Origin of the sequence: Nocardiopsis sp. NPDC101807 (assembly GCF_044766605.1) — a bacterium.
GTDB classification, from domain to species: Bacteria; Actinomycetota; Actinomycetes; order Streptosporangiales; family Streptosporangiaceae; genus Nocardiopsis; species Nocardiopsis tropica.
Window position 1 is genome coordinate 112,752 of record NZ_JBIWMK010000011.1, and the last position, 56,921, is coordinate 169,672.

47 protein-coding genes and 2 pseudogenes (2 of these 49 cut by a window edge) are annotated in these 56,921 nt (G+C 73.0%); 16 read left to right on the forward strand and 33 right to left on the reverse strand.

All coding sequences use genetic code 11. From position 1 onward, the window contains the following. Positions 1-132: the 5' portion of an ABC transporter permease gene (locus ACIRPH_RS28430; protein ID WP_402919744.1), read on the reverse strand. The gene continues 828 nt to the left of window position 1, outside the view; the window shows 132 of its 960 coding nt (coding positions 1-132); it begins with the start codon at positions 130-132; its stop codon lies beyond the left edge, outside the window. Next, a complete protein-coding gene (locus ACIRPH_RS28435) occupies positions 132-1,730 on the reverse strand; it encodes an ABC transporter substrate-binding protein (protein ID WP_402919746.1) in 1,599 nt (532 codons plus the stop codon). The genes ACIRPH_RS28430 and ACIRPH_RS28435 overlap by 1 nt, the downstream gene beginning before the upstream one ends. A gap of 420 nt (positions 1,731-2,150) precedes the next feature. On the opposite strand from ACIRPH_RS28435, the gene ACIRPH_RS28440 reads away from it, so the two are divergent. Continuing rightward, positions 2,151-3,248 (forward strand): helix-turn-helix domain-containing protein, encoded by a 1,098-nt coding sequence (locus tag ACIRPH_RS28440; protein WP_402919748.1) that lies wholly within the window; start codon positions 2,151-2,153, stop codon positions 3,246-3,248. After that, positions 3,245-3,793 (forward strand): hypothetical protein, encoded by a 549-nt coding sequence (locus ACIRPH_RS28445; protein WP_402919750.1) that lies wholly within the window; start codon positions 3,245-3,247, stop codon positions 3,791-3,793. Before ACIRPH_RS28440 ends, ACIRPH_RS28445 begins: the two co-directional genes overlap by 4 nt. A 152-nt stretch (positions 3,794-3,945) precedes the next feature. Here the strand turns inward: ACIRPH_RS28445 and ACIRPH_RS28450 are convergent, their stop codons facing one another. The 3 genes from ACIRPH_RS28450 to ACIRPH_RS28460 form a co-directional block, all read right to left on the reverse strand. Further along, positions 3,946-5,217: an MFS transporter gene (locus ACIRPH_RS28450; RefSeq protein ID WP_402919752.1), complete on the reverse strand. Its 1,272-nt coding sequence runs from the start codon at positions 5,215-5,217 to the stop codon at positions 3,946-3,948. A gap of 4 nt (positions 5,218-5,221) precedes the next feature. Next, complete coding sequence (locus tag ACIRPH_RS28455; protein ID WP_402919754.1) at positions 5,222-6,337, reverse strand: SagB/ThcOx family dehydrogenase; 1,116 nt, start codon at positions 6,335-6,337, stop codon at positions 5,222-5,224. A gap of 176 nt (positions 6,338-6,513) precedes the next feature. Next, on the reverse strand, positions 6,514-7,218 hold the full coding sequence (locus ACIRPH_RS28460; RefSeq protein ID WP_402919756.1) for a class I SAM-dependent methyltransferase: 705 nt from the start codon (positions 7,216-7,218) through the stop codon (positions 6,514-6,516). Positions 7,219-7,883: 665 nt separating this feature from the next. On the opposite strand from ACIRPH_RS28460, the gene ACIRPH_RS28465 reads away from it, so the two are divergent. Next, entirely contained in the window at positions 7,884-8,903 is a 1,020-nt protein-coding gene (locus ACIRPH_RS28465; protein WP_402919758.1) for a methyltransferase, read from the forward strand. A 46-nt stretch (positions 8,904-8,949) separates the two neighbouring features. Here the strand turns inward: ACIRPH_RS28465 and ACIRPH_RS28470 are convergent, their stop codons facing one another. After that, on the reverse strand, positions 8,950-9,381 hold the full coding sequence (locus ACIRPH_RS28470) for a nuclear transport factor 2 family protein (RefSeq protein WP_402919760.1): 432 nt from the start codon (positions 9,379-9,381) through the stop codon (positions 8,950-8,952). A 33-nt stretch (positions 9,382-9,414) separates the two neighbouring features. After that, the gene (locus ACIRPH_RS28475) at positions 9,415-10,473 is read right to left on the reverse strand and encodes a type III polyketide synthase (RefSeq protein ID WP_402919762.1); all 1,059 of its coding nucleotides are present in this window, start codon (positions 10,471-10,473) and stop codon (positions 9,415-9,417) included. Between the two features lie 299 nt (positions 10,474-10,772). Here ACIRPH_RS28475 and ACIRPH_RS28480 point away from each other — a divergent pair, with 299 nt between their 5' ends. Further along, positions 10,773-11,132, forward strand: a complete 360-nt coding sequence (locus ACIRPH_RS28480) for an MmcQ/YjbR family DNA-binding protein (RefSeq protein ID WP_330156236.1) — start codon at positions 10,773-10,775, stop codon at positions 11,130-11,132. 554 nt (positions 11,133-11,686) lie between these two features. Next, complete coding sequence (locus ACIRPH_RS28485) at positions 11,687-12,373, forward strand: glycoside hydrolase family 11 protein (protein ID WP_402919764.1); 687 nt, start codon at positions 11,687-11,689, stop codon at positions 12,371-12,373. Between the two features lie 187 nt (positions 12,374-12,560). Here ACIRPH_RS28485 and ACIRPH_RS28490 read toward each other — a convergent pair whose 3' ends face one another. Continuing rightward, a complete protein-coding gene (locus ACIRPH_RS28490; protein ID WP_402919765.1) occupies positions 12,561-13,973 on the reverse strand; it encodes an acyl-CoA synthetase in 1,413 nt (470 codons plus the stop codon). 225 nt (positions 13,974-14,198) lie between these two features. Here ACIRPH_RS28490 and ACIRPH_RS28495 point away from each other — a divergent pair, with 225 nt between their 5' ends. Next, complete coding sequence (locus ACIRPH_RS28495) at positions 14,199-14,576, forward strand: ankyrin repeat domain-containing protein (RefSeq protein WP_267949317.1); 378 nt, start codon at positions 14,199-14,201, stop codon at positions 14,574-14,576. A gap of 487 nt (positions 14,577-15,063) precedes the next feature. Continuing rightward, positions 15,064-15,909, forward strand: coding sequence for an SDR family oxidoreductase (locus tag ACIRPH_RS28500; protein ID WP_402919767.1), 846 nt, complete (start codon positions 15,064-15,066; stop codon positions 15,907-15,909). A 180-nt stretch (positions 15,910-16,089) separates the two neighbouring features. Here the strand turns inward: ACIRPH_RS28500 and ACIRPH_RS28505 are convergent, their stop codons facing one another. The 8 genes from ACIRPH_RS28505 to ACIRPH_RS28540 are packed head-to-tail and all read right to left on the reverse strand — an operon-like array spanning position 16,090 to position 29,934. After that, positions 16,090-17,595 (reverse strand): catalase, encoded by a 1,506-nt coding sequence (locus ACIRPH_RS28505; RefSeq protein WP_402919769.1) that lies wholly within the window; start codon positions 17,593-17,595, stop codon positions 16,090-16,092. Positions 17,596-17,653: 58 nt separating this feature from the next. Continuing rightward, entirely contained in the window at positions 17,654-18,073 is a 420-nt protein-coding gene (locus ACIRPH_RS28510) for a Fur family transcriptional regulator (protein ID WP_267949320.1), read from the reverse strand. A gap of 46 nt (positions 18,074-18,119) precedes the next feature. Next, entirely contained in the window at positions 18,120-19,706 is a 1,587-nt protein-coding gene (locus tag ACIRPH_RS28515; protein WP_402919771.1) for a hypothetical protein, read from the reverse strand. Next, positions 19,703-20,743 (reverse strand): hypothetical protein, encoded by a 1,041-nt coding sequence (locus tag ACIRPH_RS28520; protein ID WP_402919773.1) that lies wholly within the window; start codon positions 20,741-20,743, stop codon positions 19,703-19,705. The genes ACIRPH_RS28515 and ACIRPH_RS28520 overlap by 4 nt, the downstream gene beginning before the upstream one ends. Before the next feature lie 18 nt (positions 20,744-20,761). Further along, entirely contained in the window at positions 20,762-21,886 is a 1,125-nt protein-coding gene (locus ACIRPH_RS28525) for a hypothetical protein (RefSeq protein WP_402919775.1), read from the reverse strand. Then, positions 21,883-24,303, reverse strand: coding sequence for a hypothetical protein (locus ACIRPH_RS28530; RefSeq protein WP_402919777.1), 2,421 nt, complete (start codon positions 24,301-24,303; stop codon positions 21,883-21,885). Before ACIRPH_RS28530 ends, ACIRPH_RS28525 begins: the two co-directional genes overlap by 4 nt. After that, positions 24,300-27,575 (reverse strand): tubulin-like doman-containing protein, encoded by a 3,276-nt coding sequence (locus ACIRPH_RS28535; protein ID WP_402919778.1) that lies wholly within the window; start codon positions 27,573-27,575, stop codon positions 24,300-24,302. Before ACIRPH_RS28535 ends, ACIRPH_RS28530 begins: the two co-directional genes overlap by 4 nt. 43 nt (positions 27,576-27,618) lie before the next feature. Beyond that, a complete protein-coding gene (locus ACIRPH_RS28540) occupies positions 27,619-29,934 on the reverse strand; it encodes a vWA domain-containing protein (protein ID WP_402919780.1) in 2,316 nt (771 codons plus the stop codon). Between the two features lie 736 nt (positions 29,935-30,670). On the opposite strand from ACIRPH_RS28540, the gene ACIRPH_RS28545 reads away from it, so the two are divergent. From ACIRPH_RS28545 to ACIRPH_RS28560, 4 genes are all read left to right on the forward strand, one after another. Next, a complete protein-coding gene (locus ACIRPH_RS28545) occupies positions 30,671-31,525 on the forward strand; it encodes an alpha/beta hydrolase (protein WP_402919782.1) in 855 nt (284 codons plus the stop codon). 153 nt (positions 31,526-31,678) lie between these two features. Beyond that, positions 31,679-32,398 carry a DUF981 family protein gene (locus tag ACIRPH_RS28550; RefSeq protein WP_267949328.1) on the forward strand — a complete coding sequence of 240 codons (720 nt, stop codon included), beginning with the start codon at positions 31,679-31,681 and terminating at the stop codon, positions 32,396-32,398. Between the two features lie 129 nt (positions 32,399-32,527). Beyond that, on the forward strand, positions 32,528-32,956 hold the full coding sequence (locus ACIRPH_RS28555; RefSeq protein ID WP_402919784.1) for a YchJ family protein: 429 nt from the start codon (positions 32,528-32,530) through the stop codon (positions 32,954-32,956). 161 nt (positions 32,957-33,117) lie between these two features. Next, positions 33,118-34,752: a hypothetical protein gene (locus ACIRPH_RS28560; RefSeq protein WP_402919786.1), complete on the forward strand. Its 1,635-nt coding sequence runs from the start codon at positions 33,118-33,120 to the stop codon at positions 34,750-34,752. Positions 34,753-34,783: 31 nt separating this feature from the next. Here ACIRPH_RS28560 and ACIRPH_RS28565 read toward each other — a convergent pair whose 3' ends face one another. Then, positions 34,784-36,451: a hypothetical protein gene (locus ACIRPH_RS28565; RefSeq protein ID WP_402919788.1), complete on the reverse strand. Its 1,668-nt coding sequence runs from the start codon at positions 36,449-36,451 to the stop codon at positions 34,784-34,786. Positions 36,452-36,767: 316 nt separating this feature from the next. On the opposite strand from ACIRPH_RS28565, the gene ACIRPH_RS28570 reads away from it, so the two are divergent. Then, the gene (locus tag ACIRPH_RS28570) at positions 36,768-38,156 is read left to right on the forward strand and encodes a DUF2786 domain-containing protein (protein ID WP_402919790.1); all 1,389 of its coding nucleotides are present in this window, start codon (positions 36,768-36,770) and stop codon (positions 38,154-38,156) included. 175 nt (positions 38,157-38,331) lie between these two features. Here ACIRPH_RS28570 and ACIRPH_RS28575 read toward each other — a convergent pair whose 3' ends face one another. The 5 genes from ACIRPH_RS28575 to ACIRPH_RS28595 all read right to left on the reverse strand — a co-directional run bounded on the left by ACIRPH_RS28575 (position 38,332) and on the right by ACIRPH_RS28595 (position 41,076). Beyond that, a complete protein-coding gene (locus ACIRPH_RS28575; RefSeq protein ID WP_402919792.1) occupies positions 38,332-38,577 on the reverse strand; it encodes a hypothetical protein in 246 nt (81 codons plus the stop codon). A gap of 193 nt (positions 38,578-38,770) precedes the next feature. Then, on the reverse strand, positions 38,771-39,106 hold the full coding sequence (locus ACIRPH_RS28580; RefSeq protein ID WP_402919794.1) for a hypothetical protein: 336 nt from the start codon (positions 39,104-39,106) through the stop codon (positions 38,771-38,773). 97 nt (positions 39,107-39,203) lie between these two features. After that, on the reverse strand, positions 39,204-40,076 hold the full coding sequence (locus ACIRPH_RS28585; protein ID WP_402919796.1) for an aminoglycoside phosphotransferase: 873 nt from the start codon (positions 40,074-40,076) through the stop codon (positions 39,204-39,206). Next, a complete protein-coding gene (locus ACIRPH_RS28590; protein WP_402919798.1) occupies positions 40,073-40,804 on the reverse strand; it encodes an aldo/keto reductase in 732 nt (243 codons plus the stop codon). The genes ACIRPH_RS28585 and ACIRPH_RS28590 overlap by 4 nt, the downstream gene beginning before the upstream one ends. Continuing rightward, positions 40,801-41,076 carry a hypothetical protein gene (locus tag ACIRPH_RS28595; RefSeq protein ID WP_402919965.1) on the reverse strand — a complete coding sequence of 92 codons (276 nt, stop codon included), beginning with the start codon at positions 41,074-41,076 and terminating at the stop codon, positions 40,801-40,803. The genes ACIRPH_RS28590 and ACIRPH_RS28595 overlap by 4 nt, the downstream gene beginning before the upstream one ends. Here ACIRPH_RS28595 and ACIRPH_RS28600 point away from each other — a divergent pair. Both ACIRPH_RS28600 and ACIRPH_RS28605 read left to right on the forward strand, forming a co-directional pair. Then, positions 41,071-41,421: pseudogene (locus tag ACIRPH_RS28600) on the forward strand (NUDIX hydrolase); the annotation flags it as partial. The gene ACIRPH_RS28595 and the pseudogene ACIRPH_RS28600 overlap by 6 nt on opposite strands. 12 nt (positions 41,422-41,433) lie before the next feature. After that, positions 41,434-41,811, forward strand: a pseudogene (locus ACIRPH_RS28605) (serine/threonine-protein kinase); the annotation flags it as partial. A gap of 287 nt (positions 41,812-42,098) precedes the next feature. Here the strand turns inward: ACIRPH_RS28605 and ACIRPH_RS28610 are convergent. Then, a complete protein-coding gene (locus ACIRPH_RS28610) occupies positions 42,099-43,919 on the reverse strand; it encodes a BCCT family transporter (RefSeq protein WP_402919800.1) in 1,821 nt (606 codons plus the stop codon). Between the two features lie 648 nt (positions 43,920-44,567). Between ACIRPH_RS28610 and ACIRPH_RS28615 the strand changes: the two genes are divergently transcribed. Beyond that, positions 44,568-47,399 (forward strand): AfsR/SARP family transcriptional regulator, encoded by a 2,832-nt coding sequence (locus ACIRPH_RS28615; RefSeq protein WP_402919802.1) that lies wholly within the window; start codon positions 44,568-44,570, stop codon positions 47,397-47,399. 176 nt (positions 47,400-47,575) lie between these two features. On the opposite strand, the gene ACIRPH_RS28620 is transcribed toward ACIRPH_RS28615, so the two are convergent. The 9 genes from ACIRPH_RS28620 to ACIRPH_RS28660 form a co-directional block, all read right to left on the reverse strand. Continuing rightward, entirely contained in the window at positions 47,576-48,442 is an 867-nt protein-coding gene (locus ACIRPH_RS28620) for a JmjC domain-containing protein (RefSeq protein WP_402919804.1), read from the reverse strand. 214 nt (positions 48,443-48,656) lie between these two features. Further along, entirely contained in the window at positions 48,657-49,643 is a 987-nt protein-coding gene (locus ACIRPH_RS28625; protein WP_402919806.1) for a hypothetical protein, read from the reverse strand. Then, entirely contained in the window at positions 49,640-51,007 is a 1,368-nt protein-coding gene (locus tag ACIRPH_RS28630) for a radical SAM protein (protein WP_402919808.1), read from the reverse strand. Before ACIRPH_RS28630 ends, ACIRPH_RS28625 begins: the two co-directional genes overlap by 4 nt. A gap of 496 nt (positions 51,008-51,503) precedes the next feature. Then, positions 51,504-52,907: a class I adenylate-forming enzyme family protein gene (locus ACIRPH_RS28635; protein WP_402919810.1), complete on the reverse strand. Its 1,404-nt coding sequence runs from the start codon at positions 52,905-52,907 to the stop codon at positions 51,504-51,506. Next, positions 52,904-53,866, reverse strand: a complete 963-nt coding sequence (locus ACIRPH_RS28640; protein WP_402919812.1) for an ACP S-malonyltransferase — start codon at positions 53,864-53,866, stop codon at positions 52,904-52,906. The genes ACIRPH_RS28635 and ACIRPH_RS28640 overlap by 4 nt, the downstream gene beginning before the upstream one ends. Beyond that, positions 53,863-54,810: an ACP S-malonyltransferase gene (locus ACIRPH_RS28645; RefSeq protein WP_402919814.1), complete on the reverse strand. Its 948-nt coding sequence runs from the start codon at positions 54,808-54,810 to the stop codon at positions 53,863-53,865. The genes ACIRPH_RS28640 and ACIRPH_RS28645 overlap by 4 nt, the downstream gene beginning before the upstream one ends. Next, positions 54,807-55,586 (reverse strand): SDR family NAD(P)-dependent oxidoreductase, encoded by a 780-nt coding sequence (locus ACIRPH_RS28650; RefSeq protein ID WP_402919816.1) that lies wholly within the window; start codon positions 55,584-55,586, stop codon positions 54,807-54,809. Before ACIRPH_RS28650 ends, ACIRPH_RS28645 begins: the two co-directional genes overlap by 4 nt. 7 nt (positions 55,587-55,593) lie before the next feature. Continuing rightward, positions 55,594-56,247, reverse strand: coding sequence for a GNAT family N-acetyltransferase (locus ACIRPH_RS28655; protein WP_402919818.1), 654 nt, complete (start codon positions 56,245-56,247; stop codon positions 55,594-55,596). Continuing rightward, positions 56,244-56,513, reverse strand: a complete 270-nt coding sequence (locus ACIRPH_RS28660; protein ID WP_402919820.1) for an acyl carrier protein — start codon at positions 56,511-56,513, stop codon at positions 56,244-56,246. Before ACIRPH_RS28660 ends, ACIRPH_RS28655 begins: the two co-directional genes overlap by 4 nt. A 108-nt stretch (positions 56,514-56,621) precedes the next feature. Between ACIRPH_RS28660 and ACIRPH_RS28665 the strand changes: the two genes are divergently transcribed. Beyond that, a complete protein-coding gene (locus ACIRPH_RS28665; RefSeq protein ID WP_402919822.1) occupies positions 56,622-56,873 on the forward strand; it encodes an acyl carrier protein in 252 nt (83 codons plus the stop codon). On the opposite strand, the gene ACIRPH_RS28670 is transcribed toward ACIRPH_RS28665, so the two are convergent. Then, positions 56,870-56,921, reverse strand: partial view of a 3-oxoacyl-ACP synthase III family protein gene (locus tag ACIRPH_RS28670; RefSeq protein WP_402919824.1) — the 3' end only. Its footprint extends 992 nt past the window's final position; the window shows 52 of its 1,044 coding nt (coding positions 993-1,044); its start codon lies beyond the right edge, outside the window — the gene reads right to left on this strand; its stop codon occupies positions 56,870-56,872. The genes ACIRPH_RS28665 and ACIRPH_RS28670 overlap by 4 nt on opposite strands.

Sequence of the window (56,921 nt, forward strand, 5' to 3'; positions counted from 1 at the left end):
GGTGGCGTCCTGGCCGAGCACCTGCGTGGCCACGTCGCCCGGGAGCAGCTGCACGGCGGCGAACACGATCACCGACGCCAGGAGCACGGTGACGACCGCGGACAGCAGCCGCCTGGAGATGTAGACGATCATCAGGGCCTCAATCCGATGTTGAGGTAGTCGAACTCGAAACCGGACTCGTGGTAGTTGAGGACGTCCCGGGACAGGCCCACCAGCCGGTCGGCGAACATCGGGGTCATCGCGCCGCCCTCGTCCACGACCATGCGCTGGGCGTCCTGGTACAGGGTGCGGCGGCGGTCCTCGTCGGCGGTGGCGCGGGCGGCGTCGAGCAGGTCGTCGAAGGCGCCGTCGGACCAGGCGGTCTCGTTGTAGGAGGAGCCGCTGCGGAAGACCTGGTTGAGCAGCTGGTCGGCCGGACGCCCCGTGTACCAGTACGTCGCCATCAGCGGCTTCTGCATCCAGATCTGGGTGTAGTAGGAGTCCGCCGAGGTGTTGCGGACGGTGATGTCGATCCCGGCCTCGGCCGCGGAGTCGCGGTAGGCGAGCGCCATCGGGGTGAACACCGGGTCGTACGCGGAGGTGTAGAGCTCCAGGCTCAGGCCCTCGTGCCCGGCCTCGGCGAGCAGGGCGCGGGCCCGGTCCGGGTCGCGTTCGAGCGCGTAGTCGGTCCAGTAGGGCGTGCCGGGCGGGACCGGGTTGTCGTTGCCCGGTACGCCGGTGCCCTGCAGGGCCACGTCGATGACGTGCCGCGGGTCGTAGGCCAGCTTCATCGCCCGGCGCACGCGCGCGTCGGTGAACGGCTCGGCCGTGGTGAGCATGGGCAGCACGTACCACTGGGCGTTGACCGAGCGCGCGATGGTCGCGCGCTCGGAGGCTTCGACGACGCGGGCGGTGGCGAAGTCCAGGTTGGTCTGCGAGATCAGGTCGACCTGGCCGGCCAGCAGCGCGTTGGTCCGCGCCTGGATGTCGGTCATCGAGAACATCTCGATGGCGTCCAGGGCGGGCGGCCCCTCCCAGTGGTCGTCGTAGGCGACGACGCGGCCCCGGCCGCCGGGGGAGAAGGAGTCGAGCCGGAAGGGCCCGGTGCCGATGCCGGTCGCGCCGACCGTGTCGCCGTCCCCGTCGGGGACGACGTAGCAGTGGTAGTTGGTGAGCAGCGCCGGGAACTCGAAGTTGGGCGTGGTCAGCTCGACGACCAGCACGCCCGGCTCGGGGGTGTGCACCCGGCCCGGTTCGACCAGCGGGCCCAGGACCGTCCCCTGCGGCGAGGCGAGGTCGGGGTCGACGATCCGGCGGAGCGTGTAGGCGGCGTCCGCGGAGGTGAAGCCGCGGCCGTCGTGGAAGCGGACCCCGTCGCGCAGCCGGAAGGTCCACACCAGGCCGTCGTCGTCCGACTCCCACCCGGTGGCCAGGTCGGGCACGGTCTGCCCCTCCGCGTCCATCCGGACCAGCCGGCTGTACAGGGCGCCCAGGTACTCGTAGGCCGACAGGGAGCTGGCCGGGTCCAGGGTCTCGGCCTGCGACGCCGGCGGCCGGGCCATGCGCAGCACGCCGCCGTCGGCGGTGGCGCCCGTGGCGGCGGCCTCGGGCAGCGCCGGAGCCGCCTGCGGCCCGGACGCGGCGCAGCCGGGGAGCAGGACCGCGGCCCCGAGCGCCCCGGCTCCCCCCAGCAGTGCCGTTCTGCGCGGGATCCGCGGCGGGGCGCCCTCGGCCCCCGGTGAACGCGGCATGTTTTCCCCTCCGTGGTGTGCTGCGAACGGATCAATCGTTCAATGAACGATTGATGCGACTCATGCACGATAGAGGTCGGAAGTCGATGGTTCAACGGGTGGCAAAGCGGGTAAACGCGAGGGGTCACGTCTGTCCGCCCGCGGATCGCCGCAGGTGGGAGGTGTCGGCGGACGGTGGGCGTTCCGAGCACCGACACGGTACCGACGCCGCGCGCACCGGCCGCCTGCACGGCGCCTGCCGCCCGCCGACGGGAAGAGGCGGTGCCGGCCGAAGACGGGTGCGGTGCCGGACGCGGAACGGCGGGCCACGGCGGTTCGATCGCGGACACCGGCTGCGGCGGAGCCGGGGCTGCAAAACAACGGAATTTTTACTGTCGACAACGGCGACACGTCCAAGACCCTTGTGCGAAGATCGCACATATGAGGGAAGAGCTGAGTTGGGCGCAGATCGGCGAGCGTGTACGGGAGAGCAGGGCCGCCGCCGGACTCTCCCAGCACCTCCTCGCCGAAAGAGTCGGCTTGGAGCGCAGCATGGTCTCCAAACTGGAGAACGGTGAGCGCCGTATCGACGCGGTCGAACTCACCCGCCTCGCCCGCGCGCTCGACTATCCTCTGTCTCATTTTCTCCACCCCGCCCCTGAGGTCGTCTCCCGCAGGGCTGCCATTGCCGACGGCGGAGACATCGGGGAGAGCCGGGCTGCGCGCGACGCCTATCGGACCGAGGCGCTGCTCTCCGAGTGGCTGAGAGACGTACGCCGACTCATCGGGTTCGGAGTCCTGGAACCACGACGGATGCTCCTGTACCCCGAGCAGGTGCGGGGCGCGCAAGAGGCGCGCCGGTCGGCCCTGTGGCTGCGCGACCGGTTGGATCTGGGCACGGGTCCCATCGAGTCCGTCTCCGCCGTGTGCGAGCAGGCGGGGCAGTTCACCGCCGTCGTCCCGCTGCCCTCGGACGGCGCCTCCCTGGTGGACGGGGATGTCGCGGTGGCCGTGGTCAACAAGGAGCAGGCACCCGGGCGGAGGCGCAGTACCGCCGCGCACGAGCTCGGGCACATGGTCCTGGGGGACGAGTTCTCCAGCGACCTCGGTGTACACGCCTCACGGGAGGACCGTGAGAAGGTGGTGGAGGCGTTCGCGGCCGAGTTCCTCCTGCCGACCTCGGAGATGGGGTCGGCCGTCGAGCAGGACGGCGAGAAGTCCCGGCGCCGTGAGCTGGTCCGGTTGTCGGCGACCTACCGCGTCTCCTGGGGGCTGGCGGTGACCCAGCTCCGGCGCACCGGGGAGGTCGCACCGGAAGAGGTGCGCAGGCTGCGGACCCGCACGCCGACGGACGTCGAGTTCAAGGACGCCCTGGGGTGGAAACCCCAGCCCGACCTCGCCTCCATCCGGGTTCCCCCGGGTTACGCCTCCGCGGTGGTGATGGCGATGGCGACCGATAAGATCACTCCCCACCGGGCAGTGGAGATGCTGCGCGGCCAGGTCTCGCTCGCAGCCCTCACCGAGGAAGCAACGGATTGACTCCTCCCCCCGCGGTCCCGGTCCCACTGCTGTTCGACGCCTCCCCGCTGCTGCACGCCGCGAAGGCCGACCGTCTCGACGTCCTGGGCGACCTGGTCAGCGGATCCTCGTGCCTGACCACCCAGGCCGTGATCGACGAGGTCGGCCGCAGGCATCCCGGTGCCCGCTCGGAGGTCGTGGCAGCCGCGTGGCTCACGGTCGTTCCCACCGACTCGCTGATGTTCCTCGTGGCCTACGGCGAGTGGAGCGCACGCATGGGTCTGGACGATGACCACAACATCGGGGAGACCACGCTGTGCGCCTACGCCGAACTCCACGGCGGGGTCCTGGTCCTGGACGACAAGAACGCGCGCAAGGTCGCCACGCAGTACGGCCTGAGCGTCCGCGGAACGGTCGGCCTGATCGCCGACGCCTGCGGTCGGGGGGACTGCACCGTCACCGGAGCCTCCGTGCTCGTCGACGACCTCCACGAGTCCGGTATGCGGCTGCCCTTTCCCAAGGGCGGGTTCGAGCAGTGGGCCAGGGAGAAGAAGCTTCTGGGTTAGCCGCGCTGCTCTCCTGTGTTCGGTGAGTCGCGCGAGAAGCTCTCCGTGTGTTCCCGCCGCTTTCTTCGTGGCCTGATGACACGCGCCGCATGGGAAAGTGGAGCCGCGGCCTGGGTACCGAGCGCTCGGAAAGGCCCCTGGTCCAGGGCCGGTCACACCGCGGCGCGCCTCGCCCCCTCCCGGAACACGCGGCCGAACACCAGGGGCGCTGCCAGGAGCAGCACTCCTGCGGCGACGAACGGCACGTGGAGCCCGAACCCTCCCAGCAGGCCGCCGGTGAAGACCCCCAGGAGGACGGAGGCCTGGGCGAGGAGCATGCGGGCCATGGACGCGCGCCCCAGGACCGGCATCGGCGTCACCGCCTGGAGGATGGAGGCGGCGCTCACGGCGATCGTCGTCGCCGCCAGGCCGAACACACCGAGTGCGAGCGCCCCCACGACGACGTGGGGGAAGAGTCCCATGGTCAGCAGGGCCCCGCCACCGAGGACGTGGGCGAAGACGAGCAGGGGCCCGTGGCCGCACCACCGCCCCAACGGGGCACACAGGAACGAGGCCGCGAGCGCGCCCACCGGGGACAGCATCGTGTAGACCCCGAACAGTGCTTCGGGGACGTCGAGGGTCCGGGTCACGTAGAGCACCAGGATGGCCGACACCCCGCCGGTGGCGAACCCGGAGAAGGCGGCGGCCGCGGCGAACCCCCGTTGGACGCGGTCGTCCCTGACGAACCGGAGCCCGTCCAGCGCCTCGCGGGTCAGCGAGGCGCGCTCCGGGTCCGGGGGCCGCTCGCCCTCGTCCCTCTCCTCACCGCCGAGGGAACGGGCCGCGACGGCCGCGGAGAGCAGGAACAGCGCCCCCACCAGGTAGGCCCCCGCGTTGAACAGCAGCGCCGTCCCCGTGGAGAGGGCGAACAGCAGCCCCGCGATCGGACCGCCGAGGAAGTCCGAGGCCACCACACGCGTCCCCTGCAGACGGCTGTTGGCTCTGATCAGGAGGTTCCGAGCGACCAGTGCGGGCAGCAGCGCCCGTGCCGAGCCGTCGTGGAAGACCTCGCAGACCGCCAGGGCGAGGACGAAGAGGCACAACCCCCAGACGGGGACCGGGCCGAACCAGGAGACCACCGCCAGCACCCCGAGCAGCGCGCAGCGCAGGAGGTTGCCGACGACCATGGCGCGGCGCTTGTCGATCCGGTCGATCAGCGCCCCGGCGTGCAGGCCGAACAGCAGCCAGGGGGTGTAGGCCGCCACGGTCAGCATCGAGACCGCGAGGGGGTCGGAGGTCAGGGCCGCGGCCATGAGCGGGAAGAGGGTCAGGAGGACGCCGTCGCCGAGGTTGGCCGACGTGTGTCCGGCCCAGAAGCGGTGGAAGGCTCCCCCCAGCCCCACCGCCGGCGGATCGCCCCTGGCCTGTGAGGAGTCGATGTCCATGGGCTTACTCGAACCTGGCCTTCCGGGAGCCCTCCAGACTCATCGGCGGGTGGGAGAGGATCACGTCCCCGTCGGCGTCCACGGCGGGGACGCCGGCGGAGAGGACGTACAGCGCGGTCTCCCGGACCCCGTCGACGCCCAGCAGCTCCTCGACGGCCGAGTCGTTGAAGGCCGCGGTCTGGAAGGGGCCCAGCCCCAGCGCCGTCGCCGTCAGGACGAAGGTCTGGCCGAGGTGCCCGGAGTTCATCAGCATGACCCGGTAGGCGCGAGGATGCCGGTACTTGAAGCTCAGGCGTGGGACGACCGCGGTCAGGACCACGGAGAAGGGCGCCTCGCCCACCCCCGACTGCGAGTCGCACGCACGGGTCAGGCTGTCCCGGAACTCGCCCTCCCGGAGCAGTTCCAGGGAGTGCTCCCGGACGTTGTAGTGGTAGATCCCCGGGGCGATCCCGGCCACGCCGGTGACGACCGTGTACGCCTCCAGTTCGTGGCGGGCGCCCCCGGCGGGGCTGGTGCGCAGCATGAGGGCGCCGAACTGCTGGGCGTCGATGAAGTCCTTCACGCCGAAGGTCATCGCCATGAGGGTCGAGAAGACCTCCCGTCCGAGAGGCGCGTCGACGAAGTCCCGATGGGTCCTCCTCCGGTAGAGGACCTCCCGGTAGGAGCGGCCGGGATCCTCCTGGTAGCGGGGGAGGAAAATCCTGTCCGCGTCCTTGTATTCCTTGAACAGGGGAGGCGACGGGTCCTTGGTGATCTCCTCCCGGATCTCGTCGGTGCTCGGCGTGAAAGGGGCGTCCCTCGTGGAGAAGTGGAAAGAGAGGCCTTCCCTTCCCCAGGGCGCCCAGGCGTCGAGCCCCTCTGCGGCGCTTTCGTGCCCGCCCTGCTCCTCGGATTCGAGGAAACCGAGGGAGGAAAGGGAGGACGCCGCACTTTTCAGGACGTCCTCGTCCAGCCCCAGATCCTGGGCGACGTCAGAAACGGACCGCAGCTCGGAAAAGCTGTGGAGGACGCTCGCGGTGATCGGGTCGGTGCTGATCTTCGCTTTGGTCAGAGGGTTCTTGACGAAGAAACCGGATGCGTCCCAGAAGCATTCGAGGTGTTTCGCCGACCTGTACTTCACAGTGGTGCTCCCTGTAAAAAGAGGAGGTCGGCCCCGCCAGGGGGCCGACCTCCTCGGGCCGCGTGCTAGCTGGGGCTGAACTGGATGATGATGGTCAGCTCTTCGACGGGCTCGATCTTGATCATGGCCTTCTCCTTAGCTGTTGGAACCGGGTTCCAACCGGGGGATTTCCGCGGTCAAGCCACGGAACCTGTACGTCGGGCGACGTACAGAGCCTTGGGGTGTCTTCCGTCGTCCAGGCCGTCCTCCAGGGCCCCTCCGTGGAAGCCCCGGACGGAGACGAACTCCAGGCCGGCGGAGGCGAGGCTCGCGAGGACGCGCTCGTGCGTCAGGTGGCGCAGCCGGTGCCGTGTGACGGAACGCTCCCAGAGGTCGCCCGCCACCCGCGCGAAGGAGTCCACCTCGAGGTCGATGGCCTCGCCGGGGGAGAAGTCGGTCGGCGCCAGCGGTGAGAAGGAGATGAACCCGTCGTCCGACCTGCGGATGTTGGGGGCCCGGGAGAGCACACGGAAGGACAGTTCGGTGTTCACTTCCACGATCAGAAGGCCGGCGGGAGCCAGCACCCGCGCGGCCTCGGCGAAAGCCGCGTCCAACTCCCCGTCGTCGGAGAGGTAGTGGAACACCTCGCCCGCGGAAACGGCGGCATCGAATTGCGCATCAGGGATGGGGAGGTCGGTCAACCCTCCTACGAGGAAATCGATCCCCCGCATCTCCTCCTTGCCCCTGGCCGCCGCCACCATCGCGGGGGAGAGATCGACTCCGGTGACCCTGTATCCGCTCTTCTGGAGTTCCACGGAGCTGTTGCCGGTGCCGCAGCCGAGGTCGACCAGCCGTTCCCCCGGGACGTTGAATTCTTTCAGGAGATCACTGAAAAGATTCATCCAACGGTGGTAGTCGGAAGTTCTCGAGGTCGCGTCGTATTGGCTGGCGAGCCCTTCATAGGCTTCCAGGGGAGACGCCGAGGGGGGATGAGTGGAAATCGTCGGCCTCCAAATTCAACCCTGAGGTTATTGGGTAAAAATTATGGTAGGGCCCGTCCTCGGTCAAGGGGGTGGCCACATACGGACAGCGGCGGAACGGCGGTGCATCCACACTGGTGATATTCGGCGAAGGGCGGTGCCGCAGTTTTCCCCATGGAATAGGGGGCTGGTGCGGACGGAAATGAGACGCTATGGGTCGGTCCCGCCTCCGGACATTCGCAAAGATTCCGACAGGGCATGACCCATGACAGGATCGTCCCCCGGGCCGACGGCTCCGCGTCGGGCCCCGGGCCGCCGTGCCCGAGGTCCCCCACCACGCGGTCGGGCTCATCGGCCGACCCCTCCATCGGTCGTGGCCGCGTCACTGGCGCCGGTCCTGCCGGCGCCGGACCAGGGGCGCCTCGCGCGCCCGGCGCGTTCTGGGACGGGCACGTGTTCCCGGTGTGCGTGGACCCGACACGCCACGCGCCGGCCCTGCCGGTGCCCCCGCCTGCGGGAACCTACAGTCGGTGGCAGTCCGGCAGGCAGCCGACGGGGGTGCCGAGGTGTCGGGACGGGGGGAACGCGTGGCCTGTGACAGGAGCGACCAGGAACGGGCCTACGCCCTGCTCGACCTGGGGGACGAGATCGTCCACGCCCGGGCGCTGCAGATCGCGGCCGAACTGGGCATCGCCGACCTCCTGGCCCCGGGACCCTGCACGTCCGAGGACCTGGCGGAGCGCACGGACTCCGATCCGGGGGCCCTCCACCGCATGATGCGGCTGCTGGCCTCCCGCGGCCTCTTCCACGAGACCGGGCCCGGTGTCTTCGAGCTGACGGAGACGGGCGGCCCGCTCCGCTCCGACCACCCGGCGTCCGTTCGTTCCGTCCTGGCCCTGGCGGGTACGGTGGCGCCCCTGGTCCTGGGGGGAGTCCGGCACAGCCTGAGCACCGGCGAGGCGACCTTCCCCGTGGTCGCGGGGGAGCACATCTACGACTACATGGCGCACCACCCCGAACACGGGCGCCTGTTCGACGAGGCGATGCGGGAACTGACCCGGGTCGCGGTGCCCGCGGTGCTCGACGCCTACGACTTCGCGGGCGCCTCCCGCATCGTCGACGTCGGGGGAGGATCCGGTGCCCTGCTGAGCGCGGTCCTGCACCGCGCGCCCGGCGCGAGCGGGGTCGTTTTCGACACCCCCGGTGTCGCGGACTCCGCCCGGGAGAGGCTCCGGGACGAGGGCGTGGCGGACCGGTGTTCGGTGGTGGGCGGGGACTTCTTCCGCGAGGTGCCGGCGGGCGGCGACCTCTACGTGCTGAAGTGGGTCCTGCACAACTGGTCCGACGAGCGCGCGACCGCCATCCTGCGCAGCTGCCGAAGGGCCATGGGCGAGGACGCCGAACTCCTCCTCATCGAGTCCGTGCTGCCGTCGGACGGCGCGCCCCACCCGGGGAAGGCCATGGACCTGTCCATGCTCGTCCTCTCCGGCGGCCGGGAGCGTACCGAGGAGCAGTTCGCCGAACTGCTGGCCGGGGCGGGCCTGCGGCTCCGGCGCGTCGTCCCGACCTCTTCTCCGCACAGCCTCGTCGAGGCCGTGCCCTGCTGAACCGCTCCTGCCGCGCACCGCCTCCCGCCGGGGGCAGTGGTCGGGCTCAGGGCCCCTCACCGAGCCAGACCGGGGTGATGTCCACCGTGTGGAACCGCCAGACCGTGCCCACCCGCCGGTAGGTGTTGTCGTACCAGCCGCCGACCGACCACCAGTCCGCGGGGTCGTCCGCGCTGCGCAGGTGGACGGCGTGCATGGAGGAGCGGGACGTGGCGCGGTCGCCGTCGACCTCCACCCGGTGGTTCGCGCTCAGGTGGTGGGTCCGGTGGTAGTGCCCCAGGTCGGCCTCCACGTACTCGGCCAGGCCGGCGCGGCCGCGGTGCTCCCTCCCCGGCATGCGGAGGACCCCGTCCTCGGTGAACAGGGCCGCGTAGCCGGTGAAGTCCCGGTCGTCGAGGCGGCGGACGAACTCGGCCAGCAGGTCGCAGATGTCGGCGCGGTCGAGCAGTGAGCGCAGGCGTGTGGTCTCCTCGTGCACGGTCCCTCCCCGAGTCCGGTGCGGCGGCGCGGTTCACGTGCCCTGGAGCAGGGCGGTGTACAGGGTCAGGCCGGGGCCGAAGGTCATGGCGACCCCGTGCTTGCCGGGGGCCAGGGGGGTGGTGTCCTGGAGCTCGGCCATGACGAGCGGGAGCCCGGCGGAGGAGCAGTTCCCGTACTCCTGGAGGACGTGCCGTGAGGCCCGGGTCGCCGCGGGGCCGAGGGAGAGGCTCTCCTCGGCGGCCTCGATGATGCGCCGGCCGCCGGGGTGGACCGCCCACCAGTCGACGTCGCCGGGGGTCAGCCCGTGCGGGGAGAGCAGGTCGGCGACCAGGCCGGGCAGGCAGGCGGCGATCAGGTCGGGGATGGCCGCGGAGAGGCCCATCCTGAACCCCTGGTCCCCCACCTCCCAGGTCATGTGCTCCTCGTGCCCGTGGTCGGTGTGGGAGGCCAGGTCCAGCACGAGCGGCGCGGGGTGGTCCGCGGGCCGGCCCGCGTCCCCCTCGACGACCAGGGCCACGGCCGCGTCGCCGAACAGGGAGTTGATGACGAACTGCTCCACGTCCCACGGCGGGGGCTGGAGGTGCAGCGAGGACAGTTCGAGGCTGAGGAGCACGGCGGGTTTCGGGTGGCAGCTGGCGAAGTCGACGCACGCGGCCAGACCGGGAAGCGCGGCGAAGCACCCCATGTGGCCGACCACGAGCCGCCGGGTGGAGGGCCGCATCCCCAGGTCGCGGAGCAGCCGGGAGTCGACCCCGGGGGTGCCGTAGCCGGTCGAGGAGACGAGGCACAGCAGGCCGACCTCGTCGGCCGGGACCCCCGCCCGGTCCAGCGCTCCCCCGACCGCTTCCGCGGCCAGGGGCAGACCCTCGTCCTGGAACCGGCGCATCCGGGCGGCCGTCGACCAGTGTGAGCCGTCCTCGACGCGGGGGTCGATCACCAGATGGCGTTTGCGGATCCCCGAACCCGCCAGGATCCTGCGCAGGAGCCGCTCCCCGGGGTGGTCGGCGGGTAGCAGGCCGGGCAGGTCCGTCTGGTCCAGGGCAGCGGGCGGCAGGGCCGTACCGATGCTGCTGATCTGCACCGCTTCCATGTCGAAGCCTCCTCGCCGCACCGGCGGACACGCCGTACCGCCGTGTCCGCCGGGGACCCGCTGCCCGCCCCGGTCGGGTGATATGTCCTGCGTTCCTCCCTTTTGTGTACTTCTCTACCCAGAATCACGGTGTGCCCCCTGGTCGGGATTGGGACACGCTTCCTCCCCGACGGCCTCCGCCGTGCCGCTGGTCGTGCTCGCCGGGAATCCGCTCCGTGTGGACCCGGGGCACGGACGGACGGGCGGCCCGAAGCCGCCACCGGGCTCGCGGTGTCGGTGGGATGTGGTTGTCTCACCCCATGGGTGTTGAGATCGAGCGGTTTCTGCGGTTGGTGCGAGCGCTGCCGGGGTGCGAGCACACGGAGTCGGACCGGTACACGACGTTCCGCGTACGCGGCAAGCCGTTCGGCTACCTGTGGCCGGACACCGCCACCGTGGGGCTGAAGCAGACCCTGCTGGAGCAGACCGCGCTCGTGGCCGAGCGGCCCGAGGTGTTCGAGGTGCAGTTCACCGCGGGCGGGTTCGGCTGGGTGGTCGTCCACCTGGACGGGATCGACCTGGACGAGCTCAGCGAGCTCACCCTGGAGGCCTGGTACCTGACCGCGCCGGAGGAGCTGCTCACCGTTCCGCCGACCCCGGAGGCCCTGGTCGAGGCCTGACCGGAGCGCGGGCGGCCGGGCGCTCCTGGGCACACCTGTGCCCGGGCGGGTCCCCGACAGGGCGGTACCCGGTCCGCCGGCTCGGGCAGGGCGTCGCCGATGGTTCCCCTGGGCGCGCACCCCAGGCCGCCATGGACGCATGTGGAGCGGATCCGGGCGAAGGGCCCCGTGGATCGGTCGACCGCCTGCCGTGGGCGACGCCAGCGCGTCGGTATTCGCCGAAGTCGACCCAAGTGGTTCCGAAATGTTTCGAGAAATCGGGTCCGAGTTCCCGCTCAGCGCGCTGACAACTCGTGGGATGATCCGGATTTCACTTTCTCCAGCCGCCTGAACTGGGCCTTTGGCGAACTGTGGCTTGCATGAGTTTACGAAACATTTCGGAAACCATTGACAACCCCGAGGAGGCGGACGAATACTGCCGGTCACGGCAATCCGCCGTTCCCCCAGCGCCGTACGGCACCGACGTGCGGTGACCGCCCCCGGTCGCCGCCATCCCCACCGGGTCGTGCCGCGCCTCCCGGCTCCGCGCCGGCCTCACGAAGAGGAGAGCGACCATGACCGACAACCCCGTCCGCCCGTTCGACCGCAGGAGATTCATCGGCCTCGGCGGCGCCGGCGTCCTGGCGGTGGCGGCGCCCGGGCTGCTGGCCGGCCCCGCCCTGGCCCGGACGACCATCACCGAGAACCAGACCGGCACCCACAACGGGTTCTACTACTCCTTCTGGACCGACGGCGGCGGTTCGGTCTCCATGACGCTGGGCTCCGGCGGCAGCTACAGCACCTCGTGGAGGAACACGGGCAACTTCGTCTGCGGCAAGGGCTGGGGCAACGGCAGCCGCAGGAACGTGAACTACTCGGGCAGCTTCAACCCGTCCGGCAACGGCTACCTGTGCCTGTACGGGTGGACGTCGAACCCGCTGGTGGAGTACTACGTCGTCGACAACTACGGGAACTACCGGCCCACGGGGGAGTACCGGGGCACGGTCAACACCGACGGCGGCACGTACGACCTCTACCGCACGATGCGGTACAACGCCCCCTCCGTCGAGGGCATCCGGACGTTCCCGCAGTACTGGAGCGTGCGGCAGTCCAGGAGGACGGGCGGGACCATCACCAGCGGCAACCACTTCGACGCGTGGAACCGCGCGGGGATGGGGCTGGGCGCCTTCAACTACTACATGATCCTCGCGACGGAGGGGTACCAGAGCAGCGGGAACTCCAACCTCGCGGTCAGCGGCTGAGCGGCCGGTCCGCAGGGGCGGGACCGCACGGCAGGCGCTCCCGGGGGACGGCCCGCCCCGGATCCCGCTGAACGCCGAGCCCCCGCACCCCCGCCCCTGTGACACCGCCCCCTCGGCGGTGGCGCGGCGGACCGCGGCCGCCGCGCCACCACGGGCACACCCGCCTCTCGGGCGGCGGGGGAGGGGCTCAGCCCGCCGCGCCGCCCAGGAGGTTCTTCTGGATCTTGCCCATCGCGTTGCGGGGCAGCGTCTCCACCACCCGCACCTCGCGCGGGCGCTTGTGCACCGACAGCTGGGCGGCGACGTGGTCGATGACGGCCCCGGGGTCGACGCCGTCCCCCACCAGGTAGGCGACGATCCGCTGGCCGAGGTCGTCGTCGGCCTCGCCCACCACGGCCGCCTCGCGCACCGAGGGGTGGCCGAGCAGCGCGGACTCGACCTCTCCGGCGCCCACCCGGTAGCCGCCGGTCTTGATCATGTCGACCGACATGCGCCCGACCACCCGGTGCCAGCCGTCCCCGTCGATGACCGCGGCGTCGCCGGTGCGGAACCAGCCGTCGTCGGTCCACGCCGCCGCGGTGGCCTCCGGCAGGCCGAGGTAGCGGTCGAACAGGGTGGCGCCCCGGACCTGGAGCTCGCCGACGGCCTCCCCGTCCGGGGCGACCTCCTCGCCGTGCTCGCCGCGCAGCCGCGACTCCACGCCGGGCAGCGCCGTCCCCACCCAGCCGGTGCGGCGGGGCGCGTCGGCGCGCGCGGCCAGGGTGATCAGGGTCTCGGTCATCCCGTACCGCTCCACGGGGCTGTGGCCGCAGGCGGCCCGCAGGCCCTCGGCCACCGGGTCGGGCAGGGCCGCGCTCCCGGACACGAGCAGCCGCGCACCGGCCATGGCGCGGGCGGAGTCCGGGTCGCGGACGATCCGCGACCACACGGTCGGCACCCCGAAGAACAGGGTTCCGCGCCCCGGGCCCGTGTGCTCCCCGCGCGCTGCGGCGGCGTAGGCCGCGGGGGTGGGGCGGACGGTGTGCAGCAGCGGGCTGCCCACGCGCAGGGCCCCCAGCACGCCCAGGACCAGGCCGTGCACGTGGAACAGCGGGAGCCCGTGGACCAGGACGTCCTCGCGGGTCCAGTCCCAGGCGTCGGCGAGCGCGTCCACGTCGGCGGCGACGGCCCGCCGCGACAGGACGGCGCCCTTGGGCCGGCCGGTGGTCCCGGAGGTGTACATGATCAGCGCCGCGGCCCCGGGCGGGGGCTCGGGGGCCGTGAACGGGGCGCGCTCGGCCGGGTCGACCGGCACCGCCGGGAGGTCGATCCCCTCCTGCGGGGCGCCCAGCCACAGGGCGGCCCCGGAGTCGCGCACGATGTGGCGGCGTTCGGCGGTGCCCGCGTCCGCGGGCACGGGGACCACGGGGACCCCGGCGAGCAGGCCGCCGACGACGGCGACGACCGTGGACAGGGAGGCCTCCCCGTGGACGGCGACGGCCCCGGCCCCGGAGATCCGGCGGGCCACGGCGCCCGCCGCGGCCCACAGCTCCTCGCGGTCGAGTCCCGCCCCGCCGACCCGCACCGCGGACCCCTCGCCTGCACTGGGGTTCAGCAGCATGCCCCGCTCCCGTCCGTCGCTTCCGATCCGATCGCGAGCCAGTACACCACAGGCCGCCGGCCGCCACCGCCCCGGAGGGGGACCGCGCGGGCTCCCCGCGAGGGGGGCGCTCACGCGGTCCCGGCCGCCGACCGCGGTGTGCTCCCCGGGGGCGTGGCCGTCGTCACCGCGCCGGGGGCGGGCACGTGTCGGGCGGGGCGGAGGGGCGCTTCTAGCATGGAACCCATGAACGAACTCTCACCCGAGCAGACCGGGCGGATCATCGCCCTGGCCATGGACCTCGCCCGGGAGGGCGGGACGCAGGAGCTCATGGAGTTCCTCGACCACGGCCTGCCCGTGGACACCCAGGACGAGCAGGGCAACAGCCTGGTGATGCTCGCCGCCTACCACGGACACGAGGGGACGGTCAGGTCCCTCGTCAACCGCGGCGCCGACGTGGACCTGCGCAACGGCAAGGACCAGACGCCGGTGGCCGGGGCGCTGTTCAAGGGGGAGGAGGGCGTGGTCGCGGCGCTCGTCGAGGCGGGGGCCGACCTCGACGCGGGCACGCCGAGCGCCCGTGCCGCCGCCGAGATGTTCGGCCGCACCGACCTGCTGCCCTGATCCGGGACGACCACGGTCCCCGACCTCTGCCTGCACAGGCCGACTCCGGGCCCCGGTCCGGGAACTCCCCTCCGGGAGCCCCCGGACCGGGGCCCTTCCGATGGGAGCGGCCGGGGCACCGCAGACGCGGCCCGTCCGTCGGCGGGCACGCGCGGCGGCGGTGCCGGCGGCCCGCCGCGTCCCCCGCCCGCACGCCGATCCGGTCGCTGCGGTCGGCCCCTCCTGCTGCCCGTGGCCTGCGCCCGGGCCCGCCCGGTGCGCGGCGGCGGGCGGACCCCCGTCCGGCGGTCACGGCGGAAGGCTTTTTCCCCCGCCCCGTGCGCCACGAGGGGGCCGTGGCCGCCGGGGACCTAACGTGGCCCTGCGGGGGCCGTCCGGGGACCTGATCCCGTCGGCGCCCGCGGGAACGTCCACGCCCGTGCCGGCGGGCCGGGGGCATGTGTTGTCCGGAGGGGCCGGACACCCAGCAGGGGGAAGGTGCGACGTCATGGCGGGACCGATTCTCATCACCGGTGCTGGCAGCGGCTTCGGCAAGGAGGTCGCGCTGCGGCTCGCCGGGGCCGGGCACGAGGTGATCGCGGGCGTGGAGATCATCGCCCAGGTCGGCGTTCTGCGCGCCGAGGCCCGGGAACGGGGCGTCGGCCTGCGGGTCGAGAAGCTCGACGTGACCGATCCCGGCGACCGGGAGAAGGCCTGGACCTGGAACGTGGAGGTCCTCCTCAACAACGCCGGTGTCTCCGAAGGCGGCGCCACGGCCGACATCCCCGAGGAGAGGCTCCGCCGCCAGTTCGAGGTGAACGTCTTCGGCCCCGTCCTGCTCACCCAGGGCATCGCCCGGCAGATGGCGGCCCGCCGCGGCGGCCGCATCGTGTTCATGTCCTCGGTCGCGGGCCTCACCGTCGACCCGTTCACCGGCGCCTACGCGGGCTCCAAGCACGCGGTGGAGGCGTTCGCCGACGCCTTGGACCAGGAGCTCGCGGAGTTCGGCGTCACGGTGGCGACGATCAACCCGGGCCCCTTCCTCACCGGGTTCAACGACACCATGTTCGAGACGTGGAAGGAGTGGCGCGACGATCCGGCCGAGCGCCTCTACGACTACGCCGAACTCGCCTTCCCGCACGAGCAGTACGACCCCGAGCCGGTCTACCGGAAGACCGTCGAGGTGGTGTTGGGCGAGGACATCCGCTACCGGCACCTGCTCCCCGCGGAGACGGAGCCGCAGGTCCGCGCACAGGTCGACGCCCAGTGGGGCCGGCGGATCAACGACGGACGCCGTCCCGACCTGGTGCGGAAGGCGTACGACATCGGCCCCGGTACGCCGGTCGAAGCCTGATACCACCATCGCGCGCAGGGGGGCGGACCCGGGCGGGCCCCGTCCCTCCCGGGCGCCGGCAGCCTCGCCGTGACCGACCTCCGACCCGGGCCCGTCCCGCGAACGGGCCGAGCCGACGCGGTCGGGACCGCGTCGGCTCGGTGTCCTGGCACCCGGGTGCTCAGGCGTTCAGGCGTGTGGTCAGGCCGGAACGTTGTTCGGGTTGGGCTCGGTCTGCGAGACCTTGCCCGCCTGCAGGGCCTCGATGGCCTTGCGCACGCCCTCGCCGTAGGCGGCGTCGGCCTTGGTGCAGTTGCCGATGTGGCGCTCGATGGTGGCCTGGGAGGCGCCGTCGATCGCACGGGCGGTGTTCTCGAACAGGACCTGCTGCTGCTCCGGCGTCATCTGGCGGAACAGGTTGCCGGGCTGCTCGAAGTAGTTGTCGTCGTCCTCGCGGTAGTCGAACCGGTCGGCGGTCGCGCCCACGGCCAGCGCCGGCTCGGCGTACTGGGGCTGCTCCTGCCAGCGGCCGTAGGAGTTGGGCTCGATGCCGGGGACGCCGCCCTGGTTGCCGTCCACGCGCATGGCGCCGTCGCGGTGGTAGGTGTTGACCAGCTTGGCGCCGCGCGGGTAGTTCACCGGGATCTGGTGGTGGTTGACGCCCAGGCGGTAGCGGGCGGCGTCACCGTAGGAGAACAGGCGGCCCTGGAGCATGCGGTCGGGCGAGATGCCGATGCCCGGGACGATGTTGGCCGGGGTGAAGGCGGCCTGCTCGACGTCCGCGTGGTAGTTCTCGGGGTTGCGGTTGAGCTCGAACTCGCCGACCTCGATCAGCGGGTAGTCCTTCTTGGACCAGACCTTGGTGAGGTCGAAGGGATGGAAGCGGTAGTCCGCGGCCTCGGCCTCGGGCATGATCTGGACGTAGAACGTCCACTTCGGGTTGTCGCCCCGCTCGATGGCCTCGAACAGGTCGCGCTGCGAGGACTCGCGGTCCTCGGCGACGACCTTGGCGGCCTCCTCGTCGGTGAGGTTCTTGATCCCCTGCTGGGTGCGGAAGTGGAACTTGGCCCAGAAGCGCTCGCCGGCCTCGTTGACGAACGAGAAGGTGTGCGAGCCGAAGCCGTGCATGTGGCGGTAGCCGTCGGGGATGCCGCGGTCCGACATGACGATGGTGACCTGGTGCAGGGCCTCGGGGAGGTTGGTCCAGAAGTCCCAGTTGTTCTCGGCCGAGCGCATGTTGGTGCGCGGGTCGCGCTTGACGGCGCGGTTGAGGTCGGGGAACTTCAGCGGGTCGCGGAAGAAGAAGACCGGGGTGTTGTTGCCGACGATGTCCCAGTTGCCCTCTTCGGTGTAGAAGCGCAGGGCGAAGCCGCGGATGTCGCGCTCGGCGTCGGCCGCGCCGCGCTCACCGGCGACGGTGGAGAAGCGGGCGAACATCTCGGTCTGCTTGCCGATCTCGGAGAAGATCGCGGCCTTGCTGTACCGGGTGATGTCGTGGGTGACCGTGAAGGTGCCGAAGGCTCCGGAGCCCTTGGCGTGCATCCGGCGCTCGGGGATGACCTCGCGGTCGAAGTGGGCGAGCTTCTCCAGGAACCACAGGTCCTGGAGCAGCATCGGGCCGCGCGGGCCCGCGGTGAGGCTGTTCTGGTTGTCCGCGACGGGGGCGCCGTTGGCTGTCGTCAGCGGCTTGGTGTTGTCGTGCGACATTCGTTCCTCGGTCCTAAGGTGGGATCTCTTGGTGCTGCGGTGGAGCACCGGTCGTGTGTCAGGCCTCTTGGCAGGCGGGGCATACGCCCCAGTAGGTGACCTCGACCTCGTCTATGGCGAAGCCGTGGTCCTGCGAACCCGTCATGCAGGGGGCGGCTCCGGTGGCGCAGTCCACGTCCGCGATCACGCCGCAACTGCGGCAGACCACGTGGTGGTGGTTGTCCCCCACCCTCCGCTCGTAGCGCGCCGCCGACCCCTCCGGTTCGATCCTTCTGACGAGCCCGGCGTCTGTCAGAGCCCTGAGCACGTCGTACACCGCTTGTGTGGACACCGCACCGAGCTGGCCGCGGACCGCCTGGAGGACGGTGCTGGCATCGGCGTGCGGATGAGCCCCGACAGCCTCCAGGACCGCCACCCGTGGCCGGGTCACGCGTAGCGAGGCCTCCCGGAGGAGTGCCTCCGTCTCCGTCTGGTGCATGGGCCCATTGAAGCACTTTTCTGGAATGATTCCAACAAAGGCCATCCTAACTGCCCGTGAACACCGCCACCGCGATCAGCACGAGGAGGAGCTGCACGATCAGGGCGGCCACGAGCCCCGGGCGGACCTCCCACCCGCCCGCCGCGGCCCCGCGCACCACGAGCCTGCGCCCGAACCCCGGGTACCGGTGCTCGACGATCCGGGTGGCCAGGTCGCTGATCCGGTCCGGGTCCCGGGTCCGGCCCAGCTCGTCGAGGAGCCGGAGCAGCTCCTCGGGGACGTGCTCCGGAGGCGTCGCCGCGGGTCCCGGGAGCGAGGCGGGGCGCCGGAGCGCAGGGGCCCGGTGCCCGGCCCGGTGGGAGGGCGGCGGATCCCGGCGGGGCCCCCGGTCGGGCCCGCCCGGGCCGGGGCGGCCGGGAACCCCCTGGTCCGCGGGCGGACGGTCCCGGGGTTCCACCTCCCCCGTGCGGGAAGTGTCCGGTCGCGCGTCCCGGGGGCGCTCCCCCGGGAAGCGCCCGGCCGGGTCGGCGCGCTCCTGCGGTGCGGCGGGGTCCGCGGAGGCGTCCGGGGCCGCGGGCCCCGTCGGCCACAGGGCGTCCGCCGCACCGCGGGGCGCGAACCGGGGCGGGCCGTCCTCGGAGGCGGTGTCCCCTCGGGAGGGGCGCGCCGGCGACTCCCGCATGCGCGCGGCCAGGAGCTCCAGAACCCGGCGGTGATCGGACGCGCGGTCCTCCTGCAGCCCTTCGGTGGCCTCGAGCACGGTGCCCGCCTCCAGGTGTCCGACGAGCCAGCGGGCGAGGCCGTGGTGGAAGGACCCGTCGCCGCCGGAGAGGACGTCGAGCGCGGCGCCGGACCCCGCACCGGCCGCGGGCCCCGGCGGCCGGAACGCGATCTTCGGCCGTGTCGGGGCGGCGCCGCGTTCCGGCCAGGGCTCGTAGGTGGAGAACGACCAGTCGGACCGCTCGCCCCGGGGCTTGCGCTCGGTGCCGAGCACGTCCCGCAGGACGACGTAGGCGCCCCACAGCAGGAGCAGCCTCGATCTCTCGTCCAGGGCGGGGGCGCCCGCCGGGACGGCGACGTCCACGGGGGAGCCGGGGGCCTGCAGCAGCCTCGCCACCAGGGGCGCCAGGCCCGCCTGCGCCGCGGCCTCGCGCTCCAGCCGCTCGGGCAGGTCGGAGAAGCTCCCGGGGACGAGGGCCGGAGCCGTGCAGGCCCATCCCCGTTCGAGGTCCCGGGGCTCGGACAGCCACGCGCCCAGGTCGGGCACGGCGTCCAGCGCGACCAGGAGCGCGCGGGGCGCGTTCAGGTCGTCGCCGACCACCGCCCGGGCACGGCTGCCCCGGCGGTCGGACGGGGCGGGTTCGGGCAGCCGGCGCAGGAGGACGCCCTGCCCGTCCTGGAACCTGCGGTACCAGTAGCTCGGCGCCGTGTGCTCGGGAGGCAGCTCCGGGGCCACCACCCCGTCCAGCCGGTCCCGCCACGTGACGAGCCGCATGTAGCCCTCGGCGCTGTCGGACAGGGACGTCCCGACGGGTCCGATGCCCGTCCCCAGCAGCCCCTGCCGGCGGTAGCCGAACGAGATCCGCTCCAGGGGTTCCCTGCCGGTCCCCCCTGCGCCCGGTCCCGCGGTCACAGCCCCACCCCCCGCGCCCCCGGGCTGGTCGCGACCCCGGTCATGGCCATCAGCGTGAGGAAGGGCTGGAGGGTGCGCTGCGGCCGGACCGGGCGCGAGTAGCTGGGGCTGTCCGGAAGCCGGGCGCCCCCCGTCGCGGAGACCGCGTGGATCGCGCTCCGGCCGAACTCGGTCCACGGCCTCAGGTAGCTCCCGCCCTTGTCGTACCGGTCGATGAACGCGTAGAGGTCCTCCGTCTCGGCCGCGATGCGGGGGGCGTCGTCCAGGCACACACCGTCGCGCAGCCACCGGTCCACCGGGTGCTCGTAGCGGTACACGTCCGCCTTGCCCACCACGACGACGGCCGCCTTGTCCTGCTTGTCCTCGACCACGTCCAGGACCGCGGAGAAGGTGGTGTCGGCGCGGTCCTCCTCCAGGTCGTCGGGGGAGACGACGAACACGAACCCGTCCACCTTGTCGAAGAACGCCTGCCGGGAGACCTTGCCGACGGTGTCCATGACCTCTCCCGAGACGTCGAAGAAGGCCACCGCGCGCTGGTCGGAGCCGTCGGAGACCATCAGCCCGACCTCGAACTCCCACACGTCGTCGTTGGTGCGCGCCAGGACCCGGCCCTGGCCCAGGAGGGGGCGGACCCTGGTGTTGGTGAACCGCTCGTACGCGTTGACGTCCAGGGGGGAGGCCGACAGGCCGAACCGGTTCAGGCCCTGTTCCTGGATCGCGCCGACCATCGACGCGAGCAGGTGGGTCTTGCCGGACCGCGGCGCCCCGACGAGGGCGACCACGACCGGGTCGCGGCGCTGGTTGACGTACTGGTAAGGGAGGTGGTGCTCGGGGTACTCGTTGCCCCTGTTGGGGCACAGCACCTGGGCCCGGGTGCGCATGATCCGGAGCCGCATGCGCTCGGTGGCCCCGTCCGGGACGTACAGCGGGCGGTACTCGCCGTCCCGCCACTCCCTCAGCTCCCCGCTGTCCGGTCCGACCCGGCTCAGGCACACGGGGCACAGGACCCGGGGGGCGTCCGCGGAGTCGTCGGTCATGGGTGGTCAGCCTCTCGGTCAGCCGAAGCGGAGGAACAGGGCGACGGACGCGGCCACCATCAGCGCGAGCAGGAGAGCGAGGCCGACGTAGCCGGAGCGGCCCGCCCGGCGGACGGCCTCCACGTCCGGGGCGGGGCCCTGGAGCGGGGGAGCGCCCGGGGAGGGTGCGGCGGAGGCGCGGGGCGGGGGCCCGTCGGGCACCGGTCCGTCCCCGTCCGGCGGGGCCGTCCCGGCCGCGAGCCTCTTGCGCTCCCTGTTCTCCCGGAACCTCGTGCGGCCCTGGCGGAGGTGGTCGCCGACCCCGGTCCGGTGGGGCGGCGCCGCGCCCGCCACCCGGGCCAGGAGCTCCCCGGCCCCCGGGCGCTCCTCGGCCTCCCGGGCGAAGACCCCTTCCAGCTGCGCCGCCAGTCCGGGGTGCCCGGCCAGCGGAAGGAAGCCTCCGCCGGACACGTCGTGGCCGGTCAGGGCTTGGAACAGGACCAGGCCCGCCGACCACACGTCGTCACGGGGGTCGCAGCGGCCCACCGCCGCGCGCTGCTCGTGGGAGGCCCACGGGCCGACGCCCACCGACTCGCGCGCCACACCGGCCACGGTCGCGCTGGTGAAGCCGCACACCTGCACGCCCCCGCCCCCGCCGTCCCAGCGGACGGTCCCGGGCCGGATGTCCCTGTGCACCACCTCGCCGGCCTGCAGCCAGAACAGGGCCCGGAACAGGCCCTCCCGGAAGGCCGCCCGCTCCTCCTCGAACAGCAGCCGCCTGCCCAGGACCGCGTCGAGCGGCTCGCCCCGGTAGGGCTCCAGCAGGGCGAAGGGCTCCGCGGGGTCGTCGCGGTAGCCGACCAGGCGGCTCAGCTCGACGGGGGGCGAGCCGGACGAGGCCCTCGCCAGCCGGACCCCCGCGAGGATCTCGTTGTCCAGGGCGGCGAAGGCCCGCGCCCGGTCCTGGACGCGCTCGCCGCCGAGGGGGCGCACGGACAGCCTGAGCAGGTCGCGCCCGGACACCTCGTCGTGCACCGCCACCAGGTCCAGCAGCGGGTGCGCCGGCGCGTCGACGGCCCGGTCCGGGGCCGGGACCAGGCGGCACCGCGCGCTCTCCCGGCGGGGCGTCAGGTAGGCGGCCTCCACGGCACTGTGCTCGTTCAACGCAGGTAGTCCTCCTCCGGCCGGTCGGTCCCGGCCCCCCGGTCCTCCGCGCCCCCGCGGGGCCCGTCCGCGGGGTCCTCCCCGGACGGCGCCTCCGCCGGTCCCCCGGCCGCGCCCGCGGCGAACGCGTCCTCCAGGCCCGGGGCCGGACGCCCCGACGCGTCCTCGTGCCCGCCGTCCGGGGGCTCCGTCCAGGACCACCGGGTGCGCACCACCCCCCGGCGCAGCGGGACGAGCCGGAGGACCCCGGTGAGCGTCCCCGCACGCGTCCACACGGCCGAACGGTCCGGGAACGCCGAGTCCGGGTCCCCGTACGCCGCGACCCCCGCGCGCAGCGAGTACGGGGCGAAGCGCACCACCCGCACCGGGGGGCCGCTCTCGCCCAGCAGTGACAGGTGGCCCGGGTCGCACAGCTGCAGCATGCGGTCGTCGGGATCCACGCGCAGGGTGTCCAGCGCCCGGTCCAGGTCGGGGCCGCCCTGGACCCGCCGGGGCGTGTCCGGGTCGGCGAAGCGGGGCGGGACGTGGGCCCCCACCCGGGCCAGGTGGTCCCGGTACCCCTCCAACAGGTCGGTCGCCGTACCGCGCACCCTGCGGGAGAGGTCGCCGACGGGCGCCCCCGAGCGCAGCCCGGCCCGCACCGGCTCCAGCGCGGCGCGGGCCAGAGCCGACAGGTCCGAGCGCACCACCGCCTCCAGCTCCTCCGGGTGCGAGGAGGGCGGCGGCAGGGCGGCGGCCGCCCCGGCGAAGGCGTCGGCGACGGCGCGCACCGCCCCCTGGGCGGAGCGGGCCGCGTCGGCCACGCCGCTCCGTGCGGCCCCGGGGTACCAGGACTCCCGCGCACGCCGGTCGACCAGCGCCGCCAGGGCGGTGACGGACGCGTCGGCCCGCTCCGGGGCGATCCGGTCCCGCCACCTGCGGGCGAGCCGGGACCACGTGTACAGGAGCACGCCGCCCCCCGCCACCGCGCAGGCCGGGACCGCCAGGGACAGCCACACGGGCGGCGGCACCACGAGGCCGATCCGCAGGGCGCCGCCCGCGCCCGCCCCAGCCAGGACGCCGGAGAACGCCGCCACCGCGTGTGCGGCGGCGGTCGGCAGCCCGCCGCCGGGGCCGCGGGCCCGCTGTGCGCCCGCGGCGACCGCCAGGACCCAGGCCAGGGCGGCGGCGATCCCCCCGGCGAGCCCCGCGAGTCCGCCGGCGAGCGCGGGCAGAACGGGCAGGAGGAAGGCCGGGAGCAGGAGCGGGGACAGCGGCCCCGGCAGGGGGAAGGGCGGCGGGTCCGCCAGGGACCGCAGCACGTCGTCGGGGGTTTCCGGGCCCGTCGGCGGCGGGGCGGCGTCGTCACGGGGGGCGACGCGCCGGGAGACCTCCTCCAGGTCCCGGGCGAGCCCGTCGAGCGAGGCGCCCCCGCGCACCCCCTCGTCCAGGAGCCGCACGAGCGCGCCCAGCGCCTCGTCGACCTCCTCGCGGGTGGGCGGTGCGCCCCGGACCCCGGCCCGGTCCAGTGCGGCCGCGAGCCGGTTCCCGGTCAGGGGGGCCAGCTCCCGGAAGAGTCCGTCGACGTGGGCGCGGTAGGCGTCCAGCGCCTCCCCGGCGGTCCGCAGCTCCTCCCGGCGCACGCGTTCGGGCGTGGCGCGCGAGAACGCCCCTCCCACCCCGGAGAGCGAGGCCAGGGCCTCCTCCGCCGCGGCGACCGCGTCCCGGGCGTGGCGCTCGCGGGTCCCGAGCCCACCCTCGCCGCGGCGGACGTCGGCGGGGCGGGCCGTGCGGGCGCCCGCCACGAGGTCCGCCAGCAGGTTCCCCCGGGAGGGCGCGGCGGCCGGGGCCGGGCCGGTCCCGCCCGCGGACGCGCCCCCTCCGGAGGCGTACCGCCGCAGGGCCGCGGCCAGCGCGGAATCGGCCGCGCCGCCGCCCCTGGCGGGTTCGGACCAGCACAGGCCGGGCGAGGCGGCGGCCTCGGGGAGCCGACCGCTCAGCTCCACGACACGGTCGAACACCTCCACCTGGCCCAGTGCGGCGAGCAGGCGCTCCAGGCCGGCCCCGGAACCGGCGGGGACGCCGGCCCGGGGCCGGGGCGGCCCCGGCGGCCTGACGCCCCAGTCCACCCCCGTGGTGTCGCCGACCCACAGGGTGGCCACACCGCGCCCGGGGCCCAGCTGGCCGGGGCGGTCCAGGAACCGGCGCCCGGCGTCCGTGGTCGGGGGGCCCACGGCGACGCACACCGCGGAGCGGACGCGACCGCTGGTGAACACCGCCTCGTAGGCGGCCGTGTGTCCGCTCAGCGACCGGGTCCCGTCCAGGAGGACGACCCGGTCGGCCCCGGTGAGGGGGGTGCCCTCCCCGAGCTCGCCGAGGACGGTCCCCAGGGCTTCCGCCGGGCTGCTCCCACGCAGGTCGAACAGGCGCACGCTCATCGCAGCGGGTCACCCTCCCGGCCCCCGGACCGTCCGGGGCTGTTCCCGCCGAAGTCCGTGCCGTCGGGGCCGGGCTCCCCGGGGCCCGCGGTCCGGTACCCGTGTCCCGCCCCGCCGCCCGAGGCCGACGCCTCCGAGCGCAGCTGCCCCAGGTTGGAGAACAGCGGCATGTGTACCCCCGTGAAGTCCAGGTCCATGGCGGCGGGCACGGTGAGCTCCCAGAAGTCCCGTGCCTGGAGCAGTCTGCCGCGCGAGCTGCCGGGCAGGCCCTGCGCCATCCGCTCCAGCCGCCGCGCCTCGCTCCGGTCGTCGGCCAGGCGGCAGAAGGCCTCGAAGACCGGGTGCGGGGGCTCCGGCCTGCTGTCGACGCCGAACGGCACCTCCCGCATGAGCTGGGTGCTGAACTGCCCCGTGATGCCGTCCTCGCCGGTGAAGGCCCAGCGCTCGTAGGCCTGGAGCAGGCTGCCCCAGGAGGAGGTGCGGCCCAGGGGCGCCAGCCGCAGCGGCATGGTGACCCCGCCGCCCAGGGTGAAGCGGACCTCGTCCGGGGCCGACGGGTCGCCGACCACGGACGCCCTCCCGTTCCACAGGGCGCTGAGCAGCCGCTGCAGGATGCGGACCCGGTGCCGCTCCGTCGTGGCCAGGTGGCTGAAGTCGTACCCGAGCCGCTGGCGCCAGGGCAGGTGGTCGCCGGGCTCGTGGCGGATGAGCGCGTCGGACCACAGCCGCATGACCTCCCGGACCTCGGGGACCTCGGTGATGCCCATGGAACTGCGGAAGAGGACCACGCTGATGCTCTCGGCGCCGGTCACCCGGTACTCGAACCTGTGCCCGGCGCCCCGCGGCAGGTTGAGCATCTCCCGCAGGCACTGCTCGACAGCGGCGTTCTTGGTCGGGGAGTCGTAGGAGATCAGGATCTTGAGCGGGCCGTTCCCCTGGGGGTCGTACCCCACCGGGAGCAGGCCGGCCACCTGGGCGCGGAAGCGGGCCAGGTCCTCCTCGGCGATCCTGCCCGCCGTCTGCCCCGCGGCGTGGGAGAGCAGATCCGCCAGCCGGGGCAGGAGGTGGGACCTGGAGGACTCCGGGTCTCGCAAAAAACTCTTGACCCAGGTCTTGAGCCGTTCGCGAAGGAAGGCCACGGCCTCGGCCGGACCGCTCTCCAGGGCGGCGCCGAAGGCCTCCGCCCAGATGTGCGGTCCGAGGAGCGTCTGGACCAGTTCGGCGTCGGTGGGGGAGGCGTGCAGCTGCCCCGACTCGTGCAGGTCCCGAACCACCTGCTCCCGGACCCGCGCGAAGAACGGTTCGAGGTCGCCGCCGGACGGGGGGAGGAGGTAGGAGACCCCGGTGCGCTGCCGGTAGAGCTCGCGGGAGAGCCGTTCGAAGCGGGGGCGGTCGGCCCTGGCGTGCTCGTCCAGCTGCTGGACGAGCGCGGGCAGGTCCCGCGCCATCTGCGCGGTCTGCTGCTTCCAGCGGGGCTCGGCCGCCGCCCAGGCCTCGCTCCAGGCGGTCCGTGTCTGCCAGTCGTACCAGGCGTCCTGGCGCGCCCGGGCTGCGGAGGGCTCGGGGTCGGCGAAGCGGATCCTGCGCAGGCCGCCCAGCCGGTCCCGCAACTCGGGCAGGGCCGGGAACCCGTTCATGCCCTCCGGGGGCGGGGGTGCGTCGCGGCGCCGCTGGATCAGGCCGAGGACCCCCAGCTGCGCCGCCGGGTCGCTGCTCCGGGGGTCGCCCGAGAGCACGCGCAGCGCCTGGAAGGGGTCCAGACCGGAGAGCAGCGCGCGTACCCCGGCCCGGTGGTCGAAGCTCCGGGCCAGGTCGGGGGCCTCGCGGGCGAGGCGGGAGCGCAGGGCCGCCAGGCTGTGCTTCATGGCCTCGCCGCGGTCGTACAGGGCCCCCGCGACCTCCTTGGCGCCGTCCGCGGGCTGCGGTTCGGCGAAGCCGATGCCGGTCCGGGCCAGGAGCGGGTGCAGCTGGGCCTCGGAGAAGAAGTTCCGCAGCGCCTCCTGGATCTGCTCCGGGGGGAGCGCGCGCATCGGAGCCTGCATGTCCTCCACCGCCGAGCGCAGCAGCCGGGAGCCGATGATGTCGGCGATCTCGTCGACGGGCACGGTCATGGAGGCGACCAGGGCGGTCGACACGCCCTGGTTGCCGATGCCCGTCTCGGCCGCGGAACCGCGCTTGCTGTCCCCGTTGATGAAGCTGTCCGCGAAGGACTGGTACTCCTGCTGCGCAGCGGGGGCCTCCTCGGCCTTGTCGTCGGGGTCGGTCCCGGCCAGGGACAGCATCAGGGAGACCACCGAGCGGTGCAGGTCCTCGCGGTCGGTCCCGGTCGGCCTGTTGAACAGGAACGCCGTCTGCATCGTGGAGGACGCCATCTGGACGCGGCCCTCCACCGGGTAGTGGACGCAGGCCTCCTCGCGGCTGCGGAGCGAGGGACGGGTGTCGTCGGCCAGCTCCAGGGAGGCCTCGCGCCCGTTCTGGTCGTCGACGAGGCGGAACAGGTCCAGGAGGGCGCGGCCCGCGTTGAGCCGGGCGTTGCGCCCGCCGCCGAACCCCTCGTCGAAGGACGAGGGCATGAGGACCAGGGGGTAGATCTGGATGCGCATGCCCGAGCGCTCGAAGGCCCGGGCGATCAGGTGCAGGTAGTCGTAGAAGATCCCGGCCCCCGTGCCGCCCGCGACGGAGAACGAGACGAACACGTCGCACGCGCGGGGCAGCGCGCCGCCCAGCGCGGCCAGGTCCCCGGCCGAGGTGGCGAGCCGGTTGATCGCCTCGTGCAGGGGGGCGACGGCCGGCCCCACGCCGCCCCGGAAGGTCTCGAACAGGGCGGCCCGGCCCACCGTGGGGAACTGCCCGGCCCCGTGGTCCAGCGGCGCCACCCGGGGTTCGCCCGCGTCGGGCGGGAGCCAGTGCCCCACCGTCTCGCCCGCGCTCAGCCGCAGGCTGCGCGCGGCCTCCGGGTAGGTGCGGACCTCGGGCAGCAGGTCGCGCACGTAGTGGGCGGTGCGCTCGACCGCGGGGAAGTACTGGCGTCCGGGCACCACGCTCGAGGGCATGGCGTCCAGCTGGCTGCGGCTGACGTCGGCGTAGACGAACTGCACGCAGGACGGCAGCTGGTAGGGGAGGAGGTCGGCGCCCGGGCGGCGCCTCTGGAACTCGGTCCCGTCGGGGCCGCAGAACTCCTCGCGCATACGGCGTTCGAGCTCGGCGCCGATGCGGCAGCCGGTACCGCCGAGACCGACGTACAGAAGCGGCTGGTAGAGCTTCATCGTCATGGAGAGGGCAACCCTTCGGCTGTGCGTCGTTCCTCGGGAGGGGTCAGTCGATGTGGATGCCGTCGGCCGGCGGTCCCTGCCCGGGGGCGGCCGGACCGGGGCCCGGGGGCCGGGGGTGGGCGTTCTGCGCGGGGGGAGGGGAGGGCGTCCTCCGGAGCGTCCGGCGGTCCTCGAAGGACAGGGACAGGCCGTCGGACAGCGGCTCGCTGCCCTGGCCGAAGGCCAGGAGCTGCTCCCGGCCGTCGGCGGTGCGCAGCCGCACACCGCCCGAGCGGCGCCGCCGGACCTCGTGGACGCGGGCCGGACCGGGGCCGCGGGCGTGGTCGAGCCGGGGGTCGGCCCCCGCCTCCTCGCGGACGGTGAAGGCGAAGACCGTGCTCCGCCTGGCGGGGGCCGCCAGGGGCGGGAGGAGGGCGCCGCCGTCCCGGTGGAGCGTGGCGACGATCCCCCCGACGTCCCGTTCCTCCCGTGCCTTCTTCAGGCCCAGCAGGAGCGAGCCCCCGCCGAGGAGGAGCAGGGCGGCCAGCGGGGCCCAGAGCCACCAGTACCGCTCCAGGACGCCGGGGGCGGAGCGCACGGTCGTCGCGATCGTGGGGGAGGTGTGCAGGACCTCGCCCCGGGCGTCGACCGCCAGGACGTTGAGGGTCGCCGGGCCGAGTGCGGAGCCCTCCCCGATGCGGACCGTGAAGTCTCTGCGGCTGCTCCCGGGCGCGAAGCCGGCGTCGTCCTGGGCGATGGTGGCGAGCAGGCCCTCCGAGGGGGCGAGCACCAGCTCGACGTCCTCCTCCCGCGCCCCCTGGTTGTCGACGGTCAGGGTGCCGGGCACCTCCTGTCCGGCCCAGACCCGTTCGGGGAGTTCCCCGAAGGAGACGCTGGGCCGGAGGCTGCTGCCCCCGGGGTCGAAGGTGTACACGTACTCGTGCACGTCGTCGGGCACGCCGGGCCCCTGGACCCGGCTGGTGAAGGTCACCTCGCCGGTCCCCTCGGGGACGGAGACGGTGCCGGCGTACTGACCGTCCCCGGCCGCGGAGTCGGGGGCCTCGCCCCCGTCGCCGATCTCGACGGGGGCGGAGGAGCCGTCCGGGAAGGCCGCCTCGGCGGAGAAGTCGAGACCGGAGAGGGCCTCGGGGGAGGTGATCGGGCCCCGGCGGGTGCGGATGTCCACCCGGACCACCAGCTCGCCGGGGTCCTGCCCTCCTTCCACCCGGAGGAAGGTGTTGATGAAGCCCTTCCACTGGGCGCGCGCCGTCACCAGCTCCTCGGGGGTCCCCTCGGGCGAGGTGAGCCGGACGCTCCAGGCGCCGGGCATCGGGTCGACGAGGCGCAGCACCTCGACGGGGCTGTTCTCACCGCTGACGGTGATGGCGGAGCCGCGGTGCTCGGCGGCGCCGGTGTCCACCGTCTCGCCCTCGGGGTCGAGGTACTCCACGCGGATGGCCGGGTTGTTCTTGGTGACCATGAGCGCGCCGTCGGTCGCCACGAGCGGGATGTCGACCTCCAGCGTGGCCCGGCCCCCGCCCGCCAGGGTCTCGTCCGCGGGCTCCCCCACCTGGGAGCAGGACGCCGCGGCCAGGGCCTCCTGGAGGGTGCGCGCCACGTCGGAGGAGTCGTCGGCCACGCGGGCCACCGGGGCGGACACTTCGAGGTCGTTGCAGGTGTCCTGCGAGCCGCCCGCGGCGAACGCGTCGAGCTGGTCCCGGTCGATGGCGCTCCCGAACCCCAGGGGCCAGATCCGCACACCGTTCTCCGCGGCCCGTTCCAGGTGCTCCCCGACCAGGGAGGCGGCATTGTCGTTGCGGCGCTCGGCCGCGCCGTACTGGGGGCTGTCGCGTACGTCGAGCGCGCCGTCGGTGAGCAGGAAGACGATCTTGGACGATCCGTCAGGTGAGTCCGCGCCGGTCAGGTGGCCCAGCGCCGTTCCCAGCGCCTCGGCGTGGTCGGTGTCGTCGCCCTCGGAGTCCTCGCGGCGCTCCAGGCCGTCGACGCAGTCGGCCAGGTACTGGCGGCCCCCGTCCTCGTCGACGAGGGTGGGGCGGCACACCTCCCGGGCGGCGATCTGGCCCGACTCACCGTTGTTGCTGCCGAAGCCGATCACGGTGACGCGGGACCCGGGGTCCAGGACGCTCTGCGCGATGGTCGAGGCGGCCTTGGCCTCCTCATCGACGTCCTCCCGGCCCAGGGAGCCGGACTCGTCCACCAGGACCACGATGTCGAGGGGGACCGGGGCGTCCTCCCCGGGCCGTGGCGCGAGCGCCCCGGCGGGGGCGGGGAGCGGGACGGCCGGTCCGAGGAGCAGGACAAGCGCCGTCACGAGGGCCGTGCGGCGCCCGGCCGGCTTCACGCGGGGGGTCGTGGCCAAGCCACCTTTCCCTTCTCGTGGTGGAGGTGAGAGAAAGCGATCCGGTTTTCACGTGACCAAGATGCTTGTCATCGGAAAAATATAGGGGAGGCATACTGTACTTCTTTCCGAGAGGCGCTTCAACGGATTCCGTTGCGGTTTTCTGTTCCCTATGTGTGGCTGGTGTGATTCCTGAGGTGATTCTTTCTGTTTGGTGTTCGGGTGCATCCCTGGGGGTGTGGTGGCATTTTTTATCGTGGCTGCGGCCTGTTCGGTGTTTTCCGGCGGGGGTTCGCTTTCCTTCCCGTTCGGCTCGCGGAGGGCCCGCCGGGGCGTTTCCTCCGTATGGTCGGGTTCCGTGCGGCCGGCGGCGGCGAAACGCCGGACATGTGCGGTTGCGGTGCGGGGGTCCGGTCGGGGGCGGCGTCCGGGTGTCAGGGGCGTTTCGGGTCGTTCGTCCCGAAGGGAAACGGGGTGGCGTTCGGTCGACGCCCAGGAGGCGCCCCTCCGGGGGGCGGATTCGGTCGGCGCCCCGCGCGCGAGGGGCCGCGGAAGGGGGAATCGAGGCGGGGCGGAGAGGGCTCGGACGGTGGTTCTCCCACTCCTTTCCCGAGGGCTCACCGGAGCCGCATCGGCTTCATCGGTGGATCGACCGGTCCTGGCCGAGCGCGATTGACTTCCGTTTTCCGGTGTCGAATATTCGGGGGACGGCGCGCCCGAGGCCGCTGTCCCCCGCACCCTTTCGAGGAGACCCGAGATGGAATCGCGCATACCCGGCCGCCGGACGGCAGCCGTCCTCGTCGGCCTGCTGGCCGCCGCCCTCGCCCCCCTGGTCCCCGGAACGGCCGCCGCCGACCGCGTGGAGGCCGCCGGCGGGACGGGCCCCTACGACGCCGGGTACGTCACCACCCTCCGCCTGCGCGACCACACGGTCTACCGGCCCGTCGACCTGCCCGAGAACGAGACGCTGCCCGTCGTCGCCTGGGGCAACGGCGCCTGCCGCGCGGACGGGACGTGGTTCGAGAACATCCTCACCGAGTTCGCCTCGCACGGGTTCCTGGTCATCGCCAACGGCCGCCCGGGCGGGACCGGCAGGACCGACCCCGAGATGCTCATCGAGGCCGTCGACTGGGCGATCGCGGAGAACAGCCGCCTGTTCAGCGAGTACCGGGGCAGGATCGACACGGAGAACATCGCCGTCATGGGCCAGTCCTGCGGCGGGCTGGAGACCTATGAGGTGGCCGACGACCCCCGGATCACCACCACCGTGCTCTGGAACAGCGGACTGCTGAGCGACGCCGACGACCACCTGCTCGACGACCTGCACGCCCCGATCGCCTACTTCGCCGGCGGGCCGACCGACATCGCCTACGAGAACGCCCTCGACGACTGGGAGCGGATCCCCTCGGACCTGCCCGCGTTCATGGGCAACCTCGACGTCGGGCACTTCGGGACCTTCGCCGAACCCGACGGCGGCGAGTACGGCAGGGTCGGCGCCGCGTGGCTGAAGTGGCGGCTCAAGGGGGACGAGGAGGCGGGAGGCGAGTTCGTCGGCGAGGACTGCGGCCTGTGCTCCACCGAGTGGGACGTCCGTCGACGCAACCTCTCCTAGGAGGGGCGGCCGTACGGGGCCCCGTGCCCCGCCGCCCCCGGCCCACCCCCCGACACCTGCGTCGATGCGTGACTCCGCAGTCACTCTGTGCGAATTTTGCGGAACCGGCCCGTGCTCTTCCCGCGGGCCGGTTCTCGAACGGGGGCGGGGCACATGGGGGACTTCCTGACCGGGGTCGAGGGCGGCCTGACGATCGACTGGGCGACCATGCCCACGTACAACACCGTGATGTCCGTCGCCGCGGGCGCCGGACTGCTGCTGGTGGTCGCCCTGGGCCGCGCGCTGCTGCGGGGCGGCCGGATCGTGCCCGACGGATGGGCGCTGGCCTTCGGGGCGCTCGGCCTGCTGCTGGCGACCACGGGGCTGCACATGACCCTGACCTGGCCGCTCGCGGCGGGCGGGTTCCCGTTCGACAACATCGTCTTCGGCGAGCCGAGCCTGGTGTTCGGCGTCCTGCTCCTGGCGGCGTCCTTGTACCTGTGGAAGCGCGGCGAGGCCCTGAACGGGCACGAGAACCCCGCCGCGCACGCCGCGCGGGTCGCGGGCCCCCTCTCCGTCCTGGTGTTCGGCATCGGCCTCGCGGCGTTCGGCATCGCCGCCGCGGGGTGGGCGTTCATGCTCTTCGCGGCCCCTCCGCAGGAGCCCATTTCCGGGGTGTTCGGCGCCTACCCCTGGCTGGAGGCCACCTTCATCTCCGGCCTCTACGTGCTCGTGGGGGTCGGCGCGGTCCTGTTCCCGTTCGGCCTCAGGTCGCTGGGCTCGGGGCTGTGGACGGTGATCGGTGTCGCGTGGGGCGTCGCCGGGGCGGCGTTCCTGCTGTTCGGAGCGTTGAACTACTACACGCACATCGGCCTGGTGATCAACACCATGTGACCCGCCGTCCCGGCGGTCGTCCGCGGCCGGGACCGCGAGGGGCACGGCCGTGGCCCACCGGCCGCCGCCGTCGCGCCGGGGTCCGCGCGCCCGGGACCGCCCACGGGCCGGAGCGGCCACAATGGGAGGATGTCGCAGCGAAACCCACGCACCAGCCCCCGGCCGCACACCACGGCGGCAGGCACCCCCTGCCCCTGCGGGAGGCCGGAGTCCTACGGGGACTGCTGCGGCCGCCTGCACAGCGGGACGGCGTCGGCCTCCACCGCCGAGCAGCTGATGCGCTCGCGCTTCAGCGCCTTCGCCGTCGGCGACCGCGACTACCTCCTGCGGAGCTGGCACCCCCGCACCCGGCCCGCCGGCCTCGACCTCGACGCCCGCACGCGGTGGGTGCGGCTGGAGGTCCTGTCCACCGGCGAGGGCACGCCCTTCCACAACGAGGGCACGGTCGCCTTCCGCGCCGTGTACCGGGAGGACGGCCGGGAGGACGAACTCGTCGAGCACAGCCGCTTCCTGCGCCACGAGGGGGCCTGGGTCTACCTCGACGCACTCCCGGAGTGACCCCGCGGGGCCGGGCCGGAGGGCCAGGCGCCCGGGGCGCCACGGGCGGCGGGCCCGGGGGCCGGTAACCCCCGGCGACGGGCGCGCCCCGCGGTGCGCGACGCCGCCCCGGCACGGTAGGAAGGGTGCGCGAACGTCGCCGAACGGACACGGAGAGCACCATGAACGCCTCGACGCCCGGCCCGCTGGAACAGGGCCCCCTCCTCCAGGACCTCGCGGGCCGGCTGGTCTCGGCCGTGCCCGAGGGATGGCAGCAGCTCACCTACCTCACCAGGGTCATCGGCGCCCACACGGACGAGACCCTCGCCGTCCAGGACGCCGACGGGCAGGTGAAGCAGGTGGAGGTCCCCGAGGGGGTCGGCGAGCTCGTCGGAGCCCTCAAGCGCGCCGGGTACCAGGAGGGCAAGGGGACCTGGCTCTCCATGATCGTCTCGGTGCACCACACCCACCGGCTCGACGTCGAGTACAACCACGACACCGAACCCGAACTGGCCCCCGGGGCCAGCCCCCTCGCCTACGCCCAGGAGCTGAAGCGCTTCCCCCGCGACGAGGAGGCGGTCCCCGCGTGGCTGGGCGCCAGGCTCCGGGAGGCGGAGGAGCTGCCGACCGGGCAGATCGCGGCGGACTTCGGCGCGGCGCTGGTCGAGGCGTGCGACGCCGAGGGGTTGCGCGCCGAGTACTTGCCGCCGACCGGTCTGCGGGTCTCCCTCCCCGACGGCGGGATCCTCGTGGACGACGACCTCGGGGACACGTTCGACCAGGCGGCCGTCCTGCCCCCGGAGCAGCGCCTCGGCCTGGCCGCCCACTTCGGCGGGTACGTGGCCCGCGCGGCACAGGAGCGCCGGGCCGCCGGCGGAGCCCCCACGACGGCCTCCGACACGGGCGGCGCGGTCGCGGACGCCCTCGTCTCCGCCTTCCGCGAGGAGGGCGTCGAGGTCTCCTTCGAGGGCGCGGACACGCTGGTCGTGCCGCTCCCCGACGGCAACCGGGCCACCACCGACATCAGCGGGTTCCGCTCCGCCCTGGCCGACGCCGCCCCCGACCAGCTCGCGCACCACGCGGCCGGGTTCGCCCGCGCGGCCGTCGACCAGCTGGCCAGGGCCGCCCGGCAGGACGGCGCCACCGGGGCCCCGGCGCCCGGCGACGACCCCGGGGAGGACGGGGCCGGGCGTCTGCGGGTCCGGCTCTACCCCGCCTCGGCCTTCCCCGAGGGGGTCCTGGAGGAACTCCTCGCCCGGGAGGTCGCCCCCGGCCTGTGGCAGACCGTCGTGGTCGACAGCCCCCAGAGCCTGCAGCCCCTCTCCCGCAAGGCGCACGAGGACACCTGCCGCCCCGACCACGAGGTCTTCGCCGAGGCCGTGGCCGGCTCCCTCGACGAACCCGTCGAGGTGAGCGAGCACGACCTCGACGGGGTCCGCCTCGTGCACATCGGCGGACCGCACCCCTACGTGGCCGCGCAGGCGCACGCCCTCGGCCGGCACATCGGCGAGGCCCCGCACGGAGCCCTCGTGGCCTTCCCCGTCCCCGAGGTGCTCATCGCCCATCCCCTCGGCCAGGGGCACCCCTTCGCCGCGATGGAGAACCTGCAGGAGATCGCCGGGAAGTTCGCCGCCGACGCCGCCAAGCCCATCGGCGCGCAGCTCTACTGGTGGCACCCCGGCTCGCTCACCGCCGGACAGGACGCCGTGCCCGACCTGCGGGCCGTGGGGATCGAGGTCGACCACGAGGCGAAGTCGGTCTCCGTCCGCACCTCCGACGAGGAGTTCGGCCCCGTGCTCGACTCCCTGCTCGGTTAGGCCCGCGCCGCCGCCCGGGGGTGACCCGGCCTCAGGGGTGGTCGCGGTCCTGGATCCGATGCCTGCCGCGAACGCGCCACGGGTTGCGGGGACGGCGCCGGAACCAGTTCCGGAACCGCCCCCGCCCCCCGTCCCGCCCCGCGTCGGGGGCCTCCGCGGCGCCGCCCTCGTACCGGGGGACCGCCGCCCCTCTCGGCCGGAACCGGAACGGGTTCCGGTGGGCAGGGGGAGAGAGGCCGGGCCGGTTCCGCAGCTGGGCCACCGCCCGGGCGCGGACGGCCTCGCGGGCCCGGGCGGCCGTGGACGCGTCGGGGTGGTGGCGGCCGACCGCGTCCAGGACGGGGAGCGTGTCGGGGTGCTCGGGGCTCCAGAGACGGTCGGTGTCGTCCAGGACCAGCTGCTCGATGTCCGGAGTCCCGTCGGCGGACAGGAACCCGGGCAGGTCCTCGGGACTGCGCTCCGCGGCCGCCGCGATCATGTCGATGACGACCCAGTGCCCGTGCCCGGCCATGACCTCGTCCACGTCCTCCGAGGACAGCATCCCGGAGGAGAGCAGGACGACGGCGGCCAGGCCGGCCACGCACGGGCGGTCGCAGGACAGGAGCGCGCGCAGCTCGGGTCCGATCTCCGAACTGGTCGCGTCCAGCACCTTCGTCCCCGTCCAGCGGCGCAGGGCCCGGCCGGGGCCGTCGGTCACCGCGACGATCTGGCGCAGGGCCGCGGCAGGGGTCCGCTCGTCCAGCCACGGCCGGACCTCGGCGATCAGGCGCTCGGGCGGCAGCGTCCCCAGGGCGTCGAGGAACCCCGCGGCCCCCGCCCCGGCGAGGCTGCCGACGAGCGGCGCCTCGACGCCCTCCTCCTCCAGGAAACCGCGCACGCCGTACCGGCCCAGCGGCGTCAGCTCCACCGCCGGGTGACCGTACCCGGTGCACCGGGGGGCGGACCCGTCGGGCCCGGCCTCCTCCGCGGCGACCGCCTCCTCGGCGGTGACCAGGGCCACGGCGCCCGTCCCGAGCAGCCGGCGCAGGGTGCGCACCACCCTGCCGGTGGCCTGCCGCCGGTCCCGCATCGGAAGGGGGGAGTCGGGGCCCGGCCCCTCGGCCGGTTCCCGCAGGACCGCCCCGACCAGCACCGGGAGCGGCACCCGGAACCCGTCCGGCGCCTCGTAGAGGAAGCGCAGGACGGCGGTGACGAGGCAGGGCTCGTCGACGCCCGGCCAGGGGGTCCCCGCCGAGAGGTCGTCCCGCGCACGGCCGACGGAGGCCTCGAACACCTCGGTCCACCAGCTCAGGACCTCGTCCGGTTCGCGGACCCGCTCCTCCAGCCCCGGCTCGGGCCCGGCCCAGTCGGCGGTCGCCTCCAGCAGGCCCAGCCGCACGGCGGTCCGCCACGGGAGCGCGAAGCGCGCGGCCTCGACGGCCTCGGCGTCGACCCAGTCCGGCCCCTCGGAGGCGGCCTCCGTGTCGAGGCCGTGCGACCACAGCCCCAGCGCCTCGTCCGCCGCGCGGATGTCCGTCGCGTAGGGGAGGCCCTCCGGGGTGAGCGGGGTGGCGGGGGCGCTCCAGCGCGCCAGGCGCAGGGCGTCGCGGAGCAGGGGGGTGGTCAGGGCGGCGCACGCGAGGACGTCCGCGGGGAGGAGCGACACGGCCCTCGCGGAGGAGGGCTCCCGGCCCGGGGCCGACCGGTCATGAGAGGGCATGTTCGCTCCCGGGTCTCCTGGTGGTGCGCGGACATCCCTTCTACCCCTCCGGGGCGCGGCCGTGGGGCGGTTTCGCGAACCCGGTCGGCCCGGTTTCACGGCCGCGGACGCCACCACCGCCCGGGAACCGGGATCGCGGACCCCGAAAGGCGCTGGTGGGGGCGGGACCGCCGGTCCGCGGGGCCCGCCCGCCGCCCGGCCGGGCATTCCCGGTCCGGCCCGTGCGCGCGACCGCCGCGTCACGACTCGGGAGGGGTTTTCCCCAGGGGTCGAGCGGTACCCGGCCGGGTCTGCCACCATGTCCGGGGAGGTACGGATGGGCACGGACAACAGGAACCGCCGTCAGGCCGCGCGCAGGAAGGAGCGTGAACACAGGCGCCACCGCTCGGCGGCACAGACCGGACCGGCCACGGGTTCGCAGGCGGGTCCCCAGCCAGGGCCCCAGACGGGGCCGCCGCCGTCCGGGCAGTACCGGCCCGGCGACGCGGAGCGGGTCCTCGCGCTGGTCGGCCAGGCCGTCCAGGCCTTCCACCACGGGCGCCCCGGCCCCGCCCAGCGCGTCGTCGGCCTCCTCGCGGACGGCCCCGCCGGGTGGCGCACGACGGTCGACCGGATCCTGTTCGCCGAACTCCACCAGGCCGTGGCCCAGGTGTGGCCCCGCGGCTGGCAGCCCGCCGAACTGGTCCGCGGCGCCCGCCGGGAGACCGGGACCGTGGGCTCCGACCTCACCGCCGACCTGGTGGTGGCCCAGTACCGCAGCTACGCCGCCGCCCGCGTCGCCCCCGAATGGGCCGAGCAGGTCCGCGCCCTGGGCGGCCCCTGGTGGGGACGGGACGCCGACCACCCGCAGCGGTTCGCCGAACGCCACAGGCTGAGGCGCCCCGCGGCCGTGGACACCGCTCTGCGCGTCCTCACCTTCCTGTACGCCGTGCCCGCGCTGCAGGTGCTCTGCCCCCTCCCGGGGCAGGCCCGCACCGCGTCCGCCGGCGCCGCCACCCGGGCCGACCCGGCCAAGCTCGCCCGCATCCGCGCCCTCCTGGCCAAGGCCGAGGCCACCGAGTTCCCCGAGGAGGCCGAGGCCCTCTCCGCCCGCGCCCAGGAGATGATGGCCCGGCACAGCATCGACCACGCCGCGCTGGCGGCCCAGGAGGGGACCGCGGGCGACACCCGGGGCCGCCGCCTGCCGGTGGAGGCGCCCTACGAACAGCACAAGGCCTCCCTGCTCTCCGTGGTCTCGGAGGCCAACCACTGCCGCTCGGTGTGGCACAAGGACCTGGGCATGTGCACCGTCATGGGCGCCGCCGGGGACGTCGACGCCGTCGAGCTCCTCTTCACCTCGCTGCTGCTCCAGGCCACCCGGGCCATGCGCCGGGCCGGCGCCACCCGCGACGCCTACGGCCGCTCCACCACCCGCTCGTTCCGCACCTCGTTCCTCACCGCGTTCACCACGCGTATCGGCGAACGGCTGGCGGAGGCCGCCGTCGCCGGACGCGACCGGGCCGTCGACGAGTACGCCGAGTCGGGCACCGACCTGGTCCCCGTCCTGGCCCGCAGGGAGCGCGAGGTGGAGGAGGCGTTCGCCGAGGCCTTCCCCGAGCTGGTCGAGGTGCCCGTGGCGAGTTCCTCCAACGCCGAGGGCTGGACGGCGGGCCGGGCGGCGGCCGATGCCGCCGACTTCGGCGTACGGGACCGGCTGGGCGGGTGAGCCCGACGGTTTCCGGACCGGGAGGCCCGTGCGGCCGGGATCACGGCTTCCCGGTCGGCCCGCTCCGTGCTCACCGGCCCAGGTGGGGCAGGGGGCGGAGCTCACGCCTGCTCCGCCCCCGGGACCTTCCGGGACCGGTGGCCGATCAGTCCCTGAGCCGTCCTGAGGAGGTGCGTCAGTCGCCGGGGCAGTGCTTGCACCGTCTCTTCGCCGAGAGCGAGGTGTTTCCCTCCGTCGCCTGGAGCGCCTGGCCCTCATCGATCCGCAGCCACTGCTCGGCGGTGGCCTCGGGGATCCAACCCCATCCGGAGTGGTCCCCGGAACGGATGAGGGCTTCGTCGTTGTGCCGGCACCCGACCCTGTGGGCTGTGGCGGACGAGTGGATCAGGATGGCGTTCGGTCCGAACGGAAGGGTGTCCATGTCGACATGATGCCGATCGTCCGCGGTATCCGACCGAGGACCAAGGTCCTCTTCCAGGGAATCCGGTGACCGTCCCCGACAGCCGGTGCGGGACACGGCCTCGCGGCGGACCGGGAGGGGTGCCGCGCGGACAACCGGGCAGCGGGCAGGGAGCGCCGCCCCGAAGGTGCGCTCGCCCCCTGCCCGCGGTCCCCTACAGGCCCGCCCGGTCCAACTCGGCGAGGAACCGCCGCTTGCGCCGGTGCTCCCGGCGCAGCCCGGCCACGAACTCCACGGCGTCCTGCGGCCGTCCGAGGCGCTCGTACAGTCCGTGAACCCTGCGGGCCAGCTCGGCCGCCCGCGGGTAGGGCGCCGTACCGGTCAGCGCGACCAGCCGGGAGACCTCCCGCACGTACACGTCGAGGGAGTCGCCCGGGTGCTCGTCCTCTCTCAGTTCCGCGAGCCTCAACCACTGCTTGTCATCGCAGCCAAGTTCGGTGGCGGCCTCCCACGCCTCGTCCCCGCTGCCCTCCCGGAGCAGCACCTCCACCAGGGGGCAGGGGAGGTGCCGGGTGTTCCGCCTGGTAGCCGACCTCCGCAGCACGGCCAGGGCCTGGCCGCCGAACGTCTGCGTCCTCAGGGGCGGATCAGGGTAGGTCCGCGAGTTCAGCCATGAGCATGTCAGCGGTCGAGGCCATGACTTCGGTCATCGGCAGGTCCCTCCCCACCCGTCTGCCGGCCCGAGCGACGTTGGCACACAGCAGCAACCGACACAGAAGTCCGCTCTTGGTGGCCAACGGCTCGGTGAACTCCTCGACCACCTTGTCCGCGACCTCGGGGACGCCGAGCGAAGCCGACCACAGGCAGGCGGCGTCCCACCCGATCGGTGCCATCCCCCAGCTCTCCCAGTCCAACAGAACCAGCGTGGGTCCGGTCAGGTTCGCGTACCCGAGATCACCGTGGGCACAGGCCCATTCACCATCCGGAATTCTTGTGTCGACCTCGGTGCCGTAGACCTCGTGCACACGTCCAGTCAGGTGCATCTGGTTCAGGGCCACACGGTCCGTCGTGTGTACGGCGAGTTCGGCCAGCCCAGCCCCCAGACTGGTCCACCAAGACTCAGGCAGGTGCGGATCGCTGACGATCTCAGCAGTGGTCGACACTGCACTGGCAGGGGCCAGAGAGGTCTCCTCGACCTTCCAGACCACACCACGACCGGGGTCGGACCAGGTGGCGGCAGCGATCCACACGGGTTTGGGGACCCCGTGGATGACCGCCGCCGCTTCTTCGGTCCCGGTCCAGGAGGGGACGTGGAGGCGTGTGCGGCGCCTCCAGGACAGGCGCACCCAGGTGTCGGCGTCGCTGCGAAACCCTGCGGTGCCGTTGAACCGGCTGTAGTGGGCACCCTCACGGCACAGCCGACGACCCAGCCGCTGTTCGGCCTGATCCACCACGTGGTCGATGTCCACGGTCGACAGGTCGTCCAACACGGTCAGCTGGGTGTTGTCCTGGGAGGTCATGATGCTGTGTCGGCTCTTTCTGCTCTGCGACGCAACAGCGCGCGGTAGCGGTCGACCGTGCTGGTCGAGACGGTCAGGGACTCAGCTTGCACGATCTCCTCCAGATGCATGGGCGAAGAGGTACCCACGGCCAGCCTTTCGACGACCGGGACGACCCAGGCCGCCGCCACCCCCGCCTGGACGCGGCTGGCCCGCTGCCCGGGTGCGAGGAACAGCGAAGTGTCGGTTTCCGACCAGAGGGGACCGGCCGCACCGCCACCGAAGGGCGCCATACCCCACACCGCTCGGGCACCAACCCGTCTCACGAGCCGCTCGGCGGCATCCAGCACCGGAGCTGGAACGCTCAGGCCCGCGCGGACCATGACCACATCCGGCCGTGGAACCGGCCAGTCACGGTCAGCCAGCGATCGGGGGTCCCAGGAGGAGAACCCCCACGCACGGCAGTACCCCGCATCGCGCATCTCCGACAAGGCCGTGCAGGCCTCTTCGAAGACATCGGCCGAGCATTCGGGATTGTGTAGAAGCACGGTGCTTGGAACACACCCGAGCTCTTCGGGTATCTTCCGCACCGCTGCCCTCAGCCGTTCCGGGGACAGGTCGTGCCCGTCAGGGAAGAATCCGACCTTCGTGCTGACCTCGAAGGAGGCGAGCAGATCCCCGGCCGTATCCGCCAGCGCCCGGTGAGCGGCGAACCTCTGGTAGTTGAAGGCGGTGTCCAACCAGGTCACACCGAGTTCAAGGGCCCGTCCGAGCAGGTCACGGTCGGGACCAGACCGGTATAGCCCCAGGACAGTCCTTCGGTCATCGGAGCACACAGGCCCTCCTCGATCAGATGTGCGGCCACGGTCCGGAGGTCGTTGTTCTTCTCCTTGAGGCGAACCGGGTGGCCCGACAACAGGGCACGCAGCGCCGGTTCGACGCGCGTGTGGAAGGTGAGCTTCTTCCCGCCGCCGGTCACCCGGACCGCCGTGTCGTCGACGGCGAGGACGGGCGGGAACACGGGCTGTGGGCGATGCCGGGCGGGGCGATGGAGATGACCGAGAGCCTTCCGGAGGCGGCCGTGCGAGAGGTGCGCGAGGAGACCGGCTATGAGGTGGAGGTGACCGGGTTGGTGGGCACCTACACCGACGCGCGGCACATCATCGCCTACAGTGACGGTGAGGTGCGCCGCCAGTTCAACGTGTGCTTCCGGGCCCGGGTGGTAAGCGGTCGCCTGGCGGTGAGCCATGAGTCCCACGAGGTCCGCTGGTTCGGTCCCGAGGAGGTGGCGGGGCTGGAGATGCACCACACCCAGCGACTGCGCGTGGAACACGCGCTGGCTGGGGGCGCCCCCCACACGGGCTGATCCCCGTTGAAGGTGATCCGCACCGACCTGGTCACCGACCCCGGCAAGTACGGGGAGCTCGCCGCCCGGTTCAAGCGCGAGGCGCGCATCACCGCCCGCATCGAGCACCCCAACGTGCCCGCCGTCTACGACGCGGCCGTCGACGTCGACCAGGGACGCCTGTACCTGATCATGCAGCTCGTGCGCGGGGTCTCCCTGGCCGACGTCATCGCCGAGGAGAAACCGATGACGGTCGCGGCGGCGGTGTCCGTGGCCGCGCAGATCTGCTCGGCGCTCTCCCACGCCCACGCCGTCCCCGTCGTGCACCGCGACCTCAAGCCGGGGAACGTCATGATCGCCGACGACGGCATGGTCAAGGTCCTGGACTTCGGCATCGCGGCCGTCCTGCGCACCGACATGACCCGGATCACAGCGACGTTCGGCGCTCCGCGCCCTGGGCGAGCCCTGGTGGGTCCGGGACGCCGACCAACCGCAGCTGTTCGCCGAACGCCACCGGCTACGGCGCGTCGGAGCCCTGGACACCGCCCTGCGGGTCGTCACGTTCCTATGCGCTGTGCCCCCGCTGCAGGTTTTCCGTCCTCACCGGAGCCGCGCGCCGGGGGCCGGTGCCTCCGGGCGGCCCCCGCCCGGCGTCCGCGTACGAACCACCGGCGCGGGACGGCCCCCGGAACCCCCGTCTACTCGGGGTCCTCCCGGTCCTGGCGCTCGGACTGCGGCGGCCGGGTGGTCCGTTTCGGCCGGTGGCCGGGGAGCTTCGCCGAACCGGTGCGGGCCGGCAGCGTGCCGGGCGTCCCGGTCGGATGGTCCTGGTCGACGTAGGGGTCGCGCAGCACGGGCGGTTCGTCGAGGGCCTCGGGCTCGACGACGGTCTCCGAGGTGTCGTGCTCGTCCTCGTCCTGGCGGCGTTCGTACTCCTCGGGGGGCAGGACCTTCTTCCACGTGCGTGTCCGCATCGCGGGCAGTTCTCCGGCGTCCTCCCGCAGGGCCCGGTGCATCGCGTACATCTGGAAGTAGCCCATCACGAAGAACGGGAGGCCGACGAGGACGATGATCTTCTCGAGCGCTTCCAGGCCGCCGGACCCGGAGAACACCAGCAGGGTGGCGGTCACCACGGCGATGGCGACGGCCCAGAAGATGCGCTGTCCCAGCGGGTTGAAGTCCTCGTGGCCGTTGGCCATCGTGTCGGTCACCAGTGCCGCGGAGTCCACCGACGTGATGAAGAAGACCACCACCAGGATGATGGCGATGACCGACAGGAGCGTCGGGGCCGGGTAGTGCTCCAGGAACGCGAACAGCGCCCCGGGGACGTTTCCCTGCTCCACGACGCTCTCGACCAGGCCGCCCCCGCGGTTGAGCTCGATGTCGAAGGCGGAGAACCCGAAGACGCCGAACCACAGCACCGAGAAGCCGGCCGGGACGAGCAGCACCCCGGAGACGAACTGGCGGATGGTGCGGCCCTTGGAGATCCGGGCGATGAAGATTCCCACGAACGGCGACCAGCTGATCGTCCAGGCCCAGTAGAACACCGTCCATTCGGTCTGCCAGCCGGTGTTGGCGAAGGTGTCGTTCCACAGGGCCAGCTCCGGCAGGTTCACCACGTAGCGGCCCAGCGACTCGATGGTGCCCCGGAGCACGAAGAGGGTGGACCCCGTGAGCAGGATGAACACCAGCACGCCCACGGCCATCCAGATGTTCACGTTGGACAGGACCTTGATACCGCGGTCCAGGCCCAACGCGACGGAGATCATCGCGACCCCGCCGACGACGCCGATGATGACCAGTTGCCAGACGGCGCTCTCCGGGACGCCCAGCACGCGGTGGATCCCGCTGTTGATCTGCAGGGCGCCCAGGCCGAGGGAGACCGCGACGCCGAAGACCGTGCCGACGATGGAGACGACGTCGATGAAGACGCCGACGGGCCCGTGGATCCGCTCGCCGAGAATCGGCTGGAAGATCGAGCTGACACGCGGCGGCAGATTCCGCTTGTGGATGAAGTAGGCGAAGCACAGGGCCGGCAGGGTGAAGATCGCCCAGGTGTGCAGGGTGAAATGGTAGAACGTGAAGCTCATCGCGTCCGCGGCGGCAGCTGTCGTTTCCGGTTCGATGCCCAGGGAGGGCCCCCGGGGCGGATCGCCGAAATGGCTGATGGGTTCAGCCACACCCCAGAACATCAGGATGCTGCCGATGCCGGCGGCGAAGAGCATGGCGAACCAGGCCGGTCCGGAGTGTTCGGGAACCTCGTCGTGGGGGCCCAGTCTCACCCGCCCGAATCTACTGAGGGCGATATAGATCAGAAAGACCAGGAACAGGGTGAGGCCGAGGATGTAGAACCAGCCCAGGTTGGTGTACAGCCACTCCGAGGCGACGGTGACGGCTGCGTCCAGCGGATCGGTGAAGACGATTGTGACGAGCACGAACACGATGATCACACCGGCCGAGCCGAAGAAGATCGGCGGCGAGGTCCGCAACCGCAGGACGTCGTGCAGACGGGTCAGCATGTGATCCTTTCTTTGAACCAAGGCCTGTGTCGAAGCCGGATGTCTCCTACCCCGCCTGAGCGTTGTTCGGCATGTTCGAGCCCGAAAATAGGGAGGTCTCCGACACAGGGTTCATCGGCCGAGAAGAACCGGAACGTCCGGAGATCTGTGCACACCCTAACGACGACGGTGCGGCCGGGGTCGCCCGACGCGCAGTGGCGTGTACGCGCCGTTACGTCGACCGCGGCACGGGACCCCCGGCCCGGGGCCGGGGACGGGGCGCTCGACGGGGAAGACCCGCACGGGACCCCCGACCCGGGGCCGGGCGCGGGCCGGTCGGTGCGGGCCGCGGAACGGCGGGAAGCCTTCCGTCGGCGGCGTCGATCATCCGCACGACCGTTCCCGAGAAATGCGGCCGGTCATCGGATCAAAGGACACGTGGAGTTGTTCTCACCGTGACCCTTTCACTGGTCGGGCCGTGGCCGAGGCGGTCGGTCCGTTCGCCGGGAACCACGATCGATCCCCGTCGGGGATTTGTTGAGAAAGTGCCTTCCGCAAAGGGTTTTGGAACGATCTTCCGGGAGTACACTCCTGGGGTCCAAGGTACTGCTGTGCTCCCGCGTACCACGGGTATGGGTCGTCCCCTTTCGTTCCAGTCCGGGAGTGGCGTTGACGGTCGAGATCTCTGTACTCGGCGACATCGAGATGCGGATCGACGGACGCCCCGTCGATCTCGGGCACATGAGGCGGCAGTTCGTGTTCGTCGGGCTGCTGGTCGACGCCGACCGCCTGGTCACGGTCGACCAGCTCATCGACCGGGTCTGGGGTCCACGCCCTCCCGACGGGGCCCGCTCCTCGCTGTACAGCTACGTCTCCCGGCTCCGCTCCACGCTGGCCGCGGTCGACGGGATCACGGTCGACCGGCGGCCCGGCGGCTACATCCTCACACTCGACGACGACGCGTCCTCCGTCATCGACCTGTACCGTTTCCGTGAGATCGCCGCGAGGGCTCGGAATTCGGCGAACGGCGAATCCGCCCTGGCCCTGTTCGAGGAGGCGCTGCGCCTTTGGCGGGCCGACGCGTTCGGGACCCTGGACAGTACGTGGGTCAACGAGTTACGGGAAAGGCTCCGGCTCGAACGCTTCCGGACAGAATTGGACCGCAACGACCTGCTCCTCCGGCACGGAAGGCAGTCCGAACTCCTGGGCGACCTCTCCGACCTCGCACAGCGGCACCCGCTCGACGAGCGCCTGACCGGCCAGCTCATGCTCACCCTGTACCGGGAGGGGCGCGCCGCGCAGGCGCTGGAACACTACGAGCGCCTCAGGAGGATCCTCTCCGAGGAGATGGGGACCGACCCCGGCGCGGAGCTCAGGGAACTGCACCGCAAGATCCTGCACGCGGACCCGGCCCTGGACGCGCACGAGGTGTCGGACGCGTCCGCGCCGGACCCCGGTGCACGGCCGGCGCCCCCGCCCCCGCCCCTGCCCATGCAGTTGCCGCCGCCTCCGCCGCTGCTGGCCGGGCGTAGGAGGGAGAGGGCCTTCCTCGACGCCACGCAGGCCCCCGGGGCGCTGCCGGTCACCGTGGTCTGCGGTCTCGGCGGGGTCGGCAAGACCTCGCTGGCACTGCGCTGGGCGCACGACAACCTCGACCGCTTCCCCGACGGCCAGCTGTACGTGAACCTGCACGGCTTCGCCCCGAGCGCGCCCGTCACGAAACCGCAGACCGCCGTGCACGACTTCCTCACGGCCCTCGGGGTGGACCAGCAGGCCGTCCCGTCCAGCGCCGAGGCGCGGTTCGGCCTCTACCGCAGCATCGTCGCCCACAGACGGATGCTGATCCTGCTGGACAACGCACGCGACGCCGAACAGGTCCGCCCCCTGATCCCCGGGTCGGCGTCCTGCACCGTCGTGGTCACCAGCCGCGACCGGCTCAGCGGCCTGCTCACCACCGGGGGCGTCCGCGTCGTCGCCCTGGACCCTCTCACCTCCGCCGAGGCGCGCCAACTGCTGGCGGCCCGTGTCGGGGAACGCCGCGTGGCCGGGGAACCGGAGGCGGTGGACACCATCGTCGCCGGCTGCGGGCGGCTGCCCCTGGCCCTGTCCATCACCGCCGCCCACGCCGCCGGCAGCCCCCACCTGCCGCTCGCCGAACTCGCGGCCGAGCTGGGGGAGGCCGAGAGCACGCTCGACGCCCTGGACACGGGTGACTTCGCCACGTCCCTGCGCAGCGTCCTCGACGCCTCCTACCGGGCCCTCCCCGAACCCGCGGCACGGCTGCTGGGCCTGCTCAGCGCGGCGCCGGCGCAGGACATGGGGGTTCCGGCCGCGGCGGCGCTCGCCGGGCTCACACGCGCCCGGACCAGGGCTCTGCTGCGCACCCTGGGGTCGGCCCATCTCGTCGAGCAGCCGGTACCCGGCCGCTACCAGCTCCACGACCTCGTCCGCCTCCACGGCAGGGAGCGGACCGAACGGGACCGGTCCGAGGAGGAGCGCCGCGAGGGCCTGTCCGCACTGGTCGACTTCTTCGTCCGCACCGCGGCTCTCGGGAAGCACCTGCTGGCGCCCCAGGAGATCCTGTCGGACGCGGTCGTGGAGCCGGCCGGGGAGCGCGCACGCGCCTACGAGCTCACGGGGGAGGCCGACGCACTGGCGTGGTTCACCACCGAGCGCTCCCTGCTGCCCGCCGTCATGCGCCTCGCCCAGGACCTCGGCCTCCACCGCGAGGTGTGGCGGCTGGCGTGGGACACGCACACCTTCCTGCGGCGCTGGGGGGACGTCGACGACTTCGTCGGCAACAGGCGTGTCGGCCTGGAGGCGGCGACCAGGGTCGAGGGGCCGGACGCCCCGATCCTGCGGGCGATGGCCCACCGGGGCCTGGCGACCGCCCTCATCCAGGCCGACCACCGGGGGGAGGAGCCCCTGGAGCACCTCGCGCGGGCCGTCGCCCAGTTCGAGGAGTCCGGGGACCTGCTCAACCAGGCCCACACGCACCAGATCTACACACGCTTCGGGCTGCACATCCGCGACGAGGAGATGGCCCTGGAGAACGCGGAACGCTCCCTGGAGCTCTACCGCCGTGTCGGCGACGCCACGTGGGAGGCCGGCGCGCTCAACAACCTGGGGTGGACCCTGGCCCAGTTCGGCCACTACGAGAGCGGCCGGTCCCACTGCCAGGACGCGCTCAAGGCCAGCCGCGACCTCGGCTACAAGGTGGGTGAGGCGGCGTGCCTGGACAGCCTGGGCTACATCGCCACCCGGGCGGGCCGCCACGAGGAAGCCGTCGAGCACTACCACGAATCCCTTCCGGTGCACCGCGCCCTGCGGGACTCCTACGAGGAGGCGAACACCCTCAGCGGCCTGGCGAGGGCGCACCACGCCCTCGGCGAACCCGGCCCCGCACGCGAGGCATGGACACAGGCGCTGAAGCTCTACCGCGAACAGCACCGCACGGAACAGGTGCTGGAGATCGAGGAGAGGCTCCGCGAACTGCGGTGACCCTTCCGGGCCGGCCGTGCCCGGGGGCGGGGGACACCCGCGCTCGCGCTGCGAGGCCGGCCCCCTCCCGGACGCGGGGCGGACCGGCAGGGGCCCGCCCCTCACGTCGCGGGGGGCCGGAGCCGGGTCGCGGGTCCGTCCTCCGCGGCCCGGCGCGCCGCCGCCGACGGCGCGGATCACTCCGCCGGGGACCGCAGCGCCGCGCGCAGCCGGTCGACGGCCTCGGCCGCCAGCTCCTCGGCGGAGCGTCCGGCGTGGTCGAGGGGCAGGAGTTCCCGCAGGGGCTCCGGCGTTCCCCCGATCCTGATGTACGACTGGAGGACGTCCCTCCACGTCCGGGGCCTGACCGCGAACGACAGGTGCAGCGACGGCTCGTCCGTCGCGGCCCCGGCGTGCGGATGGCCGCGGGGGATGTAGAGGGTCTGTCCCGGCCGCAGGACCGTCTCCAGCACCGGATCGAACGCGGGCCGGGCGTCGCCGCAGGGCCTCGCCGGCCACCGCTCGGAGGGATCGCCGACCGACCAGACCTTGGATCCGTGGATCTGGCACAGGAGGCCGCTGGCCAGGTCGTAGTGCGGGCGCGCGCCCGAGTTCCCCGCGGGGGTCAGGAAGGCCGCGCAGTAGACCCCGAACCCCAGGTCCTCCTCGAGGCCGGAGGCCAGTGCGTCCACCTCGGGCACGAGCATGCGCACCTCCTCGAAGATGATCGTCGCGCCGTCCTCGTAGGCCCTCAGCAGGGCCGCCCCGTCCGCGAAGGGCTCCCGGCCGGGGCCGGGGCGCTCACGGGCCGCGGAGTACTCCTGCTCCGGTACCGGAGCGCCGTCCCGGAGCAGCCGGAAGCACGAGACGGGAAGGCCCGGGGTCCCCAGCAGGGAGAGGGCCCGCTCCAGGGGGAAGGCCCGCGCCACGTCCGGGGACGCCTCCGCGACCGCGGGCGCGCGCTCCCAGTGTTCGAGGAAGGCGTCGGTGTCACCGACCAGGCGGCCCAGGGCGGGGCCGCGGCCCCTGAGCTCCTGCCGGTCGGTGGTCGTCGTGGATGCCATGCGTTCTCCAGTGGAAGGGTCGGACGCGCCCCGGCGCCGGCCTCGGCGGGGCGTCGGGCGCGGGGGGCGTGGTTCGCCGGTCACAGCGGGGACGGGGGACCGGCCCGGGTCCTGACGGGGTGTGACCGCTGTCGTGGACAGGGGAGGGGGAGTCCTCCTCCGCGGCCGACGGCCCGGGCGGCCGGTTCCCGGGGGACCTGCGCGGAGCGGCGGGTCATGGACCGGCGCCGACACGTGTCCCTCCCCCCTCTCGCCTGGGACGCTCCTCCTTGGGCCGCCTGGTGGCGCGGTGCATCTGCGGCGGCGCCGACCAGAACGTCTCGATGGGGAGGGAGCCGTCACGCGACCGGACGTCGGCGCGGGCCGGCACGGGGAGGACCTCGAAGGCATCGCCCTCGACGCTCACCAGCCGGTTGTCGAAGGAGAACACGCCGGGCGCCCCCCGTGCGGCCAGTTCGCCCGGGACGGTGAAGGAGCGCCCGCTGTTGACGTTGGTGAGCATCGTGGGCCGCCCGGGGGCCGCGGCGATCAGCCACTCGCCGCTGTGCGAGGAGCGGATCACCGCCGGGACCGTGCCGAGCCCCAGCGTGTAGAGCGTGCCGGGCCGGTCGCTCTCGGTCCGGTGGAAGTGCGCGGTGTCGGGCGACCGCTCGGGGACGGACCAGACCCCGCCGAGCACCTCGTCGTAGCACGCCAGCCGGTGGTTCCCCGTGAAGGCCAGGGACGAGGTGTCGGTCCGCGCCGTGCGGGGGTCGAGCTTGTGGACGGTGCCGTCCGCGAGGACGCACAGGATCCGGCGGCGGCGGTGCTGCCAGGCCAGGACCAGGGGAGGGGCGCCGAGCCGCCGGGACGACACGGTCCCGGCCGCCGAGAGCAGCGCCAGCTCCGACTCCGAGGCGGCGGCGACGAGGGTGTCCTCGTGCCCGGTGGCGCCCCCGGGTTCGAGGAGCAGTGAGCCGGGTGCGGCCGAGCACACGCTCCGGGTCCCCGCGTCCGGGCTCCACGACCGGACGGCCTCCCCGTCGTGGACCAGGAAGCGCCCCGTCCCGGACCCGGCGTGGACGGCGGTCCCCCGCCCCGCGTCGACGATCTCCCCGGAGCGGCCGTCCCCCAGTTCCATGGCGCGGACCAGGCCCTCCGCCGTGGTCCAGGCGCACCAGGTGCTGTCGTCGTCCACCGCGACGCCGGCCCGGCCGGTCACCGGGCCCCCCTGGCGGCGGCCGCGGTCGTGATGGTGGGACCGATCCAGACCTTCTGGGGCGGGCAGGGCCGCTCGCCCTCCTGGATGCGCACGAGGGGGCAGTGCGCGCCCTGGCAGGAGGGCCGGAAGAAGCACGAGCGGCAGCCGGAGTCCTTGGCGTCGTCGTTGTCCACCCACAGGCTCATCAGCTCCGGGTCCAGCCCCAGGTCGCCGTCGGCGCCGAGCCGTCCCACCGCGTTGCGCGGGTCGCGCAGGGCCACGGTGCACTTGTTGACCAGGCCGTTGGGGCGGATCACGAAGGACCACGGCGAGGCGGCGTAGCAGACGGATCCGTTCGGCTTCAGGAACACGTCGTCGGCGGTGTCCAGGCCCGCGTCCGAGGCGCTCGTGCACAGGCCGAGCTTGGTCAGCTCCGCCTGCTTGCCGGAGAAGGCCTCCGAGTCCTCGCCCTGGGGGCCGCCCCAGTCGCCGACCGGCCGGTAGATGACCCGGAACCGCTTGTCGTGCGCGTACAGCCGGCTCATCTCCTCGATGAGCTCGGGCACGTGGACGCTGTTCTCCTCGGTGAAGTTCGTGCGGATGAGGGCGCGGAAGACCCGGTCCGTGCGCGACATCTCCGTCAGGTTGGCGACGATCTCGTCGAAGGTCTTGCCGCCGCCCATGAGGAAGCGCGAGGAGTCGTGGGTGTGCGCCGGCCCGTCCAGGGTGATCTGGTAGCTGCTGATGCCGAGTTCGATGCAGCGGGACGCCACCTCGGGGGTCAGGAGGAGGCCGTTGGTGGTGATGCCAGCGCTGTACTCGACCCCCTCCTCGGCGCAGAAGTCGAGGAAGAACGTACTGAGCTCCTCGATCACGTCGAAGGCGACGAGCGGTTCGCCGCCGAACCAGGAGACGGTGAGCTTCTCGATGCCGTGTTCACGGCGGTAGCGCCTGACCAGGGCCTTGACGCCCTCGCGCACACGGGTCGCCATGCGGCCCAGCGCGAAGTCCTCGTAGCAGTAGGTGCAGCGGAAGTTGCACGCCTCCGTCGGCATGATGATCAGTTCCAGGCGGTCGGTCCGGTTCTTGCGCCGGTCCCGCAGGTCGTCGGCGGCGGCCAGCTCGTCGTGGGAGGAGGGGACGAGGAAGCCCTTGGCCGCCAGCGTGTCGAACAGGACCCTCTCGTCCGAGTCCGGACCCGGTCGGGAGAGCACGCTCTTGCGGTTGTGGAGCAGGGCGTGGACGCGCTCGCCGAGCGGGGACCCGACCTTGAAGACGCTTCCCCGCATGGAGTTGTAGAGGACGACCGCGCCGATGTCCTCGGCCTTGGTGACCACGTTGAATCGGGAGGGACGGAACGTGCCGTCGGGAGCCTTGTCGGGCATGGTCGATCCTCTGTTCGGAGAGTCGTACGAGCAGGGCCCCGCGGCGGGGTCTCGGGATCTTCCGGCCCCGCCACGGGGCCCGTGGTGCTTCGGTCGCCGGCCGTTCGGGCCGGACCGGGGACGCCTGCTAGCAGTTGAAGTCGATGAACGAGACCTCTTCGTCGGCGGCGGACTCGGTGATGATCTCCTCGAACTCCTGCATGGGAACCATTCCTCTCTGAGTTTCAGCGAAATTGACTCGGGAAGTGCGGCGTGGCCGGCGTCGTCTTTCCCGGGGTAAGTCTTTTGCCTTTGCGGGGCGGATTCGCGAACAGTGCTCATGTTAGGACGGCATATTTTTTCCTGTCAACCCTCTCCGAAGTGTTTTCCGGTTCGGGTTCGGGGTCTTTTTCGGGCAGGCTGAACAGGCCGAATGCCCTCTCTCGGATTCGGCTTTTGTGGCTCCTGGGATATTGCTTCTGCAATTCCTCCGGCTGTGTCTCGCCTTTTTATTTTCCTATGTGTTCCCCGTGTCACTCTTCGCGGTTTCCCGGCGGGCCGCTGCCGGTGCTCCCCCGGCCGCGACCGACGAGCGCAGCGCGCGGCGGTCGGGCTTGTCGGTCCTCGTGCGGGGGAACTCGTCGAGCAGGCGGATCTCCCGCGGCCTCAGGTGCACCGGGAGGTGGTCGCGCAGCGCCGCGCGCACCCGGGCGAGCGCCTCCTCGCCGTGCCCCGGATCGGCCACCACGAAGGCGACGAGCCGGTCGCCCCTGGCCTTCCCGGTGGGCACCCCCACCACGGCGGCCTCCCTCACGGCCGGGCAGGCGGCCATGACGTCCTCGACGAACCGCGGGGGGAAGGTCTCACCGTGCACGACCAGGGACTCCTTGATCCTGCCCTCGACGGTCAGGTGGCCGTCCCCGGCGAGGGAACCGCGGTCCCCCGTGCGCAGCCAGCCGTCCCCGGTGAAGGCGTCGGAGTTCGCCCCCGGATCGTCCAGGTACCCGTCCATCAGGCCCGGACCGCGGAGGTGGACCTCCCCCGTGTCCGGGTCGATCCGGGCGGAGGAGCCCTTGATGAGGGGTCCCACGGTGCCCGGGCGCCAGTCGTCCGGGACCGACTGGGTGACCCACGCGACCGTCTCCGAGAGCCCGTACCCGTCGTGGATCGGGCCGCCGACCACGTCCACGTAGCCCTCGACCAGGGACACCGGGAGCACGTCCCCGCCGCACCCCCGGAACCGCAGGCCGCCCAGGGCGGAGGCCAGGTCCCGGTCCTCACGGGCCGCCGTGAGCAGGGCGGCGTACATCGAGCCGACGCCGTCGAGGGTGGTGAACGCGCCGCCGCGGAGCAGCCCGGCCACCCGGTCCATGCTCAGCCGCGACTCCACGTGCAGCGCGAACCCGTGCACCAGCCAGTACTGGACCACCCCCCACCCGTAGGAGTTGAGCAGCGACATCGGCACCAGCATCCGGTCCCCGGGCCCGACCCCGGCATGGGCGGCCACCGTGTGCCGGTGGTAGTCGATCGCGCCGCGCGACAGCTCCACGGCCTTGGGCTCACCGCTGCTCCCGGAGGTGTAGAGCAGGGTGTGCGCGGTCTCGGAGAACACCGGCCGGCCGTCGTCGGCGACGGCCGTGACGGCCGGCGGGCCGCCGCCCGCCCCGGGTGCGACGACGGCGGCCACCCGCCGGGTGCACCCCATGCGGCGCCACCGCTCGCCCTGGCAGAGCACCGGCGACCCCAGGGACTCGGCGGCCAGGGCCGTGAGCACCGCGGTGTAGGCGTCGTCGCGGCCCAGGACCACCCCGTGCCCGGGTCCCGCGCCGGCGCGGGACAGCGCCCGCGCCAGCGCCCCGGCGTCCTCTGCGAGACGGGGCCCGGGCACCTCCTCCCCGTCGATGAAGAGCCTGCCCGTCATGTCCGACCCCTTCCAGGGGATGCCGCGGACCGGCCGTCCACCCGGACCGGGCCCGCGCCGACCGTGGTCAGGCCCCGGGCGCGGCCGTCGGGCGCCAGGGCCGTGACGTCGAAGTGGTCCCTGGTCAGCCGCTCGAACAGGCTTCCGGGACCGATCACGTGTACCCGCCGCACGCCCAGCTCCCGGAGCCGGCCCACCACGAGCGGGAAGTCGACCGGGGTGACGCAGTCCCGGACCAGCGTGTCGCGCAGGTCCGCGGCCCTGTCCACCGGGACGCCGTCGGAACCGCGGACGAAGGGGACCGCCGCGTCCCGGAAGCGGAACGCCGCGACGCCCTCGGCCGTCCGGTCCCGGAGCCCGGCGTTGGACGGACTGTGCTCGGCCTGGGGGAAGGTGAGGACGGAGACCCCGCCCCCGGCCCTGACCTCGCGTTCGAGGAGGGGCAGGTGCTCCGCCGACACGTTGAGCAGGTGGATGGTGTCGCTGAAGTGGCCGGCGACCTCGGCCCATCCGCCCTCGGACTCGACCCGGGCCCGCAGCTGCGCGAGGCGGTCGCGCCCGACCCGGTACACGAAGTGGGAGACCCGGCCGTGGTCGGCCGCGTTCCACGCCTCCTCCGCCTCGGCCACGGCCTCGCCCGCCCGCATCATGTCCGCGAAGGACAGCGCCCCTACGTAGTGCAGCGCGGGGAGGTGGCCGATGCTCGCCGCCGTGCAGAGGCGTGCGTCCCCCTCCTCCGACCTGACCCGGTCGGCGAGGGCGACGCACGTGACCAGGTAGGCCTGCCGGGCCTCGCGGGAGTAGGACTCCGAGGTCCGTGCGAACCGCGGGAGGATGCCCGCTCCCAGCACCTCCTCGGCCTCCTCCAGCCGGGCACGGGCGTAGGGGTCGGTCTCCAGGAAGTCGCCGGTCTTGGCGTGCAGCGGCGGGACCGTTCCGCCGAAGAGGACCGCGCTCATCGGTGCTCCGCCATTTCCCGGACGAAGGACGGCGCCTGGTCGAAGCGGACCACGTCCGCCCCCTTCGCCCTGCCGATGAACGTGAAGGACTTGGCGATGAAGTGGCCGGGGCCGACCACGACGAACCGGGTGGTCCCCAGTTCGAGGAGGCGTTCGATGCCCTCGGCCCAGTACACGGTCCGCGTGTACTGGGTGATCAGGGCCTCGCGCACCTCCCGCGCCGTGGTCAGCGGGCGGGCGCCCATGTTGCAGATGAGGGGGACCCGCGGGGCGCGCACCCGGTCGGCCTGCCCCCACTCGGCGGCGAAGCGGCGTTCGGCGTCCGCCAGCATGGGGGAGTGGCCGGGCGGGCCGTGCGGGATGCGCACGCCGACCCCGCCCGTCTCCGCCGCCATCTCGTTGACGGCGGTGAGGGCCCGGCCCTCGCCGGACACCACCATCTGGTCGTCACCGGTGACGGCGCAGGGCGCCACCTCCAGCCCCTGCCCGGCGAGCTCCCCGATCTTCGCGTGCACGGCCGGCAGGTCCACGCAGTAGCAGAACGTGCTCCCGTAGTCGCGTCCGGCGAAGACCTCCTCCTCGATGGCGGCCATGGTCCGCACGGTGCGGACGGCGTCGGCGAACTCCAGCGCCCCGGCGGCCGCGGCGGCGGTGATCTGGCCCAGGCTGAGCCCGGCCATGTACGCGGCCCCCTCCCTGAGCCGCGCGGGCAGGGACTCGTACAGGGCGACGCCCAGGGCGACCGACATGGGCCGGATGAGCGGACCCCGGTTGACCAGGTCCGCGTCGGCGGAGTGGAAGGCCCCGACCAGGTCGGCGCCGATCGCCTCGGAGGCGTCCTCCAGGCGTCGGCGGACCCGGGGGAGGGCCTCGTACAGGTCCCGGTAGTCCCCGGGGCGCATGGCCACCTGGGGGTTGAACAGGACGGCCGTCCTCTGTCTCATCTGGTCTTCGCCATCCCCCGGATCACCGACGTGAGCCCGCCGTCCACGACCATGGTCTGCCCGGTCATGTAGCCGGCGCCCTCGCGCGCCAGGAACACGACGGCCTCGGCGATCTCCTCCGGCTCGGCGGGGCGCTGCAGGGGGATGCGCTCGTTGACGATGATGTCCAGCTGGTCCTGCGGGAACTCCTGGATCATGCCCGTGCCGTCCGAGAGGCCGGGGGCGACCGCGTTGACCCGGACGCCGTGCATGGCGAACTCGGCGGCCAGGGAGGCGGTCAGGCCGGAGAGGCCGGCCTTGCTCGCGCAGTAGGCGCTCAGCCCGCCCTTGCCGACGAGGCCGAGGATGGAGGAGACGTTGACGATGGCGCCGGACTGCTGGAGCATCATCGGCAGGGCACAGGCCTTGATGCAGTTGTAGGCGCCCACGAGGTTGGTCTGGATGACGTCGTTCCACCCGTCGGTGGACTCGGTCGAGACGATGGTGCCCGCGGTGCAGATGCCGGCGTTGTTGACCAGGATGTCGATGCTCCCGTGCTCCCGGACCAGGCCCTGCACGGCCCCGGTGACCTCCGCGTAGTCGCGGACGTCGATCTTCACCGCCCGGGCCGTGCCGCCGGAGGCGCGGATCTCCTCGGCGGTCTTCTCCGCGACCTCGGAGCGTGAGAGGTAGCCGACGGCGACGCCCGCGCCGAGTTCGGCCAGGCGCAGGCACACCGCGCGGCCGAGGCCGCTGCCGCCGCCCGTGACCAGGGCGAATTTCGAGTCGAGTTCCATGTGCTTCTCACGGCTCCTTCGTGTAGGACCTGGTGATGTCGTCGAACCGCCGGTTCTGCATGTAGTCCCGCAGCAGCGCGCGGGCCTCGGCCTTGTCCGAGGCCGGCACGGTGTCGCCGAAGAAGGCGTCGCCGGTCAGGCCGCTCTCGTCCGCGCCGTAGTACTCGTCCCGCAGGTACGAGGTGACGATCGCGTCGTGGTACTGGCCGTCGAGGAACAGGTAGTCGCGGAGGACCCCTTCGATGACCATTCCGGATTTGACCAGCATCCGGATCACCCGGGCGTTGAAGGCGGCCGTGACGAACTCGATCCGGTGCGCGTTGTGCGCGTGGAACAGTTCGTGGACCAGCAGCCAGGACGCCTCTCCGCCGCACCCGGAGTCCCACAGCTCGCTGTCGCCGATGACGCCGCCGACGGTGTAGCTCCCCGGGTACTTGCGCTGGCGCCACTGCACCAGGCCGACCGGGACGCCCTCGTGGGTGCGGACCATGGCGAACTTCTCGGGCCCCGACTCGATGGCCGCCCGGATGCCGGACGTGCTGGTGAACCGTTGGGAGCCGCCGGTGCTCAGGGCTCCGACCAGGCCCTTGCGGAACCACTGCGCGACGAGGGGGTACTCGTCGTCCTCGATCGCGGACACGCTGACCAGGGCGCCCCTCACTCGGAGCCCCCCTCGCGCCCCGCGAGGAACGCCGCGATGGAGGCGGGGGTGCGGAAGGTCTCGGTCGCGATCTCCGAGACGTCCAGGCCGTAGCGCTTCCGCAGGACGGCGAGGAAGCGCAGGACGTCCATCGAGTCGATGCCGTGGACGCACTGCGGGCCGAACAGCTCCTCGTCGCCGCCGATGGACTCCGGCGCGGCGTCGATCTCGAAGAGCTCGACGTAGACCTTCTTCACTTCGCTTTCGTAGGACTCGGTCGTGCGCATTCTCAAACCCCTGTCGGTCTGGAGAGTTTTATCTCGGTGTGTATTCTTCTGCTGATTGCTGTTCGTGGTCGTAAAAGCTTGGAGCGGGCAATGGGAAAGGAATCCGCCGTGACGGAGGAAATGGTCCTGGAAATCATTCGGGAGGCCGTTGACGGGGAGGGGGGAGGTCCCGGGAGGGAGGAACTCCTCCAGGATGTGGGGGTGGACTCCATCGCCGGGTACGAGATTCGCCTGCTGATCCGGGAACGGTGCGGTGCGCGGGTGTCCGAGGAGGAGTTCGACGGACTGCGCAGTGTGGGGGACCTGCTGGACCTGCTCCGGTGCGAGGGGGGCGCGCCGGCGGGGCGGGGGCCGCGCTAGAGGCCTGAGCCCTGCTGGCGCAGGCACATGCTTCCCCACAGGAAGCCG

Excerpts from the sequence above, each read along its gene's own strand:
- ACIRPH_RS28435 (WP_402919746.1), bottom strand. The coding sequence starts at position 1,730 with ATGCCGCGTTCACCGGGGGCCGAGGGCGCCCCGCCGCGGATCCCGCGC.
- ACIRPH_RS28440 (WP_402919748.1), top strand. The coding sequence starts at position 2,151 with ATGAGGGAAGAGCTGAGTTGGGCGCAGATCGGCGAGCGTGTACGGGAG.
- ACIRPH_RS28450 (WP_402919752.1), bottom strand. The coding sequence starts at position 5,217 with ATGGACATCGACTCCTCACAGGCCAGGGGCGATCCGCCGGCGGTGGGG.
- ACIRPH_RS28460 (WP_402919756.1), bottom strand. The coding sequence starts at position 7,218 with ATGAATCTTTTCAGTGATCTCCTGAAAGAATTCAACGTCCCGGGGGAA.
- ACIRPH_RS28475 (WP_402919762.1), bottom strand. The coding sequence starts at position 10,473 with ATGGAAGCGGTGCAGATCAGCAGCATCGGTACGGCCCTGCCGCCCGCT.
- ACIRPH_RS28480 (WP_330156236.1), top strand. The coding sequence starts at position 10,773 with ATGGGTGTTGAGATCGAGCGGTTTCTGCGGTTGGTGCGAGCGCTGCCG.
- ACIRPH_RS28485 (WP_402919764.1), top strand. The coding sequence starts at position 11,687 with ATGACCGACAACCCCGTCCGCCCGTTCGACCGCAGGAGATTCATCGGC.
- ACIRPH_RS28490 (WP_402919765.1), bottom strand. The coding sequence starts at position 13,973 with ATGCTGCTGAACCCCAGTGCAGGCGAGGGGTCCGCGGTGCGGGTCGGC.
- ACIRPH_RS28495 (WP_267949317.1), top strand. The coding sequence starts at position 14,199 with ATGAACGAACTCTCACCCGAGCAGACCGGGCGGATCATCGCCCTGGCC.
- ACIRPH_RS28500 (WP_402919767.1), top strand. The coding sequence starts at position 15,064 with ATGGCGGGACCGATTCTCATCACCGGTGCTGGCAGCGGCTTCGGCAAG.
- ACIRPH_RS28505 (WP_402919769.1), bottom strand. The coding sequence starts at position 17,595 with ATGTCGCACGACAACACCAAGCCGCTGACGACAGCCAACGGCGCCCCC.
- ACIRPH_RS28510 (WP_267949320.1), bottom strand. The coding sequence starts at position 18,073 with ATGCACCAGACGGAGACGGAGGCACTCCTCCGGGAGGCCTCGCTACGC.
- ACIRPH_RS28520 (WP_402919773.1), bottom strand. The coding sequence starts at position 20,743 with ATGACCGACGACTCCGCGGACGCCCCCCGGGTCCTGTGCCCCGTGTGC.
- ACIRPH_RS28530 (WP_402919777.1), bottom strand. The coding sequence starts at position 24,303 with ATGAGCGTGCGCCTGTTCGACCTGCGTGGGAGCAGCCCGGCGGAAGCC.
- ACIRPH_RS28535 (WP_402919778.1), bottom strand. The coding sequence starts at position 27,575 with ATGACGATGAAGCTCTACCAGCCGCTTCTGTACGTCGGTCTCGGCGGT.
- ACIRPH_RS28545 (WP_402919782.1), top strand. The coding sequence starts at position 30,671 with ATGGAATCGCGCATACCCGGCCGCCGGACGGCAGCCGTCCTCGTCGGC.
- ACIRPH_RS28550 (WP_267949328.1), top strand. The coding sequence starts at position 31,679 with ATGGGGGACTTCCTGACCGGGGTCGAGGGCGGCCTGACGATCGACTGG.
- ACIRPH_RS28555 (WP_402919784.1), top strand. The coding sequence starts at position 32,528 with ATGTCGCAGCGAAACCCACGCACCAGCCCCCGGCCGCACACCACGGCG.
- ACIRPH_RS28560 (WP_402919786.1), top strand. The coding sequence starts at position 33,118 with ATGAACGCCTCGACGCCCGGCCCGCTGGAACAGGGCCCCCTCCTCCAG.
- ACIRPH_RS28565 (WP_402919788.1), bottom strand. The coding sequence starts at position 36,451 with ATGCCCTCTCATGACCGGTCGGCCCCGGGCCGGGAGCCCTCCTCCGCG.
- ACIRPH_RS28570 (WP_402919790.1), top strand. The coding sequence starts at position 36,768 with ATGGGCACGGACAACAGGAACCGCCGTCAGGCCGCGCGCAGGAAGGAG.
- ACIRPH_RS28575 (WP_402919792.1), bottom strand. The coding sequence starts at position 38,577 with ATGGACACCCTTCCGTTCGGACCGAACGCCATCCTGATCCACTCGTCC.
- ACIRPH_RS28585 (WP_402919796.1), bottom strand. The coding sequence starts at position 40,076 with ATGACCTCCCAGGACAACACCCAGCTGACCGTGTTGGACGACCTGTCG.
- ACIRPH_RS28610 (WP_402919800.1), bottom strand. The coding sequence starts at position 43,919 with ATGCTGACCCGTCTGCACGACGTCCTGCGGTTGCGGACCTCGCCGCCG.
- ACIRPH_RS28620 (WP_402919804.1), bottom strand. The coding sequence starts at position 48,442 with ATGGCATCCACGACGACCACCGACCGGCAGGAGCTCAGGGGCCGCGGC.
- ACIRPH_RS28630 (WP_402919808.1), bottom strand. The coding sequence starts at position 51,007 with ATGCCCGACAAGGCTCCCGACGGCACGTTCCGTCCCTCCCGATTCAAC.
- ACIRPH_RS28635 (WP_402919810.1), bottom strand. The coding sequence starts at position 52,907 with ATGACGGGCAGGCTCTTCATCGACGGGGAGGAGGTGCCCGGGCCCCGT.
- ACIRPH_RS28640 (WP_402919812.1), bottom strand. The coding sequence starts at position 53,866 with ATGAGCGCGGTCCTCTTCGGCGGAACGGTCCCGCCGCTGCACGCCAAG.
- ACIRPH_RS28645 (WP_402919814.1), bottom strand. The coding sequence starts at position 54,810 with ATGAGACAGAGGACGGCCGTCCTGTTCAACCCCCAGGTGGCCATGCGC.
- ACIRPH_RS28650 (WP_402919816.1), bottom strand. The coding sequence starts at position 55,586 with ATGGAACTCGACTCGAAATTCGCCCTGGTCACGGGCGGCGGCAGCGGC.
- ACIRPH_RS28660 (WP_402919820.1), bottom strand. The coding sequence starts at position 56,513 with ATGCGCACGACCGAGTCCTACGAAAGCGAAGTGAAGAAGGTCTACGTC.